The 43,287-nt window shown below is 58.7% G+C and carries 41 protein-coding genes and 2 tRNA genes (1 of these 43 running past the window's edge); 20 read left to right on the top strand and 23 right to left on the bottom strand.

Annotated elements, in window-relative coordinates:
- Positions 1 to 175: 175 nt before the first annotated feature.
- The gene (locus K5R89_RS19095; RefSeq protein ID WP_064158255.1) at positions 176 to 1,114 is read left to right on the top strand and encodes a DMT family transporter; all 939 of its coding nucleotides are present in this window, start codon (positions 176 to 178) and stop codon (positions 1,112 to 1,114) included.
- Positions 1,115 to 1,839: 725 nt separating this feature from the next.
- Here K5R89_RS19095 and rutG read toward each other — a convergent pair.
- From rutG to rutA, 7 genes are read right to left on the bottom strand one after another with little or no spacing between them, the layout of a single operon-like run.
- A complete protein-coding gene (gene rutG, locus K5R89_RS19090) occupies positions 1,840 to 3,162 on the bottom strand; it encodes a pyrimidine utilization transport protein G (protein WP_008805937.1) in 1,323 nt (440 codons plus the stop codon).
- Positions 3,163 to 3,183: 21 nt separating this feature from the next.
- Positions 3,184 to 3,678, bottom strand: coding sequence for an NADH-dependent FMN reductase RutF (rutF, locus tag K5R89_RS19085; protein ID WP_023289097.1), 495 nt, complete (start codon positions 3,676 to 3,678; stop codon positions 3,184 to 3,186).
- Positions 3,679 to 3,688: 10 nt separating this feature from the next.
- Positions 3,689 to 4,279 (bottom strand): malonic semialdehyde reductase, encoded by a 591-nt coding sequence (locus K5R89_RS19080; protein ID WP_032455317.1) that lies wholly within the window; start codon positions 4,277 to 4,279, stop codon positions 3,689 to 3,691.
- Positions 4,276 to 5,079: a pyrimidine utilization protein D gene (gene rutD / locus K5R89_RS19075; RefSeq protein WP_044522016.1), complete on the bottom strand. Its 804-nt coding sequence runs from the start codon at positions 5,077 to 5,079 to the stop codon at positions 4,276 to 4,278. The genes K5R89_RS19080 and rutD overlap by 4 nt, the downstream gene beginning before the upstream one ends.
- On the bottom strand, positions 5,076 to 5,468 hold the full coding sequence (gene rutC, locus K5R89_RS19070; protein ID WP_032455320.1) for a pyrimidine utilization protein C: 393 nt from the start codon (positions 5,466 to 5,468) through the stop codon (positions 5,076 to 5,078). The genes rutD and rutC overlap by 4 nt, the downstream gene beginning before the upstream one ends.
- Entirely contained in the window at positions 5,461 to 6,171 is a 711-nt protein-coding gene (rutB, locus tag K5R89_RS19065) for a pyrimidine utilization protein B (protein ID WP_064158258.1), read from the bottom strand. The genes rutC and rutB overlap by 8 nt, the downstream gene beginning before the upstream one ends.
- Positions 6,171 to 7,262 (bottom strand): pyrimidine utilization protein A, encoded by a 1,092-nt coding sequence (gene rutA / locus K5R89_RS19060; protein ID WP_004204507.1) that lies wholly within the window; start codon positions 7,260 to 7,262, stop codon positions 6,171 to 6,173. Before rutA ends, rutB begins: the two co-directional genes overlap by 1 nt.
- 284 nt (positions 7,263 to 7,546) lie before the next feature.
- Between rutA and rutR the strand changes: the two genes are divergently transcribed.
- Positions 7,547 to 8,185, top strand: a complete 639-nt coding sequence (rutR, locus tag K5R89_RS19055) for an HTH-type transcriptional regulator RutR (protein WP_004204508.1) — start codon at positions 7,547 to 7,549, stop codon at positions 8,183 to 8,185.
- Here the strand turns inward: rutR and K5R89_RS19050 are convergent.
- Together K5R89_RS19050 and putA are read right to left on the bottom strand one after the other, a co-directional pair.
- On the bottom strand, positions 8,182 to 8,577 hold the full coding sequence (locus K5R89_RS19050; protein ID WP_023289101.1) for a lysozyme inhibitor LprI family protein: 396 nt from the start codon (positions 8,575 to 8,577) through the stop codon (positions 8,182 to 8,184). The two genes, rutR and K5R89_RS19050, sit on opposite strands and share 4 nt — an antisense overlap.
- Before the next feature lie 129 nt (positions 8,578 to 8,706).
- Positions 8,707 to 12,669, bottom strand: coding sequence for a trifunctional transcriptional regulator/proline dehydrogenase/L-glutamate gamma-semialdehyde dehydrogenase (putA, locus tag K5R89_RS19045; protein ID WP_023289102.1), 3,963 nt, complete (start codon positions 12,667 to 12,669; stop codon positions 8,707 to 8,709).
- A 421-nt stretch (positions 12,670 to 13,090) separates the two neighbouring features.
- Here putA and putP point away from each other — a divergent pair, with 421 nt between their 5' ends.
- Both putP and K5R89_RS19035 read left to right on the top strand, forming a co-directional pair.
- Complete coding sequence (gene putP, locus K5R89_RS19040) at positions 13,091 to 14,599, top strand: sodium/proline symporter PutP (protein ID WP_023289103.1); 1,509 nt, start codon at positions 13,091 to 13,093, stop codon at positions 14,597 to 14,599.
- Positions 14,600 to 14,733: 134 nt separating this feature from the next.
- Complete coding sequence (locus tag K5R89_RS19035; RefSeq protein ID WP_217259088.1) at positions 14,734 to 15,168, top strand: DUF3574 domain-containing protein; 435 nt, start codon at positions 14,734 to 14,736, stop codon at positions 15,166 to 15,168.
- Positions 15,169 to 15,199: 31 nt separating this feature from the next.
- Here the strand turns inward: K5R89_RS19035 and K5R89_RS19030 are convergent, their stop codons facing one another.
- The gene (locus K5R89_RS19030) at positions 15,200 to 16,384 is read right to left on the bottom strand and encodes a NupC/NupG family nucleoside CNT transporter (RefSeq protein ID WP_217259089.1); all 1,185 of its coding nucleotides are present in this window, start codon (positions 16,382 to 16,384) and stop codon (positions 15,200 to 15,202) included.
- A gap of 270 nt (positions 16,385 to 16,654) precedes the next feature.
- Between K5R89_RS19030 and efeU the strand changes: the two genes are divergently transcribed.
- The 5 genes from efeU (at position 16,655) to K5R89_RS19005 (ending at position 22,127) form a co-directional block, all read left to right on the top strand.
- Positions 16,655 to 17,485, top strand: coding sequence for an iron uptake transporter permease EfeU (gene efeU, locus K5R89_RS19025; RefSeq protein ID WP_032452417.1), 831 nt, complete (start codon positions 16,655 to 16,657; stop codon positions 17,483 to 17,485).
- A gap of 51 nt (positions 17,486 to 17,536) precedes the next feature.
- Positions 17,537 to 18,664, top strand: coding sequence for an iron uptake system protein EfeO (efeO, locus tag K5R89_RS19020; RefSeq protein ID WP_064154799.1), 1,128 nt, complete (start codon positions 17,537 to 17,539; stop codon positions 18,662 to 18,664).
- A gap of 4 nt (positions 18,665 to 18,668) precedes the next feature.
- The gene (gene efeB, locus K5R89_RS19015) at positions 18,669 to 19,952 is read left to right on the top strand and encodes an iron uptake transporter deferrochelatase/peroxidase subunit (protein WP_023289108.1); all 1,284 of its coding nucleotides are present in this window, start codon (positions 18,669 to 18,671) and stop codon (positions 19,950 to 19,952) included.
- A 504-nt stretch (positions 19,953 to 20,456) separates the two neighbouring features.
- Entirely contained in the window at positions 20,457 to 21,245 is a 789-nt protein-coding gene (gene phoH / locus K5R89_RS19010) for a phosphate starvation-inducible protein PhoH (RefSeq protein WP_002898923.1), read from the top strand.
- 237 nt (positions 21,246 to 21,482) lie between these two features.
- Entirely contained in the window at positions 21,483 to 22,127 is a 645-nt protein-coding gene (locus tag K5R89_RS19005) for a DsbA family protein (RefSeq protein WP_101989687.1), read from the top strand.
- Between the two features lie 156 nt (positions 22,128 to 22,283).
- Here the strand turns inward: K5R89_RS19005 and K5R89_RS19000 are convergent.
- The 3 genes from K5R89_RS19000 to K5R89_RS18990 all read right to left on the bottom strand — a co-directional run bounded on the left by K5R89_RS19000 (position 22,284) and on the right by K5R89_RS18990 (position 24,073).
- Positions 22,284 to 22,371, bottom strand: a tRNA-Ser gene (locus tag K5R89_RS19000).
- 145 nt (positions 22,372 to 22,516) lie between these two features.
- A complete protein-coding gene (locus K5R89_RS18995) occupies positions 22,517 to 23,194 on the bottom strand; it encodes an isochorismatase family protein (RefSeq protein WP_002898927.1) in 678 nt (225 codons plus the stop codon).
- 18 nt (positions 23,195 to 23,212) lie between these two features.
- Positions 23,213 to 24,073: a pirin family protein gene (locus K5R89_RS18990; RefSeq protein WP_044522040.1), complete on the bottom strand. Its 861-nt coding sequence runs from the start codon at positions 24,071 to 24,073 to the stop codon at positions 23,213 to 23,215.
- 114 nt (positions 24,074 to 24,187) lie between these two features.
- Between K5R89_RS18990 and K5R89_RS18985 the strand changes: the two genes are divergently transcribed.
- Positions 24,188 to 25,093, top strand: a complete 906-nt coding sequence (locus tag K5R89_RS18985) for a LysR family transcriptional regulator (protein ID WP_023289111.1) — start codon at positions 24,188 to 24,190, stop codon at positions 25,091 to 25,093.
- A gap of 529 nt (positions 25,094 to 25,622) precedes the next feature.
- Here the strand turns inward: K5R89_RS18985 and K5R89_RS18980 are convergent.
- Positions 25,623 to 25,710: transfer RNA gene (locus K5R89_RS18980), tRNA-Ser, on the bottom strand.
- Positions 25,711 to 25,978: 268 nt separating this feature from the next.
- On the opposite strand from K5R89_RS18980, the gene ghrA reads away from it, so the two are divergent.
- The 6 genes from ghrA (at position 25,979) to K5R89_RS18950 (ending at position 30,246) form a co-directional block, all read left to right on the top strand.
- Positions 25,979 to 26,917: a glyoxylate/hydroxypyruvate reductase GhrA gene (gene ghrA / locus K5R89_RS18975; RefSeq protein WP_110243584.1), complete on the top strand. Its 939-nt coding sequence runs from the start codon at positions 25,979 to 25,981 to the stop codon at positions 26,915 to 26,917.
- Positions 26,918 to 27,005: 88 nt separating this feature from the next.
- On the top strand, positions 27,006 to 27,743 hold the full coding sequence (locus tag K5R89_RS18970; protein ID WP_048334661.1) for a phosphatase: 738 nt from the start codon (positions 27,006 to 27,008) through the stop codon (positions 27,741 to 27,743).
- Between the two features lie 22 nt (positions 27,744 to 27,765).
- Entirely contained in the window at positions 27,766 to 28,320 is a 555-nt protein-coding gene (locus K5R89_RS18965) for a molecular chaperone (RefSeq protein ID WP_023289113.1), read from the top strand.
- A gap of 103 nt (positions 28,321 to 28,423) precedes the next feature.
- Positions 28,424 to 28,906 carry a DUF1097 domain-containing protein gene (locus tag K5R89_RS18960; protein WP_044522057.1) on the top strand — a complete coding sequence of 161 codons (483 nt, stop codon included), beginning with the start codon at positions 28,424 to 28,426 and terminating at the stop codon, positions 28,904 to 28,906.
- A 153-nt stretch (positions 28,907 to 29,059) separates the two neighbouring features.
- Entirely contained in the window at positions 29,060 to 29,587 is a 528-nt protein-coding gene (gene ymdB / locus K5R89_RS18955) for an O-acetyl-ADP-ribose deacetylase (protein ID WP_023289115.1), read from the top strand.
- A gap of 65 nt (positions 29,588 to 29,652) precedes the next feature.
- Complete coding sequence (locus tag K5R89_RS18950; protein ID WP_044522059.1) at positions 29,653 to 30,246, top strand: TetR/AcrR family transcriptional regulator; 594 nt, start codon at positions 29,653 to 29,655, stop codon at positions 30,244 to 30,246.
- A gap of 34 nt (positions 30,247 to 30,280) precedes the next feature.
- On the opposite strand, the gene mdoC is transcribed toward K5R89_RS18950, so the two are convergent.
- Positions 30,281 to 31,441 (bottom strand): glucans biosynthesis protein MdoC, encoded by a 1,161-nt coding sequence (mdoC, locus tag K5R89_RS18945; protein ID WP_023289117.1) that lies wholly within the window; start codon positions 31,439 to 31,441, stop codon positions 30,281 to 30,283.
- Between the two features lie 251 nt (positions 31,442 to 31,692).
- Here mdoC and mdoG point away from each other — a divergent pair, with 251 nt between their 5' ends.
- From mdoG to K5R89_RS18930, 3 genes are all read left to right on the top strand, one after another.
- Positions 31,693 to 33,246: a glucans biosynthesis protein MdoG gene (gene mdoG / locus K5R89_RS18940; RefSeq protein WP_004140751.1), complete on the top strand. Its 1,554-nt coding sequence runs from the start codon at positions 31,693 to 31,695 to the stop codon at positions 33,244 to 33,246.
- A complete protein-coding gene (gene mdoH, locus K5R89_RS18935) occupies positions 33,239 to 35,767 on the top strand; it encodes a glucans biosynthesis glucosyltransferase MdoH (RefSeq protein WP_032452426.1) in 2,529 nt (842 codons plus the stop codon). Before mdoG ends, mdoH begins: the two co-directional genes overlap by 8 nt.
- 66 nt (positions 35,768 to 35,833) lie before the next feature.
- Complete coding sequence (locus tag K5R89_RS18930; RefSeq protein WP_004204534.1) at positions 35,834 to 36,061, top strand: YceK/YidQ family lipoprotein; 228 nt, start codon at positions 35,834 to 35,836, stop codon at positions 36,059 to 36,061.
- Here the strand turns inward: K5R89_RS18930 and K5R89_RS18925 are convergent, their stop codons facing one another.
- The 3 genes from K5R89_RS18925 to K5R89_RS18915 all read right to left on the bottom strand — a co-directional run bounded on the left by K5R89_RS18925 (position 36,062) and on the right by K5R89_RS18915 (position 38,870).
- Entirely contained in the window at positions 36,062 to 36,448 is a 387-nt protein-coding gene (locus K5R89_RS18925) for a MysB family protein (RefSeq protein ID WP_002898981.1), read from the bottom strand. It abuts the gene before it with no gap.
- A gap of 91 nt (positions 36,449 to 36,539) precedes the next feature.
- Complete coding sequence (mdtG, locus tag K5R89_RS18920) at positions 36,540 to 37,778, bottom strand: multidrug efflux MFS transporter MdtG (RefSeq protein WP_044522063.1); 1,239 nt, start codon at positions 37,776 to 37,778, stop codon at positions 36,540 to 36,542.
- Positions 37,779 to 37,949: 171 nt separating this feature from the next.
- Positions 37,950 to 38,870: a Kdo(2)-lipid IV(A) acyltransferase gene (locus K5R89_RS18915; RefSeq protein ID WP_044522065.1), complete on the bottom strand. Its 921-nt coding sequence runs from the start codon at positions 38,868 to 38,870 to the stop codon at positions 37,950 to 37,952.
- Positions 38,871 to 39,074: 204 nt separating this feature from the next.
- On the opposite strand from K5R89_RS18915, the gene K5R89_RS18910 reads away from it, so the two are divergent.
- Entirely contained in the window at positions 39,075 to 40,139 is a 1,065-nt protein-coding gene (locus tag K5R89_RS18910; protein WP_023289122.1) for a rhodanese-related sulfurtransferase, read from the top strand.
- Here K5R89_RS18910 and K5R89_RS18905 read toward each other — a convergent pair.
- The 5 genes from K5R89_RS18905 to pyrC all read right to left on the bottom strand — a co-directional run.
- The gene (locus K5R89_RS18905; RefSeq protein ID WP_044522066.1) at positions 40,125 to 40,238 is read right to left on the bottom strand and encodes a YceO family protein; all 114 of its coding nucleotides are present in this window, start codon (positions 40,236 to 40,238) and stop codon (positions 40,125 to 40,127) included. The genes K5R89_RS18910 and K5R89_RS18905 overlap by 15 nt on opposite strands.
- Positions 40,239 to 40,310: 72 nt before the next feature.
- The gene (gene solA / locus K5R89_RS18900) at positions 40,311 to 41,429 is read right to left on the bottom strand and encodes an N-methyl-L-tryptophan oxidase (RefSeq protein ID WP_023289123.1); all 1,119 of its coding nucleotides are present in this window, start codon (positions 41,427 to 41,429) and stop codon (positions 40,311 to 40,313) included.
- Between the two features lie 126 nt (positions 41,430 to 41,555).
- A complete protein-coding gene (bssS, locus tag K5R89_RS18895) occupies positions 41,556 to 41,810 on the bottom strand; it encodes a biofilm formation regulator BssS (protein WP_023289124.1) in 255 nt (84 codons plus the stop codon).
- A 303-nt stretch (positions 41,811 to 42,113) separates the two neighbouring features.
- On the bottom strand, positions 42,114 to 42,365 hold the full coding sequence (gene dinI / locus K5R89_RS18890; RefSeq protein ID WP_023289125.1) for a DNA damage-inducible protein I: 252 nt from the start codon (positions 42,363 to 42,365) through the stop codon (positions 42,114 to 42,116).
- Positions 42,366 to 42,438: 73 nt separating this feature from the next.
- Positions 42,439 to 43,287, bottom strand: the 3' portion of a protein-coding gene (pyrC, locus tag K5R89_RS18885; RefSeq protein ID WP_023289126.1) for a dihydroorotase. It continues 198 nt past the right edge of the window; only the last 849 of its 1,047 coding nucleotides appear in the window; its start codon lies off the right edge, out of view — the gene reads right to left on this strand; it ends in the stop codon at positions 42,439 to 42,441.

The raw sequence follows: 43,287 nt of genomic DNA, 5'->3' as shown, positions 1-43,287 counted from the left end.
GAGAGACTTAGCGCGCCTCCCCCTCTTCTTTTTGTGGGGGGTTTACCCCCCCCCCCCCCCACCCCCCCCCCCCGCCCGCGGGCAACCGGCCGGGGTTTTTTTTTTAACTGTCGGAGGTTGCGCTCCCGCCGGGCCGATTGCACACTGGTCGCCCGTTAATCGTCATGGCTGTTTTATGTCTTCGTTAAAATTCTCCGTTAGCCGCCAGGAAGCGCTCCTTATCATGATCACCATGTTCTGGGGAGGGACCTTCCTTGCCGTGCAGTATGCGGTCAGCCTCAGCGGGCCGCTGTTTTTTGTCGGCCTGCGTTTCGCGACCGCCGCGCTGGCGGTGGGTCTGCTCTCGCTGCGCACCCTGCGCGGTATGACATGGCTGGAGGTGAAGGCGGGGGTGGCGATTGGCGTGGCGATTGCGCTGGGGTATGGGCTGCAGACCTGGGGACTGCAGTCGATCTCCAGCAGTAAGTCTGCCTTTATCACGGCGATGTATGTGCCGCTGGTGCCGCTGCTGCAGTGGCTGTGCCTGGGTCGTATGCCGGGGGTGATGTCCTGCGTGGGGATTGTGCTGGCCTTTATCGGTTTGATCCTGCTGGCCGGGCCGGAAAACAATCTGCTGGCGCTTGGCGTGGGGGAGATGATCACGCTGGCGAGCGCGCTGGCGATTGCCGCGGAGATTATCCTTATCAGCGCCTGGGCCGGGAAAGTGGATGTTCGGCGGGTGACGGTGGTGCAGCTGGCGACCGCGTCGCTGGTGGCTTTCGCCGCCATGAAGCCGGCCGGTGAGTCAGTGCCGCCGTTGACGCCGGCGCTGCTCGGCGTGGCGCTGGGGCTGGGCATTTTCAGCGCGATCATTCAGGTGACCATGAACTGGGCGCAGCGCAGCGTCTCGCCGACGCGGGCCACGCTGATCTATACCGGCGAACCGGTGTGGGCCGGTATTTTTGGCCGGTTGGCCGGTGAGCGTCTGCCGCTGCTGGCCCTCCTCGGCTGCGTCTTTATCCTCGCGGGAGTGCTGGTGAGCGAGCTGAAGTGGAAGCGCAAACCGCCACCGCAGATGTCAACGAATGACGATGCGCAGCCGCTCCCGGACCTGGCCGATCGTCGCGAGCCGTAATTTTACGCTTCTGATCCTACAGCGGCGCTTATCCTGGCTGGCCTACTCGTCCGGCTCTGATTGTCTGTAGGCCCGGCAAGCAACGGCGCCGCCGGGCGATGGAATCAGGCACGGAGTTGCGTTTATACCGGGTGGCGGCTGCGCCTTACCCGGCCTACAACCCCAACTCACCGCTGGCGTAGGGGCTGCTGAAACTGCCGTTGTTGGCGGCCTCAAAATCGCTGAGACGTTCCCGGAAGGCCGGGGCAGCCCGCATGGATGCGGGCTGAGGGCCGTGTTTTGCATGGACGCTGCCTCGGCCCGACCCGAAGCCTGCAGGGATAAGTCGAAGGGACCACGCAGTGGCGATTTTGCTGGCCGGAGCCCGGGGGTACAGGGGGCGGCGGCGACTGGCCGCCCCCTGTGCGCTCCCTGCGCCAAGCCAGACATAACGCAGAAAATTAACCGGGAGCGCCATCTGCCCGGCATTAACATAGAAGTTGTAGCCCTGCTAAGCGCAGCGCGAGCAGGGAAATATTCGGTTGTACCGTTATTTCGCCGGGTGGCGGCTGCGCCTTACCCGGCCTACGTTCATACGACCTGTCGTTAATTTATTCACCATTGTTGCTGAAACTGCCGGTGCTGACGGCCTCAACATCGCTGAGACGTTCCCGGCAGGCCGGATGGCGGTATAAATGCCTTATCCGGCCCACCCGCTCCCTGCGCCAACGCCGCGCTAATGTGGCTTAAACCGGCGTTACCCTGGCCTCCTTCGCCTCACGCGTCCCGCGATGAAGCAGGGCGTGCAGCAGGATCGCCCCGAAGGTGGCGGTACCAATCCCGCCCAGCGTAAAGCCGCCCAGCGACAGCGCGAAATCGCCGGCGCCCAGCACCAGGGTCACAGACACCATGATCAGATTGCTGTTCTGGCTGAGGTCGACGCGGTTTTGCACCCAGATCCGCGCCCCGGCGACGGCGATCAGGCCAAAGACCACGATCGAGGCGCCGCCGATCACCGGCCCGGGAATGGTGTGGATTAATGCGCCGAATTTCGGCGAGAAGCCCAGCAGCATGGCAATCAGCGCTGCGGCGACAAACACCAGCGTCGAGTAGACCTTGGTCACCGCCATGACGCCGATGTTCTCCGCATAGGTCGTGACCCCGCTGCCGCCGACCGAGCCGGAGAGCATGGTCGCCAGACCATCGCCGACGAAGGCGCGCCCCATGTACGGATCCATATTGCGCCCGGTCATCCCGGCGACGGCCTTCAGGTGGCCGAGGTTCTCGGCCACCAGGATCACCGCGACCGGGGCAATCAACATCATCGCCTGGCCGTTAAAGGATGGGGTGGTAAAGTGCGGCAGCCCGAACCACGCCGCCTGGGCGAGGGGAGAGAAGTCCAGCGGTTTGCCGAGGCCAAAGCCGTTAGCCAGCAGGGCGTACAGCGCGCAGGCGACGATCAGGCCGACCAGGATCAGCAGACGCTGCAGCATCCCGCGGGTAAATACCGCGACTATGCCGATACAGAGCACGGTTAACACCGCCATCCAGCTGTCGAAGGCGCTGGCGGAGACGCTGCGCACGGCAATCGGCGCCAGGTTCAGGCCGATAGCCATCACCACCGCCCCGGTCACCACCGGCGGCATCAGGCGCTCGATCCAGCGGGTGCCGATCTTCATCACCACCAGACCGATCAGGGTATAGACCAGCCCGCAGGCGATGATCCCGCCAAGGGCGACGCTGAGGTGAGGGTTGAGTCCCTGGCCGTTAAAGCCGGTAATGGCGATCACCACCCCGACAAAGGCGGCGCTGGAGCCGAGATAGCTCGGCACCCGTCCGCCGGTGACGACAAAGAACAGCAGGGTGCCGACCCCCGACATCAGTATGGACAGGTTTGGGTCGAGCCCCATCAACAACGGCATCAGCACCGTCGCGCCGAACATCGCAACGGCGTGCTGCACGCCCATCACCAGCGTTTGCCCGGCCGATAAGCGTTCATCGGGCGCGACAACGCCGGATTCGGCGGCGGGGGAGGTCAGCTTCCAGCGAGGAAAATCGAAGAGTGCCATGATGATATCCCGGGTTAAAGGTTAACAAGCGGGTCGCATAAGCGTGTGATAGCCGCGGTCAAACCACATCAGACCCCGGGGTTCCGGGTGACGGGTAATGGCCACGACGTGACAAAACAGAATGTCGTGCGTGCCGACGCTGACGCGCTGGTCGATGCGGCAGTCAAAGCTGACCAGCGCCGCCTCCAGCCGCGGGCAGCCGGTGGCGCCGGTCTGCCAGTCGGCGGCGGCAAAGCGCTCGTCCATCGCCGTTTTACCGCCAAACAGCGTTGACAGCGCCTCCTGTCCCGCCGCCAGGGTATTGACGCACAGCGTGTGGTGTTCGCTGAACACCGGCCACACGGAGGCTGAGCGGTTCAGACAGACCAACAGGGTCGGCGGGGTGTCGGTCACGCTGCAGACCGCGCTGGCGGTAAAGCCCGCCCGGCCCGCCGGGCCATCGGTGGTAATAATGTTAACCGCGGCGCCGACGCGGGCCATGGCGTCACGAAAACTCTCTTTGTCCGCTAACTTCATCGCCAACTCCTTATGCCAGCAGGCAGGCTTCATCAAAGGACAGACGCGGCAGGCGGCCATACAGTTTGCCGGGGTCGCCATAGCCGATGTTCACCAGCAGGTTGCTTTTCCAGCCGTTGTCGGCGAAAAACGCTGCATCGACTTTTTCCCGATCGAAACCGGACATCGGCCCGGTGTCGAGTCCCAGCGCCCGGCAGGCGAAAATCAGATACGCCGCCTGCAGGGAGCTGTTGCGAAACGCGGTCTCTTCCGCCAGCTGCGGGCTGGAGGTGAACCAGCTGCGGGCATCGCCGTGGGGAAACAGGGTCGGTAGCCGGTCGTAAAAGGCGCTGTCCCACGCCACGATGGCGGTCACCGGCGCCTGCATGGTTTTCTGCAGATTGCCGCTGGAGAGCGTCGGGCGGAGCTTCTCTTTGCCGTCCGCGCTGCGCACGAACACGATGCGCGCCGGCGAACAGTTGGCGGAAGTCGGCCCCATTTTCATCAGGTCCCAGACTGCCTGCAGCTGCGCATCGCTCACTGGCTTATCCAGCCAGCCGTTGTGGGTCCGGGCCTGGGTAAACAGCGTCTCGCAGGCCGTCTGGTTTATCGCGTCGTTCATCGGGTCTCCCTGGCGACCGGCAGCATAGCGGCCAGCCCGTCGCGTAAAATGGTATTAAAGGTATCGGCGTCGGTGACGTTGCAGGCATGCCCGCCCCACGGCATTTCCACGCGCTGGCTGCCGGGGATCGCCGTCTGCAGCACGCGGGAGCAGGAGGCCGGGACCAGCAGGTCGTCAGCGGCGCTAACCATCAGCGTCGGGCAGGCGATGGCCGCCGCGCGACGGGAAAAATCAGCCTGCTTCAGGGCCTGCAGCCGCTTCAGCAGGTTCTCCTTGCCCTGAAAATGGCTGATGGCAAGCGCATCTTCGGCTTCGAGGCGCGGCAGGCGCGCGGCCATCCATTCCGCCGGGTAGAGAAACAGCGGCTGCGCTTCGACCCACGCCTGCGCGCCGCCGGCATGCAGCAGACGCTCGCGCACCAGGAAGCAGCGGCGGGTGTGCGGCGACAGCGACAGCCAGCCGTTGACCAGCACCAGGGCGCTCACCGCCTCGGGGCGATCGAGCGCCAGCTGCAGGCCAATCAGCGCCCCCAGCGCGTGGCCCACCAGCGCGAAGCGGGCGATCCCCGCCGCCTGCAGCGCGCTGAACAGCTCCCCGGCCATCGTCGCCATGCTGTAGTCGGCGGGCAGTGGACCGGCGTTCTCCCCGGTCCCGTTATGGTCATAACTCACCAGCTGATACTGTTCCTCCAGCGCCGCGCGCTGCGCCAGCCAGTAGCCGCCGCCGCCGCCCAGACCTGCGCTGAGGACCACCACCGGCGCGCCGGGCCATGGGGCCGGAGCAATATTGAGCCTCATCATGTCGGGGTGCCGATATGGGCGACGCTGGCGATTTCCACCAGCGCATCGGGCTTCACCAGCCCGCACTGAATGCAGAAGCGCGCGGGTTTATCGCCGGGGAAGAACTCGGCGTAAACCTCGTTAATCGCGGCGTAATTTGTCCAGTCGGTGATAAAGATGCTGTTGAAAGTCACATCCGCCATACTCCCGCCCGCCGTTTCGATAACGCACTTGATGGTCTCCAGCACGTGGCGGGTTTGCGCCTTTGGGTCGCCGATGTGCACCACATTGTTTTGCTTATCAAACGGCAGAGTGCCGGAGACGTAGATCACGCCATCGGCGAGCGTCCCCGGAACAAAGGGGGCAATCGGCGTGGTGGTGCCTGGCGGAATAATCACCTGTTTAGGCATAACGTTTCTCCTGGGCTAAAGACAGCGGGGTGGCAGGGGACAGCGCGCGGCAGAAGCTCTCGACGTCGCTGACCCAGCCGAAAAAGGTTTCTATATTGAACAGCGCCGCCTGCTGGGCGAAGGCCGGTCCGGCCTGATGGGTAGCATCCTCCAGCACCACGCCGAAGTATTCGAGGAAGAAACCATCGCGCAGCGTCGATTCGACGCAGACGTTGGTGGCGATCCCGGTGAACACCAGATGACGGATGCCGCGGCTGCGCAAAATGCTGTCGAGCGGAGTGTTAAAGAAGCCGCTGTAGCGCGGTTTCGGCAACACGATGTCGCCTTCCTGCGGCGTCAGCTCGTCCACCAGCTGATAATCCCAGCCGCCTTTCGCCAGCAGCTTGCCCTGCAGTTCCGGGCGCTGACGCATCGTTTTCAGCGCGTTGGACTTATGGTAGTTCGGCGAGCCCGGGCCGCCGGCTTCAACATACTGGTCATCCCAGCCGTTCTGGAACCAGATAATCAGCATGCCCGCGGCGCGAGCGGCGGCGACGGCGGTATTAATATTGTCGATAACCGGCCGGGTGGCGGAGACGTCAAATCCGGCGAGATCCAGATAACCGCCCAGGCTGGCGTAGGCGTTCTGCATATCGACAACAATCAGCGCGCTCTGCTGCGGCGGGAAGGTCAGGGATTCCGGGCGAGCGGGAAGGGTAATCATCAGGCCACCTCACGGGTAACAGGAGCAATATGGTCCCGGCAGCGCATCAGCGGCTGAATGCGTTCGCCAAAGGCGTCGATGCCGGCAAGAAAATCATCAAAGGTCAGCAGCACGCCGTCGGTGCCGGGCACGCTCGCGACTTCATCAAGCATACGGGCGACGCTGGCATAGGATCCGACAAGGGTGCCCATGTTGATATTGACCGCCGAGGTGGGGTCGGCCATCTGGCGCACGTTGGTATCGCTGCCGGAGCGGGTGTCTTTCTGACTCTGCTCGGTGAGCCACGCCAGCGCTTCTTCATCGGCGCCCGCTTTGTAGTGCTCCCATTTGGCGCGCGCCGCTTCGTCGGTTTCGTCAGCGATCACCATGAACAGCACATAGGAGCCTACGTCACGGCCGGTTTTTTCCGCCGCCTGCATCATACGCGCCGCGGTCGGCGCGAAGGCCGTTGGCGTGTTGACCCCTTTGCCAAAGCAGAAGTTATAGTCGGCGTGCTGGGCGGAGAAGGCCATGCCGGCGTCGCTCTGCCCGGCGCAGATCACCTTCATCGGCTGCGAAGGGCGCGGGCTGACCCGGCAGTCGTTCATGGTGAAGTAGTCGCCTTTGAAATCGCTGCGCCCGGTGCCCCACAGGTCGCGGAGCACCTGAACGTATTCGGTGAGATAGTCATAGCGGCTGGCGAAATAGTCATCCCCTGGCCACATGCCCATCTGGTCATATTCCGGTTTTTGCCAGCCGGTCACCAGATTGACGCCAAACCGGCCGCCGGAGATGGAGTCGATGGTGGAGGCCATCCGGGCGACGATCGCCGGCGGCAGCGTGAGGGTGGCGGCGGTGGCGTAGATCTGGATCTTCGAGGTCACCGCGGCCAGGCCGGCCATCAGGGTGAAGGACTCCAGGTTGTGATCCCAGAATTCGGTTTTCCCGCCGAAGCCGCGCAGCTTGATCATGGAGAGCGCGAAGTCGAAATGGTAGTGCTCGGCTTTCTGCACGATAGCCTTATTCAGTTCGAAGGTCGGCATATACTGCGGGGCATGGGTGGAGATCAGCCAGCCGTTGTTGCCAATGGGAACGAAAACACCAATTTTCATACCTACCTCTCTACAGTCATGGAAGATGGGTTGCGGTGGCGCGGCATCCTGCCTCTCCCTGGACCACCTCGCAGAAGAGGTAAAGCAAACGCGATGCCAGTTTTATAAATGCTAATGTTATTAATGTGTTGCTATTGGGTTGCTAAAAAGGACGATAAAAAAGTGGACTGGATGGTCAAAATCAGTGCACGAAAAAACGGCAGTCATGCGCAATCAGGGTGCATGGGGTCGTGTCGGCGAAGGGCTTTTGCTATGCTGGTGGCGTCAACTGAAGGAGAGGATGTATGGCACAGGGCGCGGTGAAGAAAAACGGCAAACGTTCACAAGCGGTCAGCGCCAAAAAGGAGGCCATCCTGGCCGCCGCGCTGGAGGCATTTTCGCAATTTGGTATTCACGGTACGCGACTGGAGCAGGTGGCTGAGCGCGCCGGGGTGTCGAAAACCAATCTGCTCTATTACTACCCTTCGAAAGAGGCGCTGTACGTGGCCGTTCTGCAGCAGATCCTCGCCATCTGGCTGGCGCCGCTGAAGGCCTTTCGCGAGGATATCAGCCCGCTGGTGGCGATCCGCGAGTATATTCGTCTGAAGCTGGAGGTGTCCCGCGATCACCCCCAGGCCTCGAAGCTCTTCTGCCTTGAGATGTTGCAGGGCGCGCCGCTGCTGATGGGCGAACTGACCGGGGATCTGAAAGCGCTGGTCGATGAGAAATCGGCGATTGTTTCCGGCTGGATCGACCGCGGCAAGCTGGCGCCGGTCGATCCGCAGCATTTAATCTTTATGATCTGGGCCACTACCCAGCATTACGCCGACTTCGCCACCCAGGTGGAGGCGGTCACCGGCGCCACGCTGCAGGACGCGGCCTTTTTTGAGCAAACGGTCGATAATGTCCAGCGGATGATTATCGAAGGCATTCGCGTCCGTTAATTGGCCGGCGGCAGCGGGCAGCTTTGATCGCCGTCCTCGCACTGCAGCAGCGAGGCGAGGAAAGATTCCCGCTCCACGCTCTTATCGGTCATGCACTGGCTCACCAGCATCGGCTGCATGCTGCCGCCTTCGGCTCCGGACGCGAGGAAAGCGCAGTCGGCGTCGCGCAGGGCGATCCATGCCTGCTGGGCCTGCTTCAGTAATGTCTGCTGTTTACCCACCGCACGCTGCAGAGCCTGCTGCCAGGTGTCGTTCAGCTTTTTGTCGGCTGCCTGATACTGCGCGGCCGCGCACTGATTCATTTCGGTCTGGGTGTTGGCGTTGCTGCACTCGTCCGCCAGCGCCGCGCCGCTGGCCAGCAAGACCGCCGCGGCAAATAACATGCGTTTCATTGTTCTGCTCCCATAAAAAAGGCTCCCGTCCGGGAGCCTTAATTAAGCACAGCTGACGTCGGCTGTCATTAGCTGATCGCATCGCCGATTTCCCGGATGGCGGCGCACAGCGCCACCGGGGAGCCTGTCTTAGCCGATGGTCATCAGGCTGGCGTTACCGCCTGCCGCCGCGGTGTTGACGCTCAGCGAACGCTCGATGTACAACCGCTCCAGCAGCAGATTGGTTTCGCCGCGGGCGAAGCCCTGCACGGAGACAATCGCCCCGTCGCGCGCCGCCACCTGCTCGCACAGCTCGCGCAGCTGGTCGGAGTCGCCGTGATAGATAACCGCGTCGAAGGCCTGGCCAGGCAACTGATCCGCTTTGGCGAAACGGATCCGCTCGCTGACGTCCCGCGGGAGTTTCTTCGCCAGATCGCGCTGCAGGGCGCTGTCCGGCCACAGCACTTCACAACCGACCGCCAGCACGGCCGCCAGCTGGATCAGCGCATCCTGCTCATTATCCGCCACGCACAGCACGCGCTCGCGAGGCATCAGCGTCAGGGTGTTGCGCTCGCCGGTGGGCCCCGGAAGCAGGCGTTGGGTGCCGCTTTGCGCCTGCTCGCTGTACTGCTGGCACAGAGCCTGCAGCTCAGGACGGCCCGCCGCCCACTGCTGCAGCGCCTGCAGCGGTTTTTCCAGCAGCGTTTTCAGTTGGGCGTCCAGCGGACGCTCTGCATCCTGGCGGGCGAAGGTCACGCCAACCGCGCCCTGCGGACGGCTGGAGAGCAGGCGGTAAAGGTACAGCGGACCGCCGGCTTTTGGACCGGTACCGGACAACCCTTCGCCGCCGAACGGCTGCACGCCGACCACCGCGCCAACCATATTGCGGTTGACGTACAGGTTGCCTACCTTCGCGCTGCCGGTGACCTGGGCGATGGTCTCGTCGATACGGGTATGTACGCCGAGGGTCAGGCCGTAGCCGGAAGCGTTAATCTGCTCCACCAGTTTGTCCAGCTCGTTACGGTTATAGCGCACCACGTGCAGCACCGGGCCGAAGACCTCTTTTTTCAGCTCGTCGAAGCTGTCGAGTTCGATAAGCGTCGGCGGCACAAAGGTCCCGTGGTTCCATTCGCGGGCGTCTTCGCTATTCTCGCGCACCGCCTGATAGACGGTGCGGCCTTTGGCGCGCATCGTCTGAATATGGCGTTCGATATTCTCTTTCGCTTCCGCATCGATAACCGGGCCGATATCGGTGGTCAGGCGGCCGGGATTGCCCATGCGACACTCGCTCATCGCGCCGCGCAGCATGGTTAAGGTGTGGTCGGCTACCTCTTCCTGCAGGCAGAGGACGCGCAGGGCGGAGCAGCGCTGACCGGCGCTGTCGAACGCGGAAGCCAGGACGTCGATCACCACCTGCTCGGTAAGCGCCGACGAGTCGACGATCATCGCGTTCATCCCGCCGGTTTCGGCGATCAGCGGCGTTGGGCGTCCCTGAGCGTCGAGGCGGCTGGCGATATTGCGTTGCAGCAGGGTGGCCACTTCGGTGGAGCCGGTGAACATCACGCCGCGCACGCGCTCATCGGATGTCAGCGCGGCGCCGACGGTTTCCCCGCGGCCCGGCAGCAGCTGGATCACCCCTGGCGGCACGCCGGCTTCCAGCAGGATCGCCACGCCCTGAGCGGCGATAAGCGGCGTCTGCTCCGCCGGTTTCGCCAGCACGCTGTTGCCGGCCGCCAGCGCGGCGGCAATCTGCCCGGTGAAGATCGCCAGCGGGAAGTTCCATGGGCTGATGCAGACCACCGGACCCAGCGGACGGTGGGTTTCATTATCGAAATCGTCGCGCACCTGACCGGCGTAGTAGTGGAGGAAGTCAACGGCTTCGCGCACTTCGGCGATGGCGTTGCTGAAGGTTTTACCCGCTTCGCGCACCAGGATCCCCATCAGGGTCGGCATCTGGCTTTCCATCAGCACCGCGGCGCGCTCAAGAATGGCGGCGCGCTCCTGCGGCGGGGTGGCGAACCAGATGGGCGCGTTGTTGATAGCGCTGGTGAGCGCCTGCTGCACTTCGTCATCGCTGGCTTCGCGGACGTAACCGACGATATCCTTCGGCTCCGCCGGGTTGACCACCGGCTGCATCTCGCCTTCGGCCACCGGCTGCTCCAGCATCGGCAATGCCTGCCATTTATGCAGGGCGCTGTTGAGCAGGGAAGAGGAGAGGGAGGCCAGACGATGCTCGTTAGCCAGATCCAGACCGGCGGAGTTGCTCCGGCCGCTGCCGTAGAGATCGCGCGGCAGCGGAATTTTCGGGTGCGGCAGACCGGCCTGGCCTTCCTGCTGCGCCAGTTTTTCCACCGCGCTGACCGGGTCGGCCACCAGCTCGTCCAGCGGCAGGGTATTGTCCGCGATACGGTTGACGAAGGAGGTATTGGCGCCATTCTCCAGCAGACGACGCACCAGATACGCCAGCAGCGTCTCGTGGGTGCCCACCGGAGCGTAGATCCGGCACGGCCGGTTCAGTTTGCCGTCGGCGACTTTGCCCACCACCTGCTCGTACAGCGGTTCGCCCATGCCGTGCAGGCACTGGAACTCATACTGGCCAGGGTAGTAGTTCTGGCCCGCCAGCTGGTAGATAGCCGCCAGAGTATGGGCGTTGTGAGTGGCGAACTGCGGATAAATCAGGTTCGGCACCGCCAGCAGCTTTTTCGCGCAGGCGAGATAGGAGACGTCGGTGTAAACCTTGCGGGTGTAGACCGGATAGCCTTCGAGACCTTCCATTTGCGCGCGTTTGATTTCGCTGTCCCAGTAGGCGCCTTTCACCAGACGGATCATCAGGCGACGACGGCTTCGGGTGGCGAGATCGATCAGCGCGTCGATGACGAACGGGCAGCGCTTCTGGTAGGCCTGAATAACAAAACCGATGCCGTTCCAGCCCGCCAGCTCCGGCTCGAAGCACAGTTTTTCCAGCAGGTCGAGGGAGATCTCGAGACGGTCGGCCTCTTCAGCATCGATGTTAATGCCGATGTCATACTGGCGCGCCAGCAGGGTCAGCGATTTCAGACGCGGATAGAGCTCTTCCATCACCCGGTCATACTGGGCGCGGCTGTAGCGCGGGTGCAGAGCCGAGAGCTTAATGGAGATGCCCGGGCCTTCATAAATGCCGCGGCCGTTGGAAGCTTTGCCGATGGCATGGATCGCCTGCTGATAAGAGACCATATAGGCCTGGGCGTCGGCGGCGGTCAGGGCCGCTTCGCCGAGCATATCGTAGGAGTAGCGGAAACCTTTATCTTCCAGCTTGCGGGCGTTAGCCAGCGCTTCGGCGATGGTTTCCCCGGTGACGAACTGCTCGCCCATCAGGCGCATCGCCATATCCACGCCCTTACGGATCAGCGGTTCGCCGCTCTTGCCAATGATGCGGTTCAGCGAGCGTGAGAGGCTGGTTTCGTTGTGGGTGGAGACCAGTTTGCCGGTGAACAGCAGCCCCCAGGTGGCGGCATTGACGAACAGCGACGGGCTGCGGCCGATGTGCGACTGCCAGTTGCCGTTGCTGATTTTGTCGCGGATCAGCGCATCGCGGGTGGCTTTATCCGGAATACGCAGCAGGGCTTCCGCCAGGCACATCAGCGCCACCCCTTCCTGTGAGGAGAGGGAGAACTCCTGCAGCAGACTCTGCACCATGCCGGCGCGGCCGCTGGCGGTCTTCTGGTTGCGCAGTTTTTCCGCCAGCTGATACGCCAGTTTATGCGCCTGCTCGCCCAGCGGCTGCGGCAGTCGGGCCTGCTCCAGCAGCATCGGCACCGCGTCGGTTTCCGGGCGACGCCAGGCGGCGGTGATCGCCGCGCGGCTTACCGACTGCGGCAGGATCTGCTCGGCGAATTCGAGGAACGGCTGATACGGCTCTTCCGCCGGGGAACCCGCTTCATCGCTTTCATTGGCGGCCCCGGAGAGCAGCGCCGGCAGTTCGGGCAGCGTTTCGTCGTTCTCCAGCTTTTCCAGATAGTTGAAGATGGCCTGCTTAATCAGCCAGTGCGGCGTGCGGTCAATACGGCTCGCGGCGGACTTAATGCGCTCGCGGGTTGCGTCGTCAAGCTTAACACCCATGGTGGTGGTGCCCATGCTCAAAACTCCTGTCATTTATCGTTAGGCTTATGCGGTTGCCTGGAAATATCCACTATGTTGCAACTTTGTGCAACCTTGTTAATTGAGGCGTGTGACGAAAGCCGTGAAATGGCGGATTTGTTAAAAATAGTGCCTAAAATAGCAGAATTTTAACCCCGGGCTCATAGGGTATTTGTATGCGTGAGTTAACACTTTTGTTTGGTGCAACCTTTAAAAACGTGAGAGAGTGCAACCTCTCGCAAATTGACGTTTTGCGCCGTCGGTTTTTCGTGTAAATGCTGTGTTAAATCGTTTGTGAAAAACCGAAGCTTCCGTCAGGATACGGTCGCCCAATTAAACAATGCGCCATTACCCCGTTCCGGTAGTGGAAAAAAACGACGAAGTTGGACGCTGTCGATAAAAATTCTGGAGACTTTGCATGGCTATTAGCACACCGATGCTGGTGACATTTATTATTTATATTCTTGGTATGGTATTGATAGGGTTTATTGCCTGGCGTTCGACCAAAAACTTTGATGATTATATTCTCGGGGGACGCAGTCTGGGGCCATTTGTGACCGCGCTTTCCGCCGGCGCCTCGGACATGAGCGGCTGGCTGCTGATGGGCCTGCCGGGCGCCATTTTTCTCTCCGGGATCTCCGAAAGCTGGATCGCCATCGGCTTAACGCTGGGGGCGTGGGTTAACTGGAAGCTGGTAGCCGGGCGCCTGCGCGTGCATACCGAGGTGAATAATAACGCCCTGACGCTGCCCGATTATTTTACCGGCCGTTTTGAAGATAAAAGCCGGGTGCTGAGAATTATTTCAGCGCTGGTTATTCTGCTGTTCTTTACCATCTATTGCGCCTCGGGAATTGTGGCGGGGGCGCGTCTGTTTGAAAGCACCTTCGGTATGAGTTATGAAACCGCGCTGTGGGCCGGCGCGGCGGCGACAATTATCTATACCTTTGTCGGCGGCTTCCTCGCCGTCAGCTGGACGGATACCGTGCAGGCCAGCCTGATGATTTTCGCGCTGATCCTCACCCCGGTGATCGTGATTATTTCCGTCGGCGGCTTTGGCGATTCGCTGGAAGTCATTAAGCAAAAGAGCATCGAAAATATCGACATGCTGAAAGGGCTGAATTTCGTGGCGATTATTTCGCTGATGGGCTGGGGACTGGGTTATTTCGGTCAGCCGCATATTCTGGCGCGCTTTATGGCGGCGGATTCGCACCACAGCATCGTCCACGCGCGTCGCATTAGTATGACCTGGATGATCCTCTGCCTCGCCGGGGCGGTGGCCGTCGGCTTCTTTGGTATCGCCTACTTCAATAGCAACCCGAGCCTGGCGGGCGCGGTTAACCAGAATGCCGAGCGCGTGTTTATCGAACTGGCGCAAATCCTGTTTAACCCATGGATTGCCGGGATCCTGCTGTCGGCGATTCTGGCGGCGGTGATGTCCACCCTGAGCTGTCAGCTGCTGGTCTGCTCCAGCGCGATTACCGAAGACCTGTATAAAGCCTTCCTGCGTAAAAACGCCGGTCAGAAAGAGCTGGTGTGGGTGGGCCGGATGATGGTGCTGGTGGTTGCCCTGGTGGCGATTGCCCTGGCGGCCAATCCGGAAAACCGCGTGCTGGGTCTGGTGAGCTATGCCTGGGCCGGCTTCGGCGCCGCCTTTGGTCCGGTGGTGCTGTTCTCGGTGATGTGGTCGCGCATGACCCGTAACGGCGCGCTGGCCGGGATGGTGATTGGCGCCCTGACCGTGATCGTCTGGAAGCAGTTTGGCTGGCTGGGCCTGTATGAAATTATTCCGGGCTTTGTCTTCGGCAGCATCGGGATCGTGGTCTTTAGCCTGCTGGATAAAGCGCCGTCGGCCAGCATGCAGCAGCGCTTCGCCGAAGCGGATGCCCACTACCATACGCCGCCGCCGGTTCGCGCCACGGCTGAGTAAGATCAACTGATGTTCATGAGCCCGCCGCTGGCGGGCTTTTTTTTGCCTGTTGCCGGGCCGGAATATTATAACCCTTGCTAATTATTTGAAAATCCGCTGATATTTCCTGACTAATAACAATGAGGATAGCAAAGATGACGTTCAGACAGGGTGCAATGGCGCTGGTGCTGGCAGGGTTACTCAGCGGCTGCGCGGCGGGTGGAAGTTCGTCGACCAGCGCGCCGAAGCCCGGCGCCTGCCCGGCGGATAAGTCCATGGTGCAAACCACGCTTTACTTCGGCCTGAGCCGCCCGGCGGGGAAAGACATCACCCCTGATGAGTGGCAACAGTTTGTCGACCGCGACGTCACGCCGCGTTTTCGCGACGGGCTGACGGTGTTTGACGCTCGCGGCCAGTGGCTGGGCCAGAATGGACAGGTGGTGCGGGAGCAGAGTAAGGCGCTGATGGTGATCCATGGCAACGACGCGCAGAGCGAGGCCGGTATTGAGGCGCTGCGCCAGGGCTATAAATTACGGTTCGCGCAGGAGTCGGTGATGCGTGTCGACCAGCCGGTCTGCGTACAGTTCTGAGTTAACGGCGGGGGCAGCCCCGCCGTTTGTCTTACAGCACCAGCCCGGCGAAGCTGGCCGAAAGCAGACTCACCAGCGTGGCGCTATACACCAGCCGCAGGCCGAAGCGGGAGACGATATTGCCCTGCGGTTCATTCAGGCCTTTGATCGCCCCGGCGATAATGCCGATCGAGGCAAAGTTGGCAAACGACACCAGAAAGACCGAGAGAATGCCGAGCCCGCGCGGCGTCATGCTGGCGGCAATCTTTTGCAACTCAATCATCGCCACAAATTCGTTCGCGACCAGCTTGGTGGCCATGATGCTGCCGGCGTTTAGCGCATCGCTCAGCGGAATGCCGATAAGCCAGGCCAGCGGATAGAAGACGTAGCCGAGGATCTGCTGGAAGCTGAGGCCAAACAGGGTAGCGAACAGCGCGTTAATGGCGCTGATCAGCGCGATAAAGCCGATCAGCATCGCCAGAATAATCATCGCCACCTTAAAGCCGGCCAGAATATATTCCCCGAGCATTTCAAAGAAACTCTGCGATTCATGCAGCTTCTCCAGCTTCATTTCCTGCTCGCTGCCCGGCCGCGTCGGGTTAATCACCGACAGCACGATAAAGGTGCTGAACATATTCAGGATCAGCGCCGCGACGACATATTTGGCGTCCAGCATGGTCATATAGGCGCCGACGATCGACAGCGATACGGTCGACATGGCCGTCGCCGCCATGGTGAACAGACGCCGCGAGGAGAGGTCGCCCAGCACGCCTTTGTAGGCGATGAAGTTTTCTGACTGGCCGAGGATCAGTGAGCTGACGGCGTTAAAAGATTCCAGCTTACCCATGCCGTTGACCTTCGACAGCAGGGTGCCAATGACGCGAATAAAAATCGGCAGGATCCGCCAGTGCTGGAGAATACCAATCAGCGCGGAAATAAACACAATCGGACACAGGACGCCAAGGAAAATAAAGGCTAAGCCTTTTTCGCTCATGCCGCCAAAGACGAAATTGGTCCCTTCGGCGGCAAAGCCTAATAGCGAAGCAAAAAAGCCGGAGATATTTTTCACCAGCCACAGGCCGCTTTCGGCGTGCAGGAAAAAGAAAGCGAGCGCTATTTCGATAATAATCAACTGGAGAATATAACGAATACGAATTTTTTGTCTGTCATAGCTGACAAGCCAGGCCAGGGCGAGGATCACCGCCAGCGCCAGCAGGAAATGAAAAAATGCAGTCATGTTGTTCTTTTCGCAGGTCAATAAGGCCGCCATTTAGCCATAGCCGCTGCGACGGGTAAATATCTGACGTAAAAAATCCTTTGCTTATTCTTTTCCCTCATAACAGGCGAATATTTTCATAAGTCATTATTTGCCAGCGATTTATTTACAACTGATCATCATTCTCTGCACATTTTGCTTGTGTTTCTGAGTATTGTAATGATAATCACTATCATAAATATTACCTGTTTTTGCATTCGTTGACGGTGCTTTACATTTAAGGGTATTGGCATGTTTGTCCCATTTCTCATTATGTTACGCGAAGGCCTGGAGGCGGCGCTGATTGTCAGCCTGATCGCCAGCTATCTGAAACGCACCCAGCGCGGCAACTGGATTGGCGTGATGTGGATTGGCGTGATCCTCGCGGCGGCGCTGTGTCTTGGCTTAGGCATTTTTATCAACGAAACCACCGGTGAATTTCCTCAGCGTGAACAGGAGCTGTTCGAAGGGATTGTCGCGGTCATCGCGGTGGTGATCCTGACGTGGATGGTCTTCTGGATGCGCAATGTCTCACGCAACGTCAAGCAGCAGCTGGAGCAGGCCGTGGACAAGGCGCTACAGCGCGGCAATCACCATGGCTGGGCGCTGGTGATGATGGTCTTTTTCGCGGTCGCCCGTGAGGGGCTGGAGTCGGTCTTCTTTCTGCTGGCGGCATTCCAGCAGGATGTCGGCATCTGGCCGCCGCTGGGGGCGCTACTGGGGCTGGCCACGGCTATCGTGCTGGGCTTCCTGCTCTACTGGGGCGGTATCCGTCTCAACCTCGGCGTGTTCTTCAAATGGACCAGCCTGTTTATCCTGCTGGTGGCCGCTGGCCTGGCCGCGGGGGCGATCCGCGCCTTCCACGAGGCGGGCCTGTGGAACCTGTTCCAGGAGACCGCCTTCGATCTGAGCGCTGTGCTGTCGACGCATACGCTGTTCGGCACGCTGCTGGAAGGGATCTTCGGCTACCAGGAGACGCCAAGCGTCAGCGAAGTGGCTGTCTATCTGCTTTATCTGATCCCGGCGCTGGTGCTGTTTGCGCTGCCGCCGCGAAATAATACGACTGCCTCGCGGGCTGCCTGACCGGCCGCTGCGAGCTTATAAGCGACACTCTACTTACCGAAAGGGATGATCATGATGATTCATTTTCGCCGTAATGCGCTGCGGGTGACCGTGGCCGCGCTGCTCAGCTCTGCATTCGGTGCTCAGGCTGCGGATATCCCGCAGGTCAAAGTCACCGTCAACGATAAACAGTGCGAGCCGATGCAGGTGACCGTTAACGCGGGTAAAACCCAGTTTATTATTCAGAACCACAGCCAGAAAGCGCTGGAGTGGGAGATTCTGAAAGGGGTCATGGTGGTGGAAGAGCGTGAGAACATCGCGCCGGGCTTTACCCAGAAGCTCACCGCGAACCTGCAGCCGGGCGAATATGACATGACCTGCGGCCTGCTCACCAACCCGAAAGGCAAACTGATCGTCACCGGCGCCGCCACCAAAGACGCGGCGAAAGCCGATGCGGTGCTGAGCCTCGGCGAAGCGATCACCGCTTACAAAGCCTATGTGACGGCGGAAACCGCGCAGCTGGTCAGCGGCACCAAAGCCTTTACCGACGCGGTGAAAGCGGGCGATATCGAGAAAGCGAAAGCGCTGTACGCCCCGACGCGCCAGCATTACGAGCGCATCGAGCCGATCGCCGAGCTGTTCTCTGACCTTGACGGCAGCATCGACGCCCGCGAAGACGATTTCGAGAAAAAAGCGGAAGATCCGAAATTCACCGGTTTCCACCGTCTGGAAAAGGCGCTGTTTGGCGATAACAGCGTCAAGGGCATGGAAAAATATGCCGATCAGCTGAACAGCGATGTGCTGGAGCTGCAAAAACGCATCAGCGAGCTGGCGTTCCCGCCGTCAAAAGTCGTGGGCGGTGCGGCAGGATTAATTGAAGAAGTCGCGGCCAGCAAGATCAGCGGTGAAGAAGATCGCTACAGCCATACCGACCTGTGGGACTTCCAGGCCAATATTGACGGTGCCCAGAAAATTGTCGACCTGCTGCGCCCGCAGCTGCAAAAAGAGAACAGCGCGCTGCTGGCGAAAGTGGACGCCAACTTTAAGAAAGTGGACAGTATCCTCAGCAAATACCGCACCAAAGACGGTTTCGAAACTTACGATAAGCTGACCACCGCTGACCGTAATGCGCTGAAAGGGCCGATCACCACCCTGGCGGAAGATCTGGCTCAGCTGCGCGGGATCCTGGGTCTGGACTAAGTCGATGGCACAACAGAAACCACACGACGTGAACGAGCCGTCACGTCGTCGCTTACTGAAAGGGATCGGCGCGCTTGGCGGCGCGCTGGCCATCACCGGCGGTTGCCCGGTGGCGCATGCGGCAAAAGCGGAAAGCTCCCCCGGGACGCTCGCACCCGACGCGCGTCAGGAAAAACAGCCATTCTACGGCCGGCATCAGGCGGGCATTCTGACGCCGCAGCAGGCCTCGATGATGCTGGTGGCGTTCGACGTGCTGGCGTCAGATAAAGCCGACCTCGAGCGTCTGTTCCGGCTGCTGACCCAGCGTATCGCCTTTTTAACCCACGGCGGCCCGGCGCCCGATACGCCTAATCCCCGGCTGCCGCCGATGGATTCCGGCATCTTAGGGCCGTGGATTGCCCCGGATAACCTGACCATCACCGTCTCGGTCGGCCATTCACTGTTTGATGAGCGCTTTGGTCTCGCGGATAAAGTGCCGAGAAAACTGCAGCCGATGACTCGCTTCCCCAATGATTCGCTGGATGCCGCCCTGTGCCATGGCGACCTGCTGCTGCAGATCTGCGCCAATACTCAGGATACGGTGATCCACGCCCTGCGCGATGTCATCAAACATACGCCGGATTTGCTCAGCGTGCGCTGGAAGCGGGAAGGGTTTATCTCCGATAGCGCGGCGCGCAGCAAAGGCAAAGAGACCCCCATCAATCTGCTGGGTTTCAAAGACGGCACCGCTAATCCGGCGAGCCATGACAGCGCGCTGATGGATCAGGTCGTGTGGGTAACGGCGGATCAGGACGAGCCGGCCTGGGCCGTGGGCGGCAGCTATCAGGCGGCGCGCATCATCCAGTTTCACGTCGAGTTCTGGGACCGGACGCCGCTGAAAGAGCAGCAGACGATCTTTGGCCGCGACAAACACACCGGAGCGCCGCTGGGGATGAAAAACGAGCACGATACCCCGGATTACAGCAACGATCCTGGCGGCGAGACGATCGCGCTGGATAGCCATATTCGTCTGGCCAATCCTCGCACGCCGGAAACCCAGTCCAGCCTGATGATGCGCCGCGGCTACAGCTATTCGCTGGGCGTCACTAACGCCGGGCAACTGGATATGGGGCTGTTGTTCGTTTGCTATCAGCACGATCTGGAAAAGGGTTTTCTGACGGTGCAGAAACGGCTTAACGGCGAGGCGCTGGAGGAGTACGTCAAACCCATTGGCGGGGGCTACTTCTTTGTTTTACCCGGCGTAGTGGATGACAAGCACTACCTGGGACAGACGCTGCTGCAGGCCTGATACCGACCCTGTCCGCAAGGGCAGGGCGTTTTCTGCTGTTTTTCTCATTTTTCTTATATTTCCTGCCATGTGTTATATTTCTGTAATACAAATGACCGATAGTCTCCTACACTTGCTTAAGAACTATTTGTTGCGTCATTGTGAAAAATAAGTTGCATTAAGAATCTTTTTTGATGTACTTATTACATACGCGGTAGTTCCCGGCAGTGTGACGTTTCACTATGGAGATCGCGAATGGTAAGGTCCCGTACCGGACAACGTAAAACCACAGACCGTACTCTTCAGCACGGAAGCCCCGCTTCCGGCAGCGATTTTCTCACTCTTTCTCCCTCCGCTTCGAATTATTATCACCTTGGCAGGGTACGCGGTGCGCGTAGCCGCGACTCGTTGTCAGTTCTACCGGCAAGCAATGGCTTACAAGGAAGCCAAACCTCAATCGTTCGTGCGCATAGTCGCGTCGATGTTGACGCGTGTGATGTAAACCTACAACGCAAGGTGCTATCCATGGGAAGACAAAAAGCAGTGATCAAAGCTCGTCGTGAAGCAAAACGTGTGCTGAGACGGGATTCACGCAGTCATAAGCAGCGTGAAGAAGAATCGGTCACATCGCTTGTGCAAATGAGTGGCGTAGAAGCAATTGGCATGGCGCGGGACAGCCGTGATACTTCCCCAATTGAGGCGCGCAATGAGGCTCAGGCGCATTATCTGAATGCCATCGACAATAAACAGCTGATTTTCGCCACCGGCGAAGCCGGATGCGGCAAGACCTGGATTAGTGCGGCGAAGGCAGCGGAAGCGCTGATCCATAAGGATGTGGACAGAATTATTGTTACCCGTCCCGTTCTGCAGGCCGACGAAGATCTCGGCTTCTTACCGGGAGATATCGCCGAGAAGTTCGCGCCCTATTTCCGACCGGTTTATGACGTGCTGGTGAAAAGGTTGGGGGCTTCCTTTATGCAGTACTGCCTGCGTCCGGAAATCGGCAAGGTGGAAATCGCGCCGTTCGCCTATATGCGCGGACGTACCTTTGAAAATGCGGTGGTGATTCTGGACGAGGCCCAGAACGTGACCGCAGCGCAAATGAAGATGTTTTTAACCCGCCTCGGGGAGAACGTGACGGTCATCGTCAATGGCGATATCACCCAGTGCGACTTGCCCTCTGGTGTGAGATCTGGCCTAAGTGATGCGCTGGCGCGTTTTGAGGAAGACGAGATGATCGGCATCGTGCGTTTCACCACCGATGACTGCGTGCGCTCGGCCCTCTGCCAGCGGACGCTGAAAGCCTATTATTGAGCGTCATACTGTGAGCAAGGCCCGGGCTAGCCCGGGCTTTGTTGTTTTGATCTTTGCGACAGACTGAAGTGCGGATAAAATTTCTGTTTTGAGGGATCCATCGCTGTAGGTGATAGAATTTCTTCTCTGTAATACAAGAATATCTGCTTTGCTATACATAAGCGCCTTTCTAATAATTTCTTTCGTCTTACGCCGTTTTACTCATTTAATTGTATGGATACTTGTAAGGGAAGCACTATGGTCGTACATGGGAAAGTTATCAAGTTATTAATTACTATTTTGATGGTGGGGTTGTCATCTGCTGCTTATAGTAAAGATTATCAGGCAGGGAAAAACTTCACTGTCATTAATTCTACTGTTAAGCAACCGCCGCAACTGGTTGAGTTTTTTTCCTTCTACTGCGGACCTTGTTATGCGTTTGCAGAGCGCATCAATGTTGATACAACTATCAGAAAGCGCCTGCCCGCCGATATGAAACTGGAAAAATACCATGTCAGCCAGATGGGACCTTTAGGACCAGCATTAACAGAAGCATGGGCCGTAGCACAATATGCTGGGGTAGATGGCAAGGTGGAAAAGTTATTGTTTGAAGGCTTACAGGTTAAGCGTGATATTAAAACGACAGCTGATATTGTTAAGGTATTTAATCAACTTGGCATTACGTCCGAGAAATATGCCGAAATGCAAAGTAATTTTATGGTAAAAGCTTTAATTGCCAGACAGGACAATCTGGTCGAAAAAATGAAAGTAAGTGGTACGCCTTCTTTTTATGTTTCAGGGAAATATCATATTAACAATGCATCACTCGCGCAAGATGACTATGATACCTATGCAGAGGATATGGCGAATCTGGTTTTATTTTTGCTTAACAAGCCCCTGTAACACGAAGTGAGAAAGTATCATTAGGTTTGTCTTTTTCGTTCTGTCCAGGTGGTTGCGCCAGTTGTCGAACCCCGGTCGGGGGTTCTCATCCCCCCCCCCAGCGGAGAATATAAAAGAAAAGAGCCTGTACTTGCGTACAGGCTCTCATCTCGAATATGGCGGTGAGGGGGGGATTCGAACCCCCGATACGTTGCCGTATACACACTTTCCAGGCGTGCTCCTTCAGCCACTCGGACACCTCACCATATTGTCTTGCTGCTCACCTTGGGTGGGCAACGGGGCGCTACTATAGGGAGTTGTGTTAAAACGGTCAAGCATATTTTCTTCTTTCTTTACCGACCGCTCACGCAATGAACAACGCCCCGCTGTGACGTAGCGGGGCAGGCGTTTTAGCGCTGGGAATCAAGCTGTTCGTTATTCTTCACGACGTCCTGCGCTTTGCTGTAGCTTTCGATCAGCAGCTGGTAGGCCGGGAAGACTTTGGTGTACACCTCCGCCCATTCTGCGGCGTCCGGGCGATTCCAGGTACGCTGCAGCTCAGAGGCGACGGCGGCGGTATCCATCGGCACTACGCCGGCCTGTACCACGCGAGCCAGGGTGATCTCCTGCGCCATTTTGCTGTAGGTGCCGGACGCGTCAATCACGGCAAACACTTTATAACCGTCGGCGACGGCGGCAATCGCCGGGAAGGCCATGCAGACGCTGGTGATGGTCCCGGCGATAATCAGCGTTTTGCGACCGGTCGCTTTCACCGCGGCGACGAATTCCGGGTTATCCCAGGCGTTGATCTCGCCTTTACGGGCGATGTATTTCGCATGCGGCGCGTTCTCATGAATCTCCGGGATCAGCGGACCGTTCGGCCCCTGCGGCACGGAAGCGGTGGTGATCACCGGGATCCCGGCAAGCGAGGCCATCTTCGCCAGCGCGGCGGCGCGAGCGCGCAGCTCTGGCATCGGCATATCGCCGACGGTCTGGAACAGGCCGCTCTGGTGGTCAATCAACAGCATGGCGGTATCGTTGACATCAATCACCGGACGAGCACCGTTAAAGTTAGCGGGAGTAGACATAGTATTCACCTCAATGAGTTAGATTTGGCCAAAGCGGCCGCTGTTAAAATCGCGAACGGCTTCTGCGATCTGTGTTTTGTTATTCATGACAAAGGGGCCATAGCCCACAATCGGCTCCTGCAGCGGTTCGCCGGCCATCAGCAGAACTTTTGCCTGGGCGGTCGCCTCCAGGTGCAGTGCGTCTCCTGCCTGGCTCAGGACGGCGAGCTGGCCTTCGCGGGCGGATTCGGAACCGTTGATGATCACTTCCCCTTCCAGTACCACCAGCGCAGTACTCCAGCCTTCCGGCTGGCGCAGCGTGAGGTCGTGCCCCTGATTCAGCTGCAGATCCCACACGTTAAGCGGTGAGAAGGTATGGGCCGGGCCGCTGACGTCGTCATACTGGCCGGCAATAACCCGAACCTGTCCGGCGCCATTCGCCAGCGCGGCGGTGGGGATTGTCCCGGCGGTAATGCTCTGGTAGCCGGGGGCCGTCATTTTGTCTTTGGCGGGCAGGTTGACCCACAGCTGGATCATCTTCAGCTCGCCGCCGCTGCGGGTGAAGGCCTCCGAGTGGAACTCTTCGTGCAGGATCCCGGCGCCGGCCGTCATCCATTGCACGTCGCCTGGGCCGATCACCCCGCCGCGTCCGGTGGAGTCACGATGCTCTACTTCACCGGCGTAGACGATAGTGACGGTTTCGAATCCGCGATGCGGATGCTCACCGACGCCGCGTTTATCGCTGCCTGCCGGGAAGGTGTACGGCCCGGCATAGTCGAGCAGTAAGAAGGGGCTCAACTGCTGGCCGTGCGTCTGATAGGAAAACATCGAACGAACCGGGAAGCCGTCGCCTACCCAATGCTGCGCAGGCGCGGTGTAGACTCCTGTAATCTGTTTCATGGCTTTCTCCTGTGTATCGGTATCTGATGTGAATAAGCTTATATCCGGGACGACGTGTGCGGTAGTAAGCAAAAATGACCTATACTGTTCCAAAAATGGAACAATGGAGGAAGGATGCAGGATCTCAATGACTTCGCCTGGTTTGTCCAGGTCGTGGACCATGGCGGTTTCGCCGCGGCGGGGCGAGCGCTTGACCAGCCGAAATCCAAGCTCAGCCGCCGTATTGCGCAACTCGAGGAGCGGTTGGGCGTGCGTTTGATTCAGCGAACCACTCGCCAGTTCGCGGTCACCGAGGTCGGGCAGACCTTTTACCAGCATTGCAAAGCGATGCTGATTGAGGCCGAGGCGGCGCAGCAGGCGGTCGACACGCTGCGCGCCGAGCCGCGCGGCAGCGTCAGGATCACCTGTCCGGTCACCTTGCTGCATGTCCATATCGGACCGATGTTGGCGCGATTTATGGCGCGCTATCCCGGGGTAACATTGCATCTTGAGGCGACCAACCGCCGGGTGGATGTGGTCGGTGAGGGCATTGATGTGGCGATCCGCGTCCGTCCCCGGCCAATCGAGGACAGCGACCTGGTGATGCGCGTGCTGGCGGACCGCGGGCACCGGCTGGTGGCCAGTTCGCAGCTGATTTCCCGGCTCGGACGCCCGCAGGCGCCGTCTGAGCTGAGCGACTGGCCGGGGCTCAGCCTGGGGGCGAACAAGCATCAGCATAAATGGCAGCTTACCGGGCCTGAAGGGGCAAGGGCGGAGGTGTATTTCACGCCGCGAATGGTGACCACCGATATGCTGGCGCTGCGCGAGGCGGCGATAGCCGGCGTGGGGGTGGTGCAGCTTCCTTTATTGATGGTGCGCGATCAGCTGGCGTCAGGGGAGTTAGAGGTGGTACTGGATGAGTGGCAGCCGCGGCGGGAAGTGATCCATGCGGTATTTGCCTCCCGGCGCGGGCTGCTGCCCTCCGTTAGAGCGCTGGTGGATTACCTCAGCGAAGAGTATCAACGAATGGAGGAGGATTAGCTTCGGGATTCGCTTTTCCCGGGGGGCGTCCCCCCAGCGGAGAATATAAAAGAAAAGAGCCCGTACTTGCGTACAGGCTCTCATCTCGAATATGGCGGTGAGGGGGGATTGACTCGCTTCGCTCGCCGTTACTCGGCCCATCCATGGGCCTCGCCCCTGCGGGGCCAACGCAGGCGTTGTTCAAAAACGCTCCCGGCGTTTTTGTCGGGGCAGCCCGCTCGCAGGCTCGCGGTCTGTCCAGGTGGCTGCGCCAGTTGTCGAACCCCGGTCGGGGGTTCTCACCCCCCCCAGCGGGTGCCACATGCGAAAAAAAAGCCCGTACTTGCGTACGAGCTCTTCTTAAAATATGGCGGTGAGGGGGGGATTGACTCGCTTCGCTCGCCCCTGCGGGGCAGCCCGCTCGCGGGCTCACGGTCTGTCCAGGTGGCTGCGCCAGTTGTCGAACCCCGGTCGGGGATTCTCATTCCCCCCGGCGGGTGCCACATGCGAAAAAAAAGCCCGTACTTGCGTACGAGCTCTTCTTAAAATATGGCGGTGAGGGGGGGATTCGAACCCCCGATACGTTGCCGTATACACACTTTCCAGGCGTGCTCCTTCAGCCACTCGGACACCTCACCATATTGTCTTTCCCGTTGTTGTCGGGAACGGGCGCTAATGTAGGGAAATACGTATCGCCCGTCAATCAACTTTTTGCAAAATCAGCGCGTTTAGACAAACTTCGAACAACTTGCTCCTTAAACGTGCGAAATCCGTTTTTTTTGTCGCCACTCCCTTTTCACTTTGCGACAAGGGGAAATTTGCTATGCTGGCAAACCAATAGAAAACAATGAGTAAAATAAGACGCCAGCATTAACCTGCCCCGGGCGTTTGCTATCAGGAGCCCCTATGGAGATTATTTTTTACCATCCGACCTTTGATACCCAATACTGGATCCGAGAGCTGGAAAAGCAGTTACCCGGCGCGCGAGTGCGCGAATGGAAAGCGGGCGATAACCAGCCGGCGGACTATGCCCTGGTCTGGCATCCACCGGTAGAGATGCTGCAGGGCAGGGCGCTGAAGGCCGTGTTCGCCCTTGGGGCGGGGGTGGATTCGATCCTCAGTAAGCTGCGCGATCATCCGGATATGTTGCCCCTGTCGATCCCGCTGTTTCGCCTCGAAGATACGGGCATGGGACGGCAGATGCAGGAGTATGCGGTGAGCCAGGTTCTACACTGGTTCCGCCGGTTCGATGACTATCAGGCGCAGAAGCTGGCGTCCCGCTGGCAGCCGTTGCCTGAGTATCTTGCCGACGATTTCACCGTCGGGATTATGGGCGCCGGCGTGCTGGGGGCGAAGGTGGCGGAAAGCCTGCAACCCTGGGGATTCCCGCTTCGCGTCTGGAGCCGTAGCCGCAAAGCCTGGCCGCAGGTGCAGAGCTTTGCCGGCCAGGCCGAGCTGGGCACATTCCTGCAGGGGACCCGCGTGCTGATCAACCTGCTGCCGAACACCGCTGAAACCGTCGGCATTATTAACCAGACGCTGCTGGCGCAGCTGCCGGATGAGAGCTATGTCCTAAACCTTGCCCGCGGCGTGCATGTCGTTGAAGAAGATCTGCTGGCGGCGCTGAACAGCGGTAAGCTCAAAGGGGCAATGCTCGATGTCTTCAGTCGCGAACCGTTGCCCCAGGAGAGCCCGCTTTGGGCGCACCCGCGGGTGGCCATGACTCCCCACGTGGCGGCAGTCACCCGCCCGATAGAGGCCATTGCCTACATCGCCGGGACCATTAGCCGACTGGAGCGAGGGGAACCGGTTAGCGGTCAGGTCGATCGTCAGCGCGGTTATTAAGGTAAGCAAACCCCGCCACGGCGGGGTTTTTGCTAATCAAGCGCCCGGATTCCTGCTATTCTTGCGGCAAACAGAAGAGGAGAATGTGATGTATCCCGTTGACCTGCACATGCATACCGTCGCCAGCACCCACGCCTACAGCACCCTGCACGATTATATTGCGGAAGCAAAGCGTAAAGGGATCAAACTCTTCGCCATTACCGATCACGGCCCGGACATGGCGGATGCTCCGCACTACTGGCATTTCGTTAATATGCGCATCTGGCCCCGTCTGGTGGACGGTGTGGGGATCCTGCGCGGAATTGAGTCGAATATTAAAAATATCGAAGGCGAGATCGACTGTTCCGGGCCGATGTTGACGTCGCTCGATCTGATCATCGCCGGATTCCACGAGCCGGTGTTTCCGCCGCAGGATAGCGCCACCCATACGCAGGCGATGATTGCCGCGATGGCCAGCGGTAAAGTGCATATGATTAGCCATCCGGGTAATCCGAAATTCCCGGTGGATATCCCGGCCATTGCCGAAGCGGCGGCCCATTACCAGGTGGCGCTGGAGATCAATAACTCCTCTTTCGTTTCATCGCGCGTGGGCAGTGAAGATAACTGCCGGGCCATCGCCGCCGCGGTGCGCGACGCCGGAGGGTGGGTGGCGCTGGGCTCGGACTCTCACACTGCGTTTACCCTCGGAGAGTTTACCGAATGCCGCAAGATCCTCGATGCTGTCGATTTCCCGGAGGAGAGGATCCTCAACGTTTCTCCGCGTCGCCTGCTCGACTTCCTCGAGTCGCGTGGTATGCCGGCGATCCCGGAATTTGCTGACCTTTAATTTGTATAACTGGAATAACTGAATGAACGAGTTTTCAATCCTCTGCCGCGTGCTGGGTTCGCTGTATTACCGTCAACCGCAGGACCCGCTGCTGGTGCCGCTGTTTACCCTGATCCGCGAGGGCAAACTGGCCGCCAGCTGGCCGCTGGAACAGGACGAGCTGCTGGCGCGTCTGCAGAAAAGCTGTGAAATGCAGTCCCTGGCGACGGACTATAATGCGCTGTTCGTCGGTGAAGCCTGCAGCGTCCCGCCGTACCGCAGCGCGTGGGTGGAGGGTTCCTCGGAAGCGGAGGTCCGGGCTTTTCTGAGCGAGCATGGCATCCCGACGGGAGAAGGTCCGGCGGATCATCTCGGATCGCTGCTGCTGGCCGCCTCCTGGCTGGAGGATCATGCCACAGAAGAGCAGAGCGAGACGCTGGAGCGCCTGTTTGCCGACTATATCCTGCCGTGGTGCGGGACAATGCTGGGGAAAGTCGAAGCGCATGCGCACACAGCGTTCTGGCGCACGATGGCGCCGTTGACCCGCGACGCCATCGCCGCGATGTGGGACGAGCTTCAGGAAGAAGATGAGCAATAAAATGTGATTTAAGTCACTATTTTAATGTAACTGAAATTAGGTTCATTCATATAGTGTGTTTTAGATCGCATTCTTCCGGCGCGTATCTGCTAGGATACGCGCCATGAACATACTCTTCGCAATCGCATTAACGACGGGCATTCTCTCCGGGATTTGGGGATGGGTGGCGGTCGCCCTCGGCCTGCTGAGCTGGGCCGGTTTCCTCGGCTGTACCGCCTATTTCGCCTGCCCGCAGGGCGGTCTGAAAGGTCTGGCCATCTCCTCCTGTACGGTAATGAGCGGCGTGGTCTGGGCGTTGGTGATTATCCACGGTAGCGCGCTGGCCCCGCAGCTGCAGATCCTCAGCTATATGATGACCGGCGTCGTGGCCTTTCTGATGTGCATCCAGGCGCGACAGACGTTGCTGTCGTTTGTCCCCGGCACCTTTATCGGCGCCTGCGCGACCTTCGCGGCAGACGGCGACTGGCGTCTGGTTATCCCTTCTCTGGCGCTGGGCCTGGTCTTTGGCTATGCCATGAAAAATAGTGGCCTGTGGCTGGCGGCCCGTGCGGATAAGCATAAATCGTTCGCCAATGACAACGCCTGAGCGGCGGGACGATAATAGCAACAGGACCCTCAGGGTCCTGTTTTTTTTTACCTTCTTGTCGCCGGCGCGGCGGGATAATCTTGCTCCCGGGGGCGGGTATGCCCTAGTATCGGCAGAAAGCCGTATCTACGCGCTATGCCGACAGGAGGAGAAATGGCTGTTCAACCTGAAGTAATTCTCGGCGATATTACGACGCTTGATGTCGATGTGATTGTGAATGCGGCAAACCCCTCGCTGCTGGGCGGCGGCGGGGTGGATGGCGCGATCCACCGGGCGGCCGGTCCCGCGCTGCTGGCGGCCTGCAAGCAAGTGTTGCAGCAGCAGGGCGAATGTCCCCCTGGTCATGCGGTGATCACGATGGCGGGCGATCTTCCCGCCAGCGCGGTGATCCACACCGTGGGCCCGGTCTGGCACGGCGGCGACCGCATGGAGGCGCAAACCCTGGCCGATGCCTACAAAAACAGCCTGCAGCTGGCGGCGGCAAACAATTATCGCTCCATTGCGTTTCCGGCGATCAGCACCGGCGTGTATGGCTATCCGAAAGAGGAAGCGGCGGCGATCGCCGTGCGCACTGTGACCGCGTTTCTCACCCGCTATAACCCGCTTGAACGGGTCCTGTTCGTCTGTTTCGACGAGGAAACGGCGGCTATCTATCGTCGCCTGCTGGCGGCATACCCCTGATTCCGCAGAATAGGCTATGATAACCGCCGGTATTGACAGGAATGATGGATTGCAGGAGGGAGCAGGTGTCGGAAGGAAAAGTACAGCAGAAGCAGCAGGCGCGCCGCGCGGAGATCGTTGCCGCTGCGCAAAGATGTTTTGCGACAAAGGGATTGCATGGCGCCTCTGTCGCTGATATCGCCCGCGAGGCGGGCCTGAGCGTCGGTCAGCTGTATCGCATTTTTGCCAGCAAGGAAGCGATCATCGAAGCGATTGTCAGCGAAATCGTCAACGCCAGGGTCGGGGAGATGATCGATGAGAACCACAATCTGGCGCGCAAAGCGGCGGTGCTGGCCGGCAGGATCCCGACTTCGGCAGCCACCAAAAGCGACAATTATCTGTTGATGGAAATCAATGCCGAAGCCTCGCGTAACCCACGCTTGCGCGAAATCCTGGTGCAGGCCGATCGGAGGTTGAAAGAGGAGGGCGGCCGTTTGTCGCAGCGCTATCATCCCGGTCTCAGCGATGCGCGACGCAATGCTGCTTCAGAGCTCATCGCCGTTCTGACGGAGGGGGCAGCCTACCGCTGTGAGCTGAGCGCCTCCACTCCGGTCGATAAAGCGGATTTAGAAGCCCTGTATAATATGATCTTCGATCGGCTGTTTGATGAGCAAGCGTAGCGCGGCACGCCTGGCGTGCCGCAAAGGCTAAAGGTTAGCTGGCCGAGGCCGGGGTTTTTGCCGGTTTGCTCATGGGTTTACCGGAGAACAGGAAACGCAGCAGCGGAATACGCAGATGAATTTCATACAGGATCAGGGCAATCCCCACCACAAAAACCAACCCGCCAATAAAGCCTAAGGTATTCGACTTAATGGCCGGGGTGATCCACGCCCCGTACAGCAGCGTCAGCGGATGGTGCACCAGGTAAATGAACAGCGAAGCATTGACGAAGTAGGTCACCCGCGCCGACTGGAAATTCAGCAGGCGATGGCCGAGCGAGAAGATCACATTCACCATCCACAGCCCCAGCACCATGGTGATCACCGATTCCGTTTCATACATCCAACCGTCGCCAGATCCATACTGCTGGTTCAGGCGGTAAGCGATGAATCCCAGCAGTGACGCCACGCAACACCATGGCGACGGGGTGGTGAACATCGCCTTTAAGCGCGGGTTAATAAAGGTCTGCGCCCCCAGCACAAAGAAGGGCAGATAGAACAGCGTCTGCATGACCACAAAGTTAAACAGACCATTGCTCAGCAGGGGCGGGTAGATCACGAACAATGACCGACGGATCAGCGCGTAAAGCACCCCCAGCGCGAGGAAAATCATCGTCAGCTGGCCCATGGTGACAGTGTCACCGAATGCGTGAGCGCCCGGAGCCGGGCGGCGCGTCAGCCATTTAAACAGTACCACCCCCAGCGAGGTCAGCACCACCAGGACCAGCAAAAACCAGAGGTGGGAAATGAGCTCCCACGCCAGGGTGTTGAATTTGTCGTACCCCGAAAGGGTGTGCCAGTTTTCCGCCTTGCCGTTGACGTACTGCAGCATAATAAACTGCGGCAGCGTCAGCAGCGGGATGGCGGTGAGCATCGGAATACCGACCCGTTCGACGCGCACTTTCCACCACTTTTTCAGCGGGTAGCGCAGGAACAGCATGTAGGAGAAATAGCCGGAGATCACGAAGAAGACCTGCATGCGGAAGGCATGAATGAAATCATTAAACAGCGTCAGCCACCACGAGGGCTCTGCGCTGTTGACATGCCAGCTATGGCTGGAATAAATCAGCGAAATGTGAAAAGGGATCCCCAGCAGCATCAGCCAGGCGCGGATGCTGTCGAAAAAATATTCACGCTGTACCGGAGTATTATTCATACGATTCACGACAATCTCAGATAATTCGTCTTATCACTCAAGATGATAACGCTTACATTATCAGCAACCCTACATGAACTCGGGGTACCTGTCTCCAGGATAAGCACGCAAAGTGCAAACGGGACTGCGAACTGTTTATTCCCTGCGCCGCTACGCTGAACAAAGCAGGGATTATGTTGTCGGATTGCCTGAGTTTCCATTAAAATAGATCGGATCGATTTAAGCACACAAAGGGGGAAGTGCTTACTTATATGAAACATAAACCACAGATGATGAAAATGCGTTGGTTAAGCGCAGCCGTAATGTTGTCCCTGTGTACTTCATCTGCATGGGCATTTAGCATTGATGACGTTGCAAAAGAGGCCAAAACGTTAGCCGGGAAAGGCTATGAAGCGCCAAAGAGTAACCTGCCCTCCGCTTTCCGCGACATGAAATACGCGGACTACCAGCAAATTCAGTTTAATCACGATAAAGCTTACTGGAATAACCAGAAAACCCCATTCAAGCTTGAATTTTACCATCAGGGTATGTACTTCGACACGCCGGTCACCATCAATGAAGTGACGGCCACCAGCGTGCGCAAAATTAAATATAGCCCGGACTATTTTAACTTTGGTAACGTTCAGCACGATAAAGACACGGTGAAAGACCTTGGTTTCGCCGGCTTCAAAGTACTGTATCCGATCAACAGCAAAGATAAGAACGATGAAATCGTCAGCATGCTCGGTGCCAGCTACTTCCGCGTGCTGGGTCAGGGTCAGGTATACGGTCTGTCCGCGCGCGGTCTGGCTATCGATACCGCGCTGCCTTCCGGCGAAGAGTTCCCGCGTTTTCGTGAGTTCTGGATTGAGCGTCCAAAAGCTACCGACAAGCGTCTGACTATCTATGCGCTGCTGGATTCGCCGCGGGCAACCGGCGCGTATCGCTTTGTAATCATGCCGGGACGCGATACCGTGGTGGATGTCCAGTCCAAAGTTTACCTGCGTGACAAAGTGGGCAAACTGGGCGTGGCGCCGCTCACCAGTATGTTCCTGTTTGGTTCCAACCAGCCTTCTCCGGCGCTGAACTATCGTCCGGCGCTGCACGACTCCAATGGTCTGTCGATCCTGGCGGGCAACGGCGAGTGGATCTGGCGTCCGCTGAACAACCCGAAACACCTGGCCGTCAGCAGCTATGCGATGGAAAACCCGCAAGGGTTCGGCCTGCTGCAGCGCGGCCGTCAGTTCTCGCGCTTCGAGGACCTTGACGATCGTTATGACCTGCGCCCGAGCGCCTGGATCACCCCGAAAGGGGAGTGGGGCAAAGGGAAAATCGAACTGGTCGAAATCCCGACCAACGATGAAACCAACGATAACATCGTGACTTACTGGACGCCGGATCAGCTGCCGGAGCCGGGCAAGGAGATGAACTTCAAGTACACCATCACCTTCAGCCGCGATGAAGACAAGCTGCATGCGCCGGATAACGCGTACGTTATGCAGACCCGCCGCTCTACCGGCGATGTGAAGCAGTCGAACCTGATCCGCCAGCCGGACGGCACCATTGCTTTCATTGTCGACTTCACCGGCGCCGATATGAAAAAACTGCCGGCGGATACCCCGGTCGCCGCCCAGGCGAGCACCGGCGATAACGCTGAAATCGTTGAAAATACCGTGCGTTACAATCCGGTGACCAAAGGCTGGCGAATGATCCTGCGTTTGAAGGTGAAAGATCCGAAGAAAACGACGGAAATGCGCGCCGCACTGGTTAACGGCGATGACACGTTGAGCGAAACCTGGAGCTATCAGCTGCCTGCCAATGAATAAGATAACGAAGTACATTGACGCATTGCCGCTGTCGGACGCCGAGAAATCGGCGCTGCCGGACACCAGCCTGCAGGCCGTTCATCAGGCCCTGGATGACGAACATCAGACCTTCGCCCGCGAAGACGACTCCCCGCTGGGGTCGGTCAAGGCGCGGCTGGCGCACAGCTGGCCGGATTCGCTGTCTGGCGATCAGCTGGTGAAGGATGATGAAGGCCGCACCCAGCTGCATGCGATGCCGAAAGCCAAGCGCTCCTCGATGATCCCCGACCCGTGGCGTACCAACCCGGTTGGCCGCTTCTGGGACCGTCTGCGCGGACGCGATGTCACGCCGCGCTATCTCTCCCGCCTGACGCAAGAAGAACGCGAGAGCGAGCAAAAATGGCGTACCGTCGGCACCATTCGTCGCTACATCCTGTTGCTGCTGACGCTGTCGCAGACCGTGGTGGCGACCTGGTACATGAAAACCATTCTGCCTTATCAGGGCTGGGCGCTGATCAACCCGGCCGATATGGTGGGGCAGAACCTGTGGGTCTCGTTCATGCAGCTGCTGCCGTACGTGTTGCAGAGCGGCATTCTGATCCTCTTCGCGGTGCTGTTCTGCTGGGTTTCCGCCGGCTTCTGGACCGCGTTAATGGGCTTCCTGCAGCTGTTGATCGGTCGCGATAAGTACAGTATTTCCGCCTCGACGGTCGGTGACGAACCGTTGAACCCGGCGCACCGTACGGCGCTTATTATGCCGATCTGTAACGAAGACGTTGACCGCGTGTTCGCCGGGCTGCGGGCGACCTGGGAGTCGGTGAAAGCCACCGGCAACGCCGCCCATTTCGACGTCTATATCCTCAGCGACAGCTATAACCCCGATATCTGTGTCGCTGAGCAAAAGGCGTGGATGGAGCTGATTGCCGAAGTACAGGGCGAAGGGCAGATCTTCTACCGTCGTCGTCGTCGTCGCGTGAAGCGCAAGAGCGGCAACATCGATGATTTCTGCCGCCGCTGGGGCAGCCAGTATAGCTACATGGTGGTGCTGGATGCTGACTCGGTGATGACCGGAGAGTGTCTGAGCAGCCTGGTGCGCCTGATGGAAGCGAACCCGAACGCCGGGATCATCCAGTCATCCCCGCGCGCCTCGGGCATGGACACGCTGTATGCGCGTTGCCAGCAGTTTGCCACCCGGGTGTATGGTCCATTGTTTACGGCGGGTCTGCACTTCTGGCAGCTGGGGGAGTCCCACTACTGGGGACACAACGCCATTATCCGCGTGAAGCCGTTCATTGAGCACTGCGCGCTGGCGCCGCTGCCGGGCGAGGGCAACTTTGCCGGGTCGATTCTGTCGCACGACTTCGTTGAAGCCGCGCTGATGCGCCGCGCCGGCTGGGGCGTGTGGATTGCCTACGATCTGCCGGGCTCCTATGAAGAGCTGCCGCCGAACCTGCTGGACGAGCTGAAACGCGACCGCCGCTGGTGCCAGGGCAACCTGATGAACTTCCGCCTGTTCCTCGTGAGAGGGATGCACCCGGTTCACCGGGCGGTGTTCCTTACCGGCGTGATGTCCTACCTGTCGGCGCCGCTGTGGTTTATGTTCCTTGCCCTGTCGACAGCGCTGCAGGTGGTGCATGCCCTGACCGAGCCGCAGTACTTCCTGCAGCCGCGTCAGCTGTTCCCGGTGTGGCCGCAGTGGCGTCCGGAGCTGGCTATTGCGCTGTTCGCCTCGACCATGGTGCTGCTGTTCCTGCCGAAGCTGCTGAGTATCATCCTGGTGTGGTGTAAGGGGCCGAAGGAGTACGGTGGATTTATCCGCGTGACGCTTTCCCTGCTGCTGGAGGTCCTGTTCTCGGTCCTGCTGGCGCCGGTGCGCATGCTGTTCCACACCGTCTTCGTGGTCAGCGCCTTCCTCGGCTGGGAAGTGGTGTGGAATTCGCCGCAGCGTGATGATGACTCCACGCCGTGGGGAGAAGCCTTTATGCGTCACGGCTCGCAGCTGCTGCTGGGGCTGGTATGGGCGGTCGGCATGGCATGGCTGGATCTGCGCTTCCTGTTCTGGCTGGCGCCGATTGTCGTATCGCTGATCCTGTCGCCGTTCGTGTCGGCGATCTCCAGCCGGGCGACCGTGGGCCTGCGCACCAAGCGCTGGAAGCTGTTCCTGATCCCGGAAGAGTATTCGCCGCCGCAGGTGCTCAAAGATACCGATGCGTACCTGACGCTGAACCGTCAGCGTTCGCTGGACGATGGCTTTATGCACGCGGTGTTTAACCCGTCGTTTAACGCCCTCGCGACCGCGATGGCCACCGCGCGCCACCGTCAGGGTCATATCCTGGAGATCGCCCGCGAGCGCCATGTCGAGCAGGCGCTGAATGAAACGCCGGATAAGCTGAACCGCGATCGTCGACTGGTGCTGTTGAGCGACCCGGTAACCATGTCGCGTCTGCACTATCGCGTATGGGCCGCGCCGGAGAAATACTCTTCGTGGGTGAACGCCTATCAGCAGCTGGCGCTTAACCCGCTGGCGCTGAAAACGAAATAAGCCGTACGTTAAGGAAAATACCGGCAGCGATGCCGGTATTTTTTTATCTGAAACACGAGGTTGTGGATGCGAATACTACCTATCATTGCCATGGCGCTGCTGCTTAGCGGCTGCGGCAGCATTATTAGCCGGACGGTGCCCGGGCAGGGGCATGGCAATCAATATTACCCGGGCGTGCAGTGGGACGTTCGCGATTCAGGATGGCGCTATCTCACCATTCTGGACCTGCCGTTCTCGCTGGTTTTCGATACGCTGCTGCTGCCGCTGGACGCCAGCCACGGGCCCTATAACTGATTAACGCTCGTCCCACTCGTCGGCCGCCGTCTGTCCCTCTTCGGTGTCCAGCGAGGGCTCGAGCTGGAATTCACCTTCATCCCACTCATGGAGCGTATTTTCCTCCAGCCACTCCTGACGCAGCTCTATCTCATCATAATCCCCATCGAAGACGCTCTGCGCGGCTTCGCCGCTGAGCATCGGTAAGCATTCGCCTTGTTCCTCTTCGTCAGCAAAAAATTCGGCCTGCCAGGCGATATCGCCATCCTGCAGCACATACTTTTGAATATTGAGCTGCTCAACGTTAGCGCTCTCTTCATCGCTGTCAGGGTTGTTGGCGAGAAATTCTTCACGGGCTGCATCAATAGCTTCTTCGAGCGTGGCATAGAACATCGAATCCTTTGGCATAGCGAATCTCCTGAGAAGAATATGAATTGAACACGATTCAATCTATAGAAGGCGCCAGGCAAAGCGTCAAGGGGCTGAGCCCCTCTGGACGTTAATTTACTGAATGGCGGTCGGGCTGCGAGGCGTCCGCGGCTGGCCGGCGCAGGCTGAGGGTCGAATAGATCGCGTTAAACAACACCACTCCTGCGGTGACAAGGAAGACGGCGCGAAAGCCGTAGTTGGCGGAAACCGAGGCGCCGATCAGGGGGCCGGTGACGTTGCCAATATCACGAAATGACTGGTTATAGCTGAAGATCCGCCCGGAGATCTGGCTGGTGGAGTTATACACCAGCAGGGTTTGCACCGCCGGCAGCAGCGCGCCGTCCGCGGCGCCGAGCAGGAATCGCAGGATACCTAACTGCAGCGGGGTCTGGACGAACGACATCGGGATCAGCAACAGCACCGAGATAATCAGCGCCACGATGAGGATTTTTTCCGGTCCGATACGATCCCCCAGTTTGCCCAGACGAGGGGCGCTCATCAGGGCGGCAATGCCCGGCACCGAGGCGATCATCCCGCTGATAAAGGCGATATTGCTGACGTTACCCGCCAGATCGCGCACGTAAAGCGTCAGGATCGGCGCAATGGAGCCGGTGGCGACCTGGATGATCAGCGAGGTGACAAACAGGCTGAGCACCAGTTTCGGATTCTGCAGCGAGGAGAACACCGCCTTCGCGCTGAGCATCTCTTTTTTGGCGATCGGGACAAAATTTTCACGGATTAAAAACAGGGTAAACAGGAAGCAGATAAACAGCACCGCCGCGGTCATAAAGAAGACAGTACGCAGGCCCCAGTGGTCGGCCAGGAAGCCACCCGCCAGCGGGCCGAGCAGGGCGCCGCTTACCGCGCCAGTTGACAGCGTGCCCAGCGCCCAGCCGCTTTTATGGCGCGGGATCTGGGTGGCAATCAGGGCGTTGGCATTGGGAATAAAGCCCCCCAGCAGGCCGAGCAGCGCGCGCAGTAGCAGAAACTGCCAGATATTCTGCGCCATCCCCATCAGCATCATGACGATGGCCATCCCGAGGGCTGAACGCAGCAGCATGATTTTACGTCCCTTGCGGTCAGCAAGTCCGCCCCAGAACGGCGAGGCGATGGCGGAGAAGAGAAAAGTGATGCTAAAGACCAGCCCGGACCACATGTTGAGGGCGCTATGCCCGGTGACGCCGAGTTGTTCGACGTAGAGCGGCAGAAAGGGCATGACCAGGCTGAAGGCGGCGCCGGTTAAAAAGCAGCCAAGCCAGGTGACGGTCAGGTTTCGTTTCCAGTTAATGGGGGTATCAGCAGACGACATAGGGTTCCACTGGCCTGCGCGGCAGGTCAAATTAAGAGAAAATATGAGCCTGCTAATTATGCGCCTGGGAAATAAATGCCGCAATGGAGAAGAGCTTTTAAAGCTAAAGTAGAGCGTAAAGCCTGAGCGCTGGGGATTCCCGGCCGGGAGGCGCGCGGCCGGGAAAGAGGTTCAGTAGCGGGAGGGCATCCCCTCGGGGCGGGTTTTAAAGCGGCGATGGAGCCACATATATTGTTCCGGGGCCATCATAATGCACTGCTCTACGATCTTATTCATCCACGCAGCGGTGGTTTCCGCGTCGTCCAGCGGCGGGGAGCACTCTGGCGGCAGGATAATCAGTTCATAACCTTTACCGTCCGGTTTACGGCGTGGAACAAAGGGCACGATGCAGGCTTTGGACATTTTCGCCAGCATCCAGGTGCCGGAGGTGGTCGCCGCCTGGTCTACGGCAAACAGTGGGGCGAAGACGCTGGCGGTCGGGCCGTAATCATGATCTGGCGCGTACCACACCACGTCGCCTTTTTTCAGCGCGCGGATCATGCCTTTCAGATCCTTGCGGTCGATCATGTCCTTGTTGGAGCGCAGTCGGCCCCAGGTCTGCAGCCAGTCGATGACCGGGTTATCGTTGGGACGATAGACGCCAATCCCCGGCTCGTTCATACCGAACATCCGCGCGCCCATTTCCAGTGTCAGGAAATGAATGCCGATCAGCAGAATGCCGCGCTGCTGCGCCTGCACATCGCGAATATGCTCAAAGCCGATGGTGTCGGTCCAGCGGGCGATACGGCGAACCGGCCAGAACCAGGCCATACCGGTCTCCATCAGCCCCATACCCACCGATTCAAAGTTCATCACCACCATCCGGTGACGTTCCTGCTCGCTTTTCTCGGGGAAGCAGAGCTCAAGGTTGCGATAGGCGATCTTCGCCCGGCGCTTCATAAATCGCATGGCCAGCCGGCCGATGGCGTTCCCGAGGCGGTAGATCAGCGGGTAGGGCAGTTGGACAACCAGCCACAGCAGGCCGATACCCAGCCACAGCAGCCAATAGCGCGGATGCAGCAGCGCCGGAGAAAATTTAGGCAAATGAGTCATTTCATACCCGTATCAGTGAGCAACATCTTATATTATCGCATTTTTTTACCGGCCAGCCAAAGGCGGCGACAGCCACATCGTTTTGTTAAGTGGGGGGCGACCGGTGAGAAAAATGTAGCGTAAAATGTAGGGATGTAAATTAATAAGCTTTGCTATATCATGCCCGCCGTTTATTTCCTCATTTCTATGTCGAGCAGGTACACCATGCCAGTGTTACACAACCGCATTTCAAATGAGACGTTAAAGGCGCAAATGCTGGCTGAAACCGAGCCGCGCACGACGATCTCGTTCTATAAATATTTCACCATTGTCGATCCGCAAGCGACCCGCGATGCGCTGTGGGTTGCCTTAACCCAGTTGAAAGTCTTTGGCCGCATCTATCTGGCCCGGGAAGGGATCAACGCGCAAATCAGCGTGCCGGAAAGCAACGTTGAAGCCCTGCGTGAGTTTCTCAATGGCTTCGATCCGGCGCTGGCGGGGCTGCGTTTCAATATCGCTCTCGAGGACGACGGTAAATCGTTCTGGGTGCTACGTCTGAAAGTGCGCGACCGCATCGTTGCCGACGGCATCGACGATCCCTCTTTCGACGCCTCCAACGTCGGAGACTATCTCAAGGCGGCGGAGGTCAACGCGATGCTTGACGATCCGGATGCCGTGTTTATCGATATGCGCAACCACTATGAATATGAGGTGGGCCATTTCGAAAACGCGCTGGAGATCCCAGCGGATACCTTCCGCGACCAGTTGCCGAAAGCCGTTGAAATGATGCAGGACCATAAAGACAAGAAAATTGTCATGTATTGCACCGGCGGTATTCGCTGTGAAAAAGCCAGCGCCTGGATGAAGCATAACGGCTTCAATAAGGTCTGGCACATCGAGGGTGGCATCATTGAGTACGCCCGCCGCGCCCGTGAGCAGGGGCTGCCGGTGCGTTTCATTGGCAAAAATTTTGTCTTTGATGAACGGATGGGCGAGCGGATCTCCAATGACGTTATCGCCCACTGTCATCAGTGCGGCGCGCCGTGCGACACCCATACCAACTGCCTGAATGATGGCTGCCATCTGTTGTTTATCCAGTGCCCGAGCTGTGCCGAGAAGTTTGCCGGCTGCTGTAGCGAAGCCTGCATGGAAGAGCATAAGCTGCCGGAAGAGGAGCAGCGTCAGCTGCGCGCCGGGCGTGAAAACGGCAATAAAATCTTTAATAAATCCCGTGGCCGGCTGAACACCAAACTCGGGATCCTCGATCCTGAGCCGTCAGAAAAACCATAACCAGACAAGATCGAAGATCGCCAGCAGCAGCCAGAGCGCCAGGTAGATCATAAAGTGCTCGCGGACGTTATTGACCAGCAAATTAAACAGGCGACGCATAACCGCTCTCAATCACTAACGGCCTCGACAGAGGCCGTTTTTTTTGCCCGACGGCAAAAGTGCCGCATTCCATTACGCGTTAAAGCGCGCCAGCGAGAAGGGCGCCAGGTTGAAGCTCGAAGCTTCGCCCTGAGCAAACTGACTGGCAATTTCCCCCAGCACCGGGGCAAACTTAAAGCCGTGCCCGCTCAGACCGGTGATGAGCAGCGTGTCTGGTCTGCCGGGTAACGTATCGATAATAAAGTCTTCATCGACGGTATTATCGTAGGTACAGGAGGCGCCGTGCAGGCAGCCGCCGATCCCGGGCAGGACGTTACGCAAAAACGGAAACGATTCGGAGCCATCGCTGGCGACAGCGCCAAACGCCACTCGCTCCTGCGGCATGGAGATCGGCTGACCGCCGTTATGCTTGCCAATCTTCAGCTCGTTATCTTCCGCCGGGAAACCGTAGTATTGATCGCCGTTGGGCAACTCGCCGGTGAAGGCCGGGAAGTGATTCTTGCTGCTGTAACGGCCATCGGCCTGGTACCAGGCGAACACCTTGCGTACCGGCTGGATGGGAAGGTCCGGAAGCAGGCGGGTGACCCAGGTCCCGGCGCTGACCAGCAGCTTTTTACCATGATATTCACCGTCGAGGGTATCGATGGTGACCCCATCTGCATGGTGATGAATAGCCGAGACCGGGCAGTTGAATAGCTGCGCGCAGCCCGCTTCCCGCGCCAGACGGATCCAGGTTTCCACGGCCAGTTCGCTGCGCAGTACGCCGGAAGCGGGTTCAAAAATCGCCCGATAGTCATCGGGGAGGCGTATTTCCGGCCAGCGCTGCATCACGGCCTGGGCATCCAGCTCTTCCACCTCAAGCTGGAACGCACGGGCGCTGGCGGCAACGTTGGCGAGGAAAGGGGAGCTGGCAGGGCCGAGGTTTATGACGCCGGTGCGTTCAAACACGGCTTCGCCACTGATCTCGGCCAGTTCATCCCACAGCTGCTGGGCGCGCAGCACCAGCGGAACATATTTTTCACCTTCGCCATAGGCGTGACGGATAAGACGGCTGCTGCCGTGATGGCTGCCTTCCTGGTGAGGAGGCTGATGGGCATCGGTCATCAGAACATTGAGTCCGGCACGACGCGCATAATAGCCAGCGGCGGCGCCGACGGAGCCGCTGCCGATAATGATAAGATCGTATTGCATGGTGAGTTCCGGGTAATTGCCTTGTTAGCAGGGTAATTAACTCCCTGTGCTTATACAAGCCCGAAAATAATTCAGGCACCCGCAGGTGCCTGTTAAGCTTATTGTTAAGTCATTCCGCGTGCCGCGTTAATGTCTGCGGTACTCGTTTTCCTGGTATTCGCCAGATTCAATTTTCGCAATGCCTGCTTCCAGGATTGAAATAAACTGACGTGCGACGTCCGTCGTTAGCCATAGCGTCTGGCCTATCTCAGCATCATGACTGTTTTCTTGAGCGGGGTTCTGGTAGTGCAGGCGCAACATCAGCGCATCGTAGCTATCAACGGTGCTGATGTCCCATCCGACGAGGGGATGGGTCTGAATGACTTCATTATTTTTTTCCATCATAACCCCTTATTCATATGTTAAAAGACAACAATTCTCGAGGTTTAATGCATGTTTTTTGAAGCAAGTTAATTATATCAGGGATCAAGAATAAACTCGAGAAATTAAATGAAAGGCAGCATGATTTTCTTGTTTTGCCGCTTTTTTGCTCAAGATAAGCGTGCAAAACGGCCATTTTAGTCGATATTAAGCAGAATAATCAGGAATATTCTGAACATGAGAAGAGGATAAAAAAGCCGGGGCGACCCGGCAAAGAAAAGCACAATGAGGGAGCAAACCAGAGTAACTGGATCCCGCCATGCTTCAGGAGAGATCGTGGACAAACCAGTCGTCCGCGCTTTCCCAGGTTTCTTGCAGGATTTCGCTTATCCGGTCTTTGTCTTCTTTCAGGCCGCCGAACACCGAGAGCTGATTGCCCGTGGCGTAGCGAACGCTCACCTGGCTGTCGATGGCCGGGAACTGTTCGGCGATACGGCGAGAGAGTTCGTTATTCAGCGCTTCCAGCGCGCCGTTGGGTAAGGCGGTCGTTTTGGCGATAGAGACTTCAATGCGCATAATTGCCCCCTGTGTTTGATACTGGTTATTTATACAGTATCTGATGAGCATTGACAACAGGGGGCCGCGTTTTTTATCGCTTCATGGTCCAGCGGACGGTTTCACCTGCCAGGAACGGCACCAGGGTGTCATTGGGCAACGCAATACTGTCAACGACGGTCGTCTCTTCACGCACCAGTTCAACATAGCTTTCATTGACCGGCAGACCGTAAAAGCGCGGGCCGTTCAGTGAGCAGAAGGCCTCAAAGTGCTGCAGAGCGTTCATTTCTTCAAACACGGTGGCGTAGCTGCCGAGGGCGGTCGGGGCGTTGAAGCAGCCGGCGCAGCCGCAGCTGGCTTCCTTACGATGGCGGGCGTGCGGCGCGGAATCGGTGCCAAGGAAGACGCGGCTAAAGCCGCTGGCGACCAGTTCGCGCAGTGCCTGCTGATGAATATTGCGTTTGAGTACCGGCAGGCAGTACAAGTGAGGACGAATACCGCCGACCAGCATATGGTTACGGTTGAACATCAGATGCTGCGGGGTGATAGTGGCCGCCAGCAATTCATTGCCGTCACGCACATACTCGGCGGCATCTTTGGTGGTGATATGCTCAAAGACCACCTTCAGGCCGGGCAGGCGCTGGCGCAGCGGCTCCATCACGGTTTCAATAAAGCGCGCTTCGCGGTCGAAAATATCAATCTCGGCGTGGGTGACTTCGCCATGTACCAGCAGCGGCATCCCCAGTTTTTCCATCCGCTCCAGCACCGGCATAATGGCGTCGGTGCTGGTGACGCCGTGGCTGGAGTTGGTGGTGGCATTGGCCGGGTAAAGCTTGGCGGCGGTGAACACGCCTTCGTTAAAGCCGCGCTCCAGCTCCGCCGGGTCGAGGGAGTCTGTCAGATAGCAGGTCATCAGCGGGGTAAAATCGTGCCCGGCCGGGAC

Source organism: Klebsiella sp. TF21-TM (assembly GCF_019753495.1).
In the GTDB taxonomy this organism is placed as follows: Bacteria; Pseudomonadota; Gammaproteobacteria; order Enterobacterales; family Enterobacteriaceae; genus Klebsiella; species Klebsiella quasipneumoniae.
This window is presented reverse-complemented; position numbering and strand designations above follow the sequence as displayed.

Bases quoted from the DNA above. Each gene is read 5' to 3' on its own strand.
- rutR (WP_004204508.1), top strand. From the start codon at position 7,547: ATGGCACAGGGCGCGGTGAAGAAAAACGGCAAACGTTCACAAGCGGTC.
- efeO (WP_064154799.1), top strand. From the start codon at position 17,537: ATGATGATTCATTTTCGCCGTAATGCGCTGCGGGTGACCGTGGCCGCG.
- K5R89_RS18985 (WP_023289111.1), top strand. From the start codon at position 24,188: ATGCAGGATCTCAATGACTTCGCCTGGTTTGTCCAGGTCGTGGACCAT.
- K5R89_RS18910 (WP_023289122.1), top strand. From the start codon at position 39,075: ATGCCAGTGTTACACAACCGCATTTCAAATGAGACGTTAAAGGCGCAA.
- dinI (WP_023289125.1), bottom strand. From the start codon at position 42,365: ATGCGCATTGAAGTCTCTATCGCCAAAACGACCGCCTTACCCAACGGC.
- mdtG (WP_044522063.1), bottom strand. From the start codon at position 37,778: ATGTCGTCTGCTGATACCCCCATTAACTGGAAACGAAACCTGACCGTC.
- K5R89_RS18965 (WP_023289113.1), top strand. From the start codon at position 27,766: ATGAACGAGTTTTCAATCCTCTGCCGCGTGCTGGGTTCGCTGTATTAC.
- K5R89_RS19080 (WP_032455317.1), bottom strand. From the start codon at position 4,279: ATGAACGACGCGATAAACCAGACGGCCTGCGAGACGCTGTTTACCCAG.
- K5R89_RS19050 (WP_023289101.1), bottom strand. From the start codon at position 8,577: ATGAAACGCATGTTATTTGCCGCGGCGGTCTTGCTGGCCAGCGGCGCG.
- K5R89_RS18970 (WP_048334661.1), top strand. From the start codon at position 27,006: ATGTATCCCGTTGACCTGCACATGCATACCGTCGCCAGCACCCACGCC.
- rutG (WP_008805937.1), bottom strand. From the start codon at position 3,162: ATGGCACTCTTCGATTTTCCTCGCTGGAAGCTGACCTCCCCCGCCGCC.
- putP (WP_023289103.1), top strand. From the start codon at position 13,091: ATGGCTATTAGCACACCGATGCTGGTGACATTTATTATTTATATTCTT.
- K5R89_RS18930 (WP_004204534.1), top strand. From the start codon at position 35,834: ATGCGAATACTACCTATCATTGCCATGGCGCTGCTGCTTAGCGGCTGC.
- K5R89_RS18990 (WP_044522040.1), bottom strand. From the start codon at position 24,073: ATGAAACAGATTACAGGAGTCTACACCGCGCCTGCGCAGCATTGGGTA.
- K5R89_RS19035 (WP_217259088.1), top strand. From the start codon at position 14,734: ATGACGTTCAGACAGGGTGCAATGGCGCTGGTGCTGGCAGGGTTACTC.
- solA (WP_023289123.1), bottom strand. From the start codon at position 41,429: ATGCAATACGATCTTATCATTATCGGCAGCGGCTCCGTCGGCGCCGCC.
- bssS (WP_023289124.1), bottom strand. From the start codon at position 41,810: ATGGAAAAAAATAATGAAGTCATTCAGACCCATCCCCTCGTCGGATGG.
- rutD (WP_044522016.1), bottom strand. From the start codon at position 5,079: ATGATGAGGCTCAATATTGCTCCGGCCCCATGGCCCGGCGCGCCGGTG.
- K5R89_RS19030 (WP_217259089.1), bottom strand. From the start codon at position 16,384: ATGACTGCATTTTTTCATTTCCTGCTGGCGCTGGCGGTGATCCTCGCC.
- ymdB (WP_023289115.1), top strand. From the start codon at position 29,060: ATGGCTGTTCAACCTGAAGTAATTCTCGGCGATATTACGACGCTTGAT.
- K5R89_RS19005 (WP_101989687.1), top strand. From the start codon at position 21,483: ATGGTCGTACATGGGAAAGTTATCAAGTTATTAATTACTATTTTGATG.
- K5R89_RS18925 (WP_002898981.1), bottom strand. From the start codon at position 36,448: ATGCCAAAGGATTCGATGTTCTATGCCACGCTCGAAGAAGCTATTGAT.
- K5R89_RS18960 (WP_044522057.1), top strand. From the start codon at position 28,424: ATGAACATACTCTTCGCAATCGCATTAACGACGGGCATTCTCTCCGGG.
- K5R89_RS19095 (WP_064158255.1), top strand. From the start codon at position 176: ATGTCTTCGTTAAAATTCTCCGTTAGCCGCCAGGAAGCGCTCCTTATC.
- mdoC (WP_023289117.1), bottom strand. From the start codon at position 31,441: ATGAATAATACTCCGGTACAGCGTGAATATTTTTTCGACAGCATCCGC.
- K5R89_RS18995 (WP_002898927.1), bottom strand. From the start codon at position 23,194: ATGTCTACTCCCGCTAACTTTAACGGTGCTCGTCCGGTGATTGATGTC.
- efeU (WP_032452417.1), top strand. From the start codon at position 16,655: ATGTTTGTCCCATTTCTCATTATGTTACGCGAAGGCCTGGAGGCGGCG.
- K5R89_RS18905 (WP_044522066.1), bottom strand. From the start codon at position 40,238: ATGCGTCGCCTGTTTAATTTGCTGGTCAATAACGTCCGCGAGCACTTT.
- rutA (WP_004204507.1), bottom strand. From the start codon at position 7,262: ATGAAAATTGGTGTTTTCGTTCCCATTGGCAACAACGGCTGGCTGATC.
- rutC (WP_032455320.1), bottom strand. From the start codon at position 5,468: ATGCCTAAACAGGTGATTATTCCGCCAGGCACCACCACGCCGATTGCC.
- rutB (WP_064158258.1), bottom strand. From the start codon at position 6,171: ATGATTACCCTTCCCGCTCGCCCGGAATCCCTGACCTTCCCGCCGCAG.
- putA (WP_023289102.1), bottom strand. From the start codon at position 12,669: ATGGGCACCACCACCATGGGTGTTAAGCTTGACGACGCAACCCGCGAG.
- K5R89_RS18915 (WP_044522065.1), bottom strand. From the start codon at position 38,870: ATGACTCATTTGCCTAAATTTTCTCCGGCGCTGCTGCATCCGCGCTAT.
- mdoG (WP_004140751.1), top strand. From the start codon at position 31,693: ATGAAACATAAACCACAGATGATGAAAATGCGTTGGTTAAGCGCAGCC.
- ghrA (WP_110243584.1), top strand. From the start codon at position 25,979: ATGGAGATTATTTTTTACCATCCGACCTTTGATACCCAATACTGGATC.
- phoH (WP_002898923.1), top strand. From the start codon at position 20,457: ATGGGAAGACAAAAAGCAGTGATCAAAGCTCGTCGTGAAGCAAAACGT.
- rutF (WP_023289097.1), bottom strand. From the start codon at position 3,678: ATGAAGTTAGCGGACAAAGAGAGTTTTCGTGACGCCATGGCCCGCGTC.
- efeB (WP_023289108.1), top strand. From the start codon at position 18,669: ATGGCACAACAGAAACCACACGACGTGAACGAGCCGTCACGTCGTCGC.
- mdoH (WP_032452426.1), top strand. From the start codon at position 33,239: ATGAATAAGATAACGAAGTACATTGACGCATTGCCGCTGTCGGACGCC.